Origin of the sequence: Arenibaculum pallidiluteum, assembly GCF_017355985.1 — a bacterium.
GTDB lineage: Bacteria > Pseudomonadota > Alphaproteobacteria > Azospirillales > Azospirillaceae > Arenibaculum > Arenibaculum pallidiluteum.
In genome coordinates this window covers 1-54,478 of the sequence record NZ_JAFIQU010000024.1, presented here as the reverse complement: position 1 = coordinate 54,478, position 54,478 = coordinate 1, and the positions used below count along the sequence as shown (strand labels likewise).

The following is a 54,478-nucleotide window of genomic DNA, read 5'->3' as shown; positions in this document are numbered from 1 at the left end:
GAACTCGCCGACCCGGATTTCTGCCTCACCGCCGCCGGGGTTATTGGCTGCGTCACCGCAGGCTTCCACGGGGCGCTCGTGCAGCGCTACTTCGTTCGCCCTGCACGCGAGCGTGCCCAGGGCCAACCGGCTTCCATCCGCAGGCTGATCGCGCCGCTGCTTCAGTTCAGCACCCTGGAATGGTTCGGGGGCGGCATCGCCTTGATCCTGGCCGCGGGTGTTCTCGACGATGGGGCTCGGAGCGCCGTAGCGGTCCTGGTGGCCGCATCGTACACCGCTGGTGGTGTCATCAACTTATGGGCGACACGTGGCCGCTCGCCGGGATGGCTGATGATGGCAGCTGCGCTGGCATTGATTGCCGCAGGATTGCGGCCGGCCGCCTCCTGAACGGAGGTCGCATGATCGCGGCGACGCACCCCCTGCCCGGCGAAACCACAGTTGCGATCATCGGCTCCGGCCCGACGGGCCTTGCGGTGGCCATCGGCCTCGCCCAACGCGGCATTGACTTTGTCATTCTCGATCGCCTGCACGTGCGAGAAACCACGTCACGCGCAGCCGTGATCCACGCCCGTACCCTAGAGGAACTGGAACACCTCGGCGTGCGGGAGTCCCTGATAGGCCGGGGACTGAAGGCGCACCGGTTCCGCGTGCGCGAGCGCGACCGGGTGCTCATGCACGCGGATTTCTCGTGCTTGCCCAGCCCGAACCCATACGCCCTGATGATCCCCCAGGACGAGACGGAGGCAATCCTTATCGAACGGCTGGAGGCCCTCGGCGGCGCGGTCACGCGCCCAGCGGAGGTCGTCGCCATTGTACCGCATCCCAACGAGACGGCAGTCCGCTACGTGGCGATGGGGCGTTCCGGATCCCTCCGAGCCCGCTACGTGGTGGGGGCAGATGGCCAGAACAGCCTTACCCGTCAAGCCGCAGGTATTGGCTTCCCAGGCCAGACCTACGGCTCGTTCCTGCTTGCTGACGTCCGAATGACGTGGCCGATCACTACCGACGAAGTCAGCCTGTTCTTCTCCCGCGAGGGCACCCTTGTCGTCGCCCCGATGACCGACCGCCGGTTCAGGATTGTCGCCCAGCTCGCCGACGCGCCCTCTGCTCCCACCATCAAGGACGTGCAGAGCCTGATCGATAGGCGCGGTCCGTGGACCGGCGTGCAGGTGCGGGAGCTGATTTGGGGCTCCCGATTCCAGGTCCATCACAAGCTGGCGGAGACTTTCCGGGCAGGACCGCTGCTGCTGGCCGGCGACGCCGCCCACGTGCACAGTCCGGCGGGAGGCCAAGGGATGAATCTCGGGCTCCGTGACGCCATCGCTCTCTCGGCGGCGCTCGCATTTAGCCTGCAAGACAGCGGGGCCGATAAGCCGCTGGATGCCTATGCGCTCGAGCAGCGGACCGAAGCGCGGCGCGTCCTGGATCTAACCCATCGCCTGACCACCGTGGCCACCCTCCGTAGCCCGGCGCTGCGGGTTGCACGCAACGCGCTCATCAGCACGGCAGCGCGGTTCCCACCGGTTCGGGACCGGGTGGCGCGTTTGCTCGCCGGGTACAGCTGAAGCAGGCATTCGCCATGGCATCCCCAAGATCGCGTGGCTGCCGATGGTCCAGCGTCAGTTCAATCAGGTCGGCGTAGACACCTTTGCCGAGACGGACCTCACAGCCGCGGCAATGCCCAGCGGGACGGACCCATGACACAGAGATCGTTGCTGCCACGCCGGTCGCAGATGACGCTTTCCGGCTGGCTCATGATGATTGTCCTCTCGGTCCTCTGGGGTGGCTCATACGTCTTCACGGCAATTACGATCGTCGCCCTGCCGCCACTGACCATCGCCCTGATACGGCTCGGTTTTGCCGCGCTCCTGCTCCACGGAGTGCTCTGGGCGCGTGGCGAACTCCTCCCTGCCCGGCAGCGGGTCTGGGGCGCCTTGCTCTTCATGGGCATCTTCAACAGCGCAATGCCGATCAGTTTGATCGCCTGGGGACAAACCCACGTCACCGCCGGGCTAGCCTCGATTCTCTCTGCCACAGCACCGCTCTTCGGTGTCCTGATCGCGCATTTCACGACCCCGGACGACAAGATCACGCTCCGCCGCCTCCTTGGTATCGCGTGCGGGTTTCTTGGGGTGGTTGTCTTGACCGGCCCGCAGGTGGTCGGCGGAATCGGCGACGATCTCATCGGGCAGTTCGCGGTCCTCGGAGCGGCCCTGTCCGCAGCGTCGGCCAGCGTCTTCGGTCGGTTCTTCCTCCGGTTCGGTCTAACGCCGCTGGCCACCGCGGCCGGGCAGGTAACGACCGCGGCCCTGGTCCTGGTGCCGCCCGTGCTTTGGTTCGACCGACCATGGCTGCTTACCGTTCCCAGTCTCGACGTGGTCGCGGCCTTACTTGGCCTGACACTGCTGTCGACGGCTCTGGCCTACTTCCTCTACTTCCGTGTGCTCGCCGCAGCCGGGGCAACCAACACTCTCCTCGTTGGCTTTCTTGTACCAGTCAGCGCAACCATCCTGAGCCATTTGCTACTGGACGAGCACTTTGCGCCTCGTCAGCTTGCTGGAATGGCGCTGATTGGCGTTGGGCTGGGGATCACCGACGGCGTACTGGTGACCCTCGCGCTACTCAGCTTCAGATCTGCTAGGTCAGGGCAACATTCAGTGCGAGAACGGTCCTAACGGCCTTTGATCTTGCATGAGGATATGACTGTTGCCCCGGCGGGGTCACCATGGCGAGGACCTCGCAATACGAGAAATTGACTGATTGGATCAAGTGGCCATCAAGCATCCCATCGCCTCAATCATATCTCTGTGTTGTCGTGGGCTGCTGTACAGCGACGAGATCCTGTCCGATCACGTCGCGCAGCCGATCAAACCCAAGGCCGGTGCCACTTTCACGAATGTCGCCGTGTCTTTCGTCGAGAAACACCGCCTGCTCCGTAAAGGTCATGGTTGTCCTGCCAGAGATTCCTTCGAATTCAACGGTCACGAGTGATGAAGAGATAATCTCATCTTTAGTTCGCATGGTGTAAGCGTAGACGATGCGCTGCCGAGGAGCGATTTCGAGGAGGTGAGCGAGCATCGTCTGTTCGGTTCCATCTGGCATGCGCCAGATCATGCGTTCACCGCCATCTACGCGGAAATCGAATCGGTCCTCAATCACTTCCCAACTGGGATGGCAAGCATTCCAGCGCCGCTTCAATTCATGGTCGGACCAGAAACGGAAGGCGTGGGCAGGGCTGCCGGGCAGTTCCCGCACGATGACGAAAGTGCGGTGCTTCACATTCACACCCATTAGTGGTCCTTCGACTCCGGGGTCTCTGCCATAAGCATCGCCAATCTGTCGAACGCGGCATTCATTTCGAGTTGACGCTGTTCGATCCAGCTTGTCATGGCTCCGAAAGCATCCGGACGCATGCGGTAGGTACGCACCCGGCCGACCTTCTCGGAGCTGACTATGCCGCCCTCTTCTAACACACGCAGGTGCTTGACGACCGCCGGCAGTTGAACATCGGCCGGTTCGGCGAGTTCCTTTACTGACGCCGGCCCCTTGGCGAGTTGCTCGATGAAGCTACGCCGGTAGGGGTCCGCCAAAGCGTGAAACATCCGATCGAAATGTGCTGAAGACATGTCCTTCACTCGGCCGCCTCCAGGAAGCGTTTAGGCAGAGCCTCCTTGTATGGGAAGAACTTGAAATAGGGCTGCGCCTCCGCGATCACATGCTCGACAGATGGACGCCGTAGAAGTCGGTCCAGATAGCCTGCCAGCAGAGGCTGATCTTCCCGGAATGGATGGACCATGGAAGCAAAGAATAGGGCTGGGAAGGCGGCGCAGTCTGCCATGGTGAAATTCTCGCCGGTCGTCCAAGTTTTGCCGTATAGCTGCACCTCGATCATCGCGTAAGCGGTTTCGAGAGTAGCGTGCGCCTCACCGACACCATGCGGATCGTTAGCATCAGCTGGTCGAATGCGGTCAGTGACGATCTTCTGCATGGGTGCGCTGACGTAGAGATCGTAGAACCGGTCCCAAAGGCGCACTTCCAGAAGCTGCTCAGGATCACTTGGCAACAGCGAGAATTTTTCAGGATAGTGCTGCTGAAGGTACTCGATGATAATGCTGGTTTCGGGCACAACCCGACCTGTCGCATGATCGTGGAGCACTGGGATCTTTCCTACCGGCCAGCGCTCGAAGTGTGCGCCAGCTGATGCCGGCTCGGCAAAATTGACGATCTTCGCCTCGAAGGACACGCCGCTCTCGTAAAGGCTTATGAGAACCTTGTGGCAGAATGAGGCGAGCGGATGAAGATATAGCGTCAATGACATGGCAGCTCCGAAGTTTCCAAGTCAGGAAACTATTATCACGATCGGAAGTGTCATGCAACAACGGTTTCCGTTATGGGAAACCTTTTTTTCACACTTATGTATGGCTGTGCTTCACCGATCGTTTGCTGGATGCACTGCCCCCGAAGCCCCTGCTTAAGAGATGAGGACGAATTTTGAGAAGCCACGCTCATGCGTCCGGGAAGGCGTTGATCGTCGTGAGATCAGCCGAAAGCCTCCAAAGCCGTTCCGCCTCATCAGGATCGGTAGCGTAGGCCGTAACGCCTACGAACGGTTCATGAGTCGTCTCAGCGCGCACAGCGATGTCGCAGTCCTCGCAATAGAGACCTCCGAGGCCGTCAAGTTGCGGCGATGTGGCTGCCCAGACCTGAGTGGCAGCGCCTTGTTCAGGAGTCTTGAATGTCGGGTCGGCCGGAGTACCGTTACTGTTGAGCCAGCCTTCCGCGACCATTTCGCTCTGCGTCAGGTGACGCTGGAGAGGCGTGAAAATTTTGCCTGGATGAACGGCGAACGCGCGGACGCCCTTACCGCGCCCGAGGCGGTCGAGGTGGGCGGCGAACAACGCGTTTGCGGTTTTCGACTGTCCATAGGCGCGCCACTTATCGTAGCCATGCATGAACTGCACATCGCTCCAGCAGATCGGAGAATTGTGGTGTCCCGCCGACGATACCGAAACGATGCGCGCGTCGCCTTCAAGCAGAGGCCAGAGCAGATTAGTCAGCGCGAAGTGGCCGAGATGGTTCGTTGCGAACTGCGCTTCCCATCCGGGTCCGAGCCGCGTTTCCGGACACGCCATAATCCCCGCGTTATTGATGAGCATGTCAATGTGCCGGCCGGCGTCCAAAACATGCTTGGCGAACCGATGCACGCTGGCCAGATCCGACAGATCGAGCGTATCGACAGTGACATTGGAGATATTGTGCGTGGCGGTCGTCGCCACATCGCGGTTGCGCGCGGCGACGAGCACATCGACACCGGCGGCCGTCAGCGCCTTTGTGGTCTCAAGTCCGAGTCCGGAATGGCCGCCGGTGACAATGGCGTATTTGCCCTTTAGGTCGAGGCCATTCAAGACTTCTGACGCGGTGCTCCGTTGCCCGAAACCGGAACCAAAAGGTTTTTGGTAGTCTACCATTCCCGTTCTCCAGAACTGACAGCGCCCAACCCTCACGGCTGGTGACGTTGACATACGCAAGAGAATGGAGGACGGCGTCAGACCTAGCCATACTGCAGAGTACGATTATCTTTCGCGAACGTTCGGATATGGCGCTATGGATCCTCTTTCCGATGTTCTTTCCTTGCTGAGACCAAGAAGCGCGATCAGCGCGGGCCTCGATGCTGGCGGAGACTGGGCAATCCAGTTTCCCTCTCATGAGGGTGTCAAATTCAATGCAGTCCTCAAGGGAGCGTGCTGGGTCAGTGTGGAGGGGGAAGACGATCCGGTTCGGATCGAGGCAGGTGACTGCTTCCTGCTGACACGTGGCAGACCATTTCTCCTCACGACCGACCGGAATGTCACGCCGATCCAATCAGAACTGATTTATGATCACGCCGTTGACGGCATTGCAACTTGCCATGGAGGCGGCGAATTCTTCCTCATTGGAGGGCGGTTCTTCTTTGAGGGGGACCATGCCGGTCTTCTGTTCGACGCGCTTCCAGCTATCGTTCACATCCGCGATGCTTCGAACCAGGCTGCTGTCCTGCGATGGTCGCTGGAGCAATTGGCGACAGAGCTGAAGCGGGGCTCGCCCGGCAGCGCACTGATGGCCGATCATCTGGCACAAATCATGCTGCTCCAGGTGCTTAGGCTGTGGCTCGCTTCGGATGATGCGCGGCACGCCGGCTGGCTCAGCGCACTTGCCGATCCACGCCTTGCCCGAGCCATCGGCGCGATGCATACTGATCCAGCGCGCCGCTGGACGGTTGCCGATCTTGCAGCACTTACCGGTATGTCGCGCACTGTCTTTGCGGTGCGGTTCCGTGAGATCGTCGGACAGACGCCGCTCGACTATCTCACGGGATGGCGGATGCGGATCGCCGCTGATCGTCTACAACGCACGAGCGAGAGTGTCGCCACTATCGGCTTTGCAGTAGGCTACGAGTCCGAAGCCGCTTTCAGCAACGCCTTTCGCCGCCTGACTGGACACAGGCCGATGCAATATCGCCGTGGAAGCCATGCCCTTTAGGTGTCACAATTCGGAGGTTACCGACTGAGATTTAGCATTAGGAGAGTCTCCTACGCAAACGAGACGCTGATAGTGTGGCAAAAAACCTGTGGTTGGCCGGCTGGCGGCACAATGCGGTTTTACTGATCAACGTCTGAATAATACTATTGAGAAATATGGTGGTATAATGGAACTGTCAGGATTCATTGCATATTCAGGTGCTCTGGCAATTGCTGCTATCACACCCGGCCCTCAGATTGTTGCGATTGTCGCCCAGGCAATAAGGAGCGGGTACCGGCAAGCAGGCTGGATGACGGCCGGCATGGTTTTTGGTGACGTACTTTATCTTGCTATTGTTCTTGCGGGCCTTGCATTTATCGCGGAAACCTTCAGCTACATATTGATTTTCATAAAGTGGGCGGGTGTGGCCTATCTTTGCTGGCTGGCTATGCAGTTCTGGAAGTCCAGCGAAACCATCAACGCCGCTGACGTAGCATCGCCTGTAAGCGGGAAGAATGCCTTGATTTCCGGTGTTCTCGTGACGCTCGGGAACCCAAAGTCTATCTTGTTCTATATCTCCATCCTGCCAACCGTCATCGACATCAATACACTTGCTCAGTCGGATACGTTTATTCTCTTGGCAATCACCGCCATAATCTTAACCGGCGTCCAGTTCCCGTTTACCATTGCCGGAGCCAAAACCCGCCGGGCGTTACAGTCACCAAGAGCAATGCGCATTCTAAACCGAGGAGCTGCTGCCTTCATGGGTGGTGCAGCTGCAACGATTGCCGTGAGGAACTAATCACGTCGCCGGCAAAGCACGTTCCATGCGGCGCCTTCTCCTAAAACCCGCCGTTTGGAACCGTCACGTGCTGGAGCGTCTCTACAGGTCCGGTGACCCAGCAAATCCGAGCAGCGCTCCACCGCAGGCTCGATCTCGCCAGAGCGGCCTGTCCCTTCAGCAGACGCATGGGGCCCAAAAACGTGGTCGACTCGGGCGCTCAAGCGCTGGCGTTCCTTGAGCTGCCGAGGTGTGAGAGCTCAACCCCTTGGCTGTTATGCGCCTAATCTGAGAAGAAACCTTCCTACAGCGATTGAACGTGACGTGGAATCTGGACTTTATCGTCAGTCATGGCGTTAAAAAAGCATGCAACTCCGCCATCTCAAGACCTTTATGGCCGTGGCCTCGACCCTCAACGTCACCCGAGCGGCCGAACAGGTTCATCTCGCTCAATCGAGCGTGACCGATCAGATCCAGGCGCTGGAAGCTGATCTCGGAACAGCTCTGTTTGACCGCTCTCGACGCAGACTGCAACTAACGGAACCCGGGCAGAGGCTGCTCGAATATGCCGGCGATCTGTTGGCCCGCGCCGAAGAGGCGCGGGCTGCCGTCGCGGATGCCGCCCGTCTCAGCACGGGTAGGCTCACCATCGGTGCACTGGAGACGCTGTGCGCCAATTGGCTGCCGCCGGTCCTGGCCACATACCAAGCGGAGCACTCGGCTGTCCGCCTCCAGTTGAAGGTTGCGGGCAGTGGCGAGTTGCGCAGTGCTGTGAGAAGCGGCGTCATCGACGTGTGCTTCACCTTCGGCGCCGGCCCCTTCGAAGAGGAACTCCAACACGAGCTCGTCGCCGAGGAAGGCCTCGTCATCATTGCACCGCCAAGGCATAGGCTGGCCGGACGGGAGATGATCCAGGCTGAGGATCTTGCCGGCGAGCCTTTTCTGGTCACGGAGATGGGCTGCGTCTACCGGCAGATATTCGAAAGCGCGTTCCCCGCAGGGCAACCCGGCCGCCCGCGCCTCGCTGGGGAATTCAGCAGCATTGCGGCCATCCGGCGGCTAGTGGAGTCCGGTGTCGGTTACGCGCTCGTTCCCCGTATCGTCGCCGCCGAGACCGGCGGAAGCCTTGCGGTATCACCATGGGGCGGCGATGTCAGGTCCGTTCCGGTTTCCATGATCTGGCGCCGGCAGCGGGTCCAGCCGCTGGCCTTGCGTCACCTCCTCGAGGCCGCACGCCAAAGCATCGCGACGATCAGGCCAGACGATGCCCACCCTCGACATGCAACACGGTCCCTGTGACGAAACCGTTGCGCATGAGGAACCGGATTGCGTCGGCGATATCATCCGGTTGACCGACCCGACCGACCGGCAAGCGCCTGGCCATTGCGTCCAGGGTTGATGCCTTGGCATCCCCTGCAACGTGCGTCCAGATCGGTGTGTCGACCCAGCCGGGCGAGACCACGTTGACCCGGATCGGACCGAGCTCGACTGCAAGTGCAGCAGCGAGCGAAGCTAGTGCGCCATTGATCGCGGCAACGACGGAGCCGCGCGGCGCCGGGCGGTAAGCTGCGATGCCGGAGGTGAAGGTGATCGACCCAGTCGGCGAGAGCACCGGCGCGCCGTACTTGGCCAGCAATAATGGGCCGAGGAATTTTGAATCGACGACACGTCGTGCTGCTGCGATCTCGAGGGACGGGAGAAGCTGGTACGCCCCTTCGATGTCGGCGGCGGTCGTGACGATATGGTCGAGTGGGCCAGTCCTCTGAAAAAGGCGCGCGACTTGATCTTCCTGCGTCACGTCCGCGGCTATGGTCCGCAAGCGTGCGGACTCCGGCAGGCGTTTCTGAGCCTCTGCCAATCGAGCTTCGGAGCGGCCGACGATCGTTACCTCCGCCCCATCCACCAGTAGGCTCCGGGCAAGAGCAAGTCCCATGCCAGAGCTGCCGCCGACGACGAGGGCGCGTTCAGTTTTCCCTTCCGGATTCGAAGAAATCATAGAGCCTCCTCTGAGGGCCACCTAGATGAAGGATGCGTGTGGCCGCCCTTGAGGCTTTCTCCTGCAAGACGGTGTGGATTGGAAACGGGAATATCCGAATGTTCTCATCGGAGGCTCCGATTAGACAAAGACCGAGATGGGCGCAGTACGCGTTCGCGAGGGGCACATGGGTGAGCCCTGCTCGCCGATGCAGCTCGGTCGGAGAGTTGTTCGGGGGAGAGCGACACTCGTCTTCGCAGCATCACTGTCGGGCATCTCATGCATCGCGAATGCCATATGGCTGCTGCGGGCTCCCTTCGCCCCGGCTTGAGCACCGGCGAGGTCGTGGCCAGCGCCCGGCGCGGCCATCGGCCCCGCAAGCTCTCGCCGGCCCAGGAGGCGGCGCTCGTGGCCTACATCGCGACCCATCCCGACATCACCTTGGCCAGGCTCCAGACCCGGCTCGCGGCCGAGCACGGCGTGCGCCTGAGCAACGGCACGATGTGGGACGCCGTGGACCGGCTCGGCCTGTCCTTCAAAAAAACCCTGCGCGCCGCCGAGCAGCGGCGCCCGGACGTGGCACTCCGGCGCCGGATCTGGCAGGCGGCGCAGCCCTTCCTCGATCCCGAGTGCCTGGTCTTCCTCGACGCTACCGGCCTGAGCACCAAGATGATCCGGCTCTACGGGCGGCGCCGCGCGGCCAGTGCCTGAACGCGGCCGCTCCCTTTGGCCATTGTAAGACCACGACGTTCGTGGCCGGGTTGTGGCCTTCGGGCCTGTGCGCGCCCCTGGTGCTCGACGGCCCGATGAACGCCCGGGCCTTCCTCGCCTATGTCCGCCAGGTGCTCACCCCCGAGCTCACGCCCGAGGACATCGTCGTGATGGACAACCTACCGGCCCACAAGGTCCAGGACGTCCGCGCCGCCATCAAGGCAACTGGCGCGCAGCTTTTCTTCCTGCCGCCCTACAGCCCGGACCTCAACCCGATCGAGATGTCCTCGCCAAGCTCAAGGCGCTTCTCCGGCATCAGCCCGAGCGATCCCGAAACGGCCTCTGGCGCCGTGTCGGATCCCATCTCGACCAGTTCCAGCCAACCGAATGCCGCAACTATTTCGCAGCCGCCGGCTATGTACACCCAATCTGAGATTGCTCTAGCTCCGCGCTCATCATTTCTCAGGTTTGGAGGCCGGCTTCTCTCCGTGCGCGAAGCCGTCGTTGAACGGAAGCCGCAGCCGCTTGGCGATTTGCCGCAGGGACTTCGCCGTCTTGCCGCGCTTGATCTGGCGGCCGTCTCTGTTGTGGTGTCGCCGTTCCCTCATGGGCCCTACCCCTCCCTTTCGACATGATCCTACCATGAATGCGCCATGCGGCACGCTGGTCGAGAGTCGGCGAGGTGCCTGGAAGATGCAGAGGTGCGCGAGGTGGTCGGCACCCCGCGATCGGTTCCAGACGCATATGGCTTGATCGAAGGGATCCGACCGGATGCTCTGCTCGTGGACGTGGAGCTTGAGGATCTCGGAAGCGGCGTCGACGTCGCGACCTATGCCTATGTCCGCTGGAATCTGCGCTCGATCTTCGTCAGTGGGCGCATCGATGGTTGGCTCACGAAGACCATGCAGGCGATCCGGCCTTACGGCTTCATAGCGAAGCCTTTCATGCCCGAGAAGCTGGCCGAAACGGTCGAGCGGATCGCCTGAGCCGCGTCGGCGCCCGCATCGTTCCTTGCGTGGGCCTGCATTCCGGAACCGAGGAAATCCTGCCAGGCGTTCCTAGGGCGACGGTCGGCAAGACATTGGCAGGCATGGAAAGAAGCAAAGACGACCGGATCCGCGAGCTCACCTGAGCCCTGCGGAGCTACAGCAGAGACCTGAACATGTTCGTCACGTCCACCATACCCGGGAGGAGGAACACACGGGGCGACCGGAACTCCCGGGCGTCCGTTTCATTTCGAACAGTGTGGATCGCCTCCAGGACCTCATCAACACGAAGACCACCGAGGGCGAAGCTGTGTCCGCCTTCGGAAGCGAAGACCACCGCATAGAGTGGCCCCGCGCGCCGCGGCGGCAGTTCTCGATTCAGTGGCGCTTGTTCCGCGCCCGAGATACCTCTGCCTGTGGATCGTGCGAGCGCGTCTCTTACGACGTTGACCAGAGGGTCGGCCCCGATCGGCTTGTGCACGACGACGGCTCCGGCGGCCGAGAGGCGCGCGAGCGAGTCCTTGTCGCTGCTGAAAGTATAGCCGGTCATCACGACGACCGGCAGATCCGGTTTTCTGGCCCGGACCTCATCGAAGAGCGTGAAGCCGTCCATCTCCGGCATCACGATATCGGTCAGCAGGAGATCAAAGGGCTCACGCTCGAAAGCCGAGAGCGCCTCAACGCCGTGGCTGGCGGCAACGACCGTGAAACCAGCCTCCGCCAGGATTGCCTGGAGCGCCGCGGCGACCAGCAGATCGTCCTCTGCCATAAGGATCCGGCGAACTCCGGCACCTGGCATGGACGTCACCACCACGCTACCGATCCGGACGTGGAAAGTGCTGGCTGCCCAACGGGCGGTCGCGGCCGGTGGCTGGTAGGGCCGATTCCCGAGGCGTGGTTCCGCAAGGGGCCCGCCTGCACGCCATTCTCGTCCCGCAGATCGACGTAGTGCTTCTCATGGGCGTTTGCGGCCGCTCCGTCTGTCCACAAAACGTATGTTGTACTTACTGTTCCGTCAAGTTACAAAGGCCTAGCCGCTTTCACGGGCGATGCACGGACCAGCGCTTAACCGCTTATTCACTGGCATCACGCCACGGTTCGCCGCTTCCCAGACCCGAGGCATGCGGAAGATGTCCCGGGTTAACAGAGAGCGGAGATGCAGATGCGGATATTGGTACTGGATGATGACCCGCTGATCTGCTGCACGATTGCGGGATATCTCGAAGACGTCGTGGAAGTCGATGTCGCATCCAGCACTGATCAAGCTCTGGCCCTCGACCCCTCATCCTACTCCGCGCTTCTGGTTGACATCATCCTACCAGGCGAGAACGGAGCGCAATTCATTCAGCGTCTCCGTCAGGATGGCTGCTCCGCCCGCATCATCGCAATGTCGGGAGGAAGCCGGGAAATATCAGGATTGCAGGCCCTTTCGGTGGCCAAGGTACGCGGCGCGGAGGCCGTGCTGTTCAAGCCATTCGGGCGCGAGCGGCTGCTGAGGAGCCTCTTCGGCAACAACGGACAGGCTTGACCGCGGCGCGCTTAGATAGGCAGGCAAAATACGGGACGCGGCGAGCGTGGCGTATTGCACTGTCGTGTCTTGCAAGATCAGGTTTGCCACGTGTTCTATACAGTCCTTCCGGATCGATAAGCGCAAAGGCGCCGTGCCCGCCGGGCAGGACGAATGCCGCACGTTGCGCTCCACCTAGTCGATGGGCCGCGCCACAATCTCCAGGACGTGATTTCCGTCGCTCCTTCCGAGCAGTCCTCTACTCGGAGGGACTGGAGCGAGGTCGCACGGTTAGAGCCTCAATCGGGACCGCGTTTCCCCACACCAGATTTTCACCGCCTGAACTAAGCGTTGTCGGCCAGTGGAAGGTGCCTAAGGACATCGAGAATGATCTCAGCGAACACAAGCCGCTTCGCCTCGCTTAGATCCTCGATCGCCTGCACGAGCAGGAGAATCGGATCCTCGTCGAGCATAGTGCGTCCCGCTTCGGTCAAGGACACGTCCAGACGGCGTGCATCAAGTTCTGACGGCTCGCGGTTCAGCAGGCCGCGTTCCACGAGCACCCTGACGGTGGTGTTCGCGCTGGGCCGACTGATGCCCTGGTAACGCGCCAAGGCATTCGCTGTCTTTGCGTCGGTGATATCCCGGGCGAAGAAGCGCAGCGCCGCCCATTGTGCCGAATTCAGGCCACTGCGGTAGCCGCGTAGGTGATAACGGCGACACAGATCGTCGAGCAACTCGGCAGCGGCCTTGGTCGTCGTCATGGCAGATCCGTCCGCCACCGCCCGTTTGGCAGACTCCTCCGACGAACTGTGCGGAATCTTACGCAGGATGCCGATCCCAGGATGTTCGTGGCGCACTGGCGACATGGTCGACAAGCTCAGGATGATAGTCACGCAAAAGTATAAAAATCAAGACATTGTCCCGGCACCCCTATCGGCGCCGAACCACACGGTCGCGATCGCGAAGACTTTCAAAACTATCGCATAGACACTCCAAGTGGCACTCGCGATTTCGGATTGATCGTTCCTCGCTAAGGTTCCCGATTAAATGCTTAGCAAAATGGCTTTACAATCCAAACTGAACGTCACTAAGCGGATAGCGGCATCAACTATATCCGGGCCGAATAAGAGGCAGAGCATGTTTTATTCATCTCCACGCCGATGCTCTATGACGTCTACAGACGCTTCTAAATATGTACCAACCATAGAGTGCAAACAATTACATCTGGCCTGACATTTTCAGCGTCAACATGTCTCTCGGAGCGGTGATAGTCGGGTCGCTTACCTCGGCTGGTCTGTGCGTCTCATTCGCTTCGATCCAGTCCATTGTATCGGTCCGGCTCTCGAGCGGCCCGCGCCGCATGGCCGCCCGCATGTCGGGTCAGCAGGCGCCAGTCAGTCAGCGTGCCACGCGCGGGCTTGTCGGACGAATGAATCTCCTGGCGCAATGGCCCGATGTCCTCCTCCGTGGCCGGGCCGATGTTGAGCGCGCTCCGGGCTCGAACGTAACGAACCACGGTAGCGGACTGATCGGCACCGCCGTCCCCGTCGCGTGGTGGACATGGCTGGCGAAGGTGCTTCCGGACGACGCCGAGGCCGGCGGGGGGCTGGTCGCCGTCGTCTAACTGGCGATCACGTCCGGCGCATCCGAGGGCATCGCGTTGGTCGTTCCGCAAACAACGGGAACTGAGACCAAACCGAAACCACGCACAAGCAGGGGCGCGACAGGATCACCGACGGCCATGGCGTGGGGCTTCGGGGCCGGGATCCCGTCGCGGCACAAAAGGTCCCCTCGGCCGTAATGCGCCTGGTCGAGGGCACGCGCATCGGCCGCGCCCATCCCTACGGTCCCTGGGCCGACGCCGTGGCGGCGCCGGAGCGGATCGCGGAGGGGTGTGAACGCCCGTCCGCGTGATTTCGCCCTACTTGGACTGGACAGTGCCCTAGGGCCCGACTGTGGAGGCGTCGAACGGGCTCTTCATGCTGCTGTCCTGCATGGGGGGCGCGTAGGCGACCGGTCCGGCCGACGGCTGGGGCAGGTTGGCCAGACTCTGGCTCTGGGACGCCGTTGCGGGCGCCGCCAGAGCTACGCTCGCCTGCGCGTTGAACAAGCGCTGCGGCGCGGACCCGTGGAACATGTTGCTCCCGAGATTCCGTCGCCAGCCATGGCGGGAACGGCGGCGACCAGGAACCCCGCTGCGAGGACATGCGGAAAGACCTTCATGGTGAACTCCACTTCTGCTGCTCCTGCTGCGTGCTCGTCCCGATCGGTGCTGAACCCGGCTGGGCGATGGTGGGATCAAGTCTACCTGGACCGATCGTCGAGCGGCCCGGAGCATGCCGGAATCCGCCTTCGCCGATGTCACGTCGAATCCTCTACCTTTACTTGTCATTCCCTGTGCCGATGACGCCTTTATTTCGCAGCTGGCGTCGCCCTCCCCCTTCGGAGCCGGTCGGAAGCACCGGAGCCGGACGTGATTCCGGGACGCCGGACGAGCACGGGCGCGCAGGCGTTCTCCGCGATGCACCGACAGTCTTCGCAGCGCGTCACAAGGTCTTGGCAGCGCGTCACAAGATGTTAGGCTGCTACCGCCGGTTCAGCACCCCTCCGCATGGGAGCGGCGCCGGGCCGTCCAGAATGAGGATGCATGCAGGTCGCAACCAGCCGCGCGCCTGACGCGGTCTCATCGACGGGGAGCGCACGCCAGCACCGGGACCGTCCCGAGGGCGAGATCCTGGTCCGCTTTTCCGGCGTGCAGAAGACTTATGACGGCGACCACCTAGCGGTGCGCGGTCTCGACCTGGAGATCCGCAAGGGCGAATTTCTGACGCTTCTGGGCCCGTCGGGCTCGGGCAAGACGACCACGCTGATGATGCTGGCCGGCTTCGAGGTCCCAACCCATGGCGAGATCCTGCTGGATGGCCGCCCCATCACCGACGTGCCGCCGCACCGGCGCGACATCGGCATGGTGTTCCAGAACTATGCCCTGTTCCCGCACATGACGGTCGCCGAGAACGTTGCCTTCCCTCTGTCCGTGCGCGGCCTGGGCAAGGCCGAGATTCGCGAAAGGGTCGAGCGGGCTCTCGGCATGGTCCAGCTCGACGGCTTCGGGCGCCGGCGCCCTGCGCAGCTCTCGGGCGGACAGCAGCAGCGCGTGGCGCTCGCCCGCGCGCTCGTCTTCGATCCCCGCCTGGTGCTGATGGACGAGCCGCTGGGCGCGCTGGACAAGCGCCTGCGCGAGCACATGCAGATCGAGATCAAGCACATCCACGCGACCACGGGGATCACGGTCGTCTACGTCACGCACGACCAGGGCGAGGCCCTGACCATGTCGGACCGCATCGCCGTCTTCAACGACGGGGCGATCCAGCAGATCGACCGCCCGGAAGCGCTGTACGAGCGGCCTGCAACCAGCTTCGTCGCCAACTTCCTCGGCGAGAACAACATGCTGCACGGTATGGTCGAGGCGGTGGAGGGCCGCTTCTGCACGGTCCGGCTCGACGGCGGGCAGCGGGTCCGGGCGCTTGCCGTCCGGGCCGAGACGTGCGCACGCACCAGCCTCTCGCTACGGCCGGAGCGGGCGCTGCTCGGCGACGGCATGCAGACCGGGACCAACGGCCTGATGGGGACGGTGAGCGAGGTGATCTATCTCGGCGACCACAGCCGCATTCTCGTGTCCATCCCGGGCAATCCCGACTTCATGGTCAAGCTGCCGGCTTCGGCGGGGATGCCGCCGCCGGCTGCGGGTGAGCCGGCGATGGTCGCCTTCGCGCCGGAGGACTGCCGGGCCCTCGACCCCGCATAGCACGAGATCGCTTCAAGAATGGCGCCCTGGCGCCGCGAACAAGGGAGGTGACAATGAAGCTGAGGAACCTGTCGATCGGCGTGGCGGCGACTCTCGTGCTGGGCGTTGCGGCAAATGCGTCGGCCCGGGACCTGACCGTGGTCTCCTGGGGCGGCGCTTACCAGGAGGCGCAGAAGAAGGTCTATTTCGAGCCCTTCAAGCAGGCGTCCGGCCTTCCCATGAACGACGAGTCCTGGGACGGCGGCATCGGCGTGCTTCGTGCCAAGGTCGAGGGCGGCGCCTCCACCTGGGACGTGGTCCAGGTCGAGAGCGAGGAGCTGGCGCTCGGCTGCGAGGAGGGCCTGTACGAGAAGCTTGACTTCGCGCGGATCGGCGGCCGCGACGCGTACCTGGAAGAGGCCGTGGACGACTGCGGCGTCGGCGCCATCATTTACGACTTCGTGCTCGGCTACGACAAGGACAGGCTGAAGGAAGCGCCCAAGGGCTGGGCCGACTTCTTCGACACCGCCAAGTATCCCGGCAAGCGCGGCCTTCGTCAGGGGCCCAAGACGACGCTCGAGATCGCGCTGATGGGCGATGGGGTCGCGCCCAAGGACGTCTACAAGGTGCTGGCGACCGAAGCGGGTGTCGAACGCGCCTTCAAGAAGCTCGAAAGCATCAAGAACGACCTGGTGTGGTGGAAGGCCGGCGCCCAGCCGCCCCAGCTCCTGGCATCCGGCGAGGTCGTCATGACCTCGGTCTACAACGGCCGCATCGACGCCGCGAACAAGGCCGAGAAGAAGAACTTCGGCATCGCCTGGAACGGCGCGCTGTTCACCGTCGACAGCTGGGTGATCCTGAAGGGCAGCCCGAACAAGGAAGCGGCCTACAAGTTCCTGGACTTCGTGGGCAAGGCCGAGAACCAGAAGAACCTGCCGACGCACATCGCCTATGGCGTGACCAACAAGCAGGCGACGGCCCTGATCGACAAGGCGGTTCTGGCGAACCTGCCGACCGCGCCCGAGAACATGGAGAACGCGATCGAGATCAGCGATGCGTTCTGGCTGGAGAATCTGGACCGGCTGAACGAGCGCTTCAACAAGTGGGTCGCGCGCTAAATCAGGCTGAAGGCCTCCCTCCCCTGCCGGGAGGGGGGGCCGCCGACCAACCCGATCCGGACATGACGAGCAGCGCCCTCCGCATTGGCGAGCCTTCGCTCAGGCTTCGGCTGCGCCGCGCCGAACGTGGTCAGCGACTGAAGGCCTTCGCCCTCGTCCTGCCGCTATTGGCCTTTCTCGCCCTTACCTTTCTCGTGCCGATCGCCGGCATGCTGTGGCGCTCGGTCGAGGATGGCGAGGTGGCCACGGTCCTGCCACGCACGGTCGAGGCGCTCGCCGGCTGGGACGGACGGGACCTGCCAGGCGAGCCCGCCTTCGCGGCGCTCGCCGCAGACCTGCGGGAGGCCCGTGAGGCCGGCGCCCTGCCGGCCGCGGCGCGGCGCCTGAACTACGACGTCAACGGCTATCGCACCCTGTTGACCACCACGGCAAGGCGCCTGCCCTCGCCACCGGAGCCCGGCAGGGCTGCCGAAACCCTGCTGGACATCAGCCCACGCTGGGGCGAGGTCGAGACCTGGGGCGCCATCGCGCGGGCACGCGGGCCGCTGACCGATTTCTATCTCCTGGCAGCCCTCGACCTGAAGCGCACCGCCGACGGCACCATCGTGCGCGCGCCCGAGGACACGGCGATCTATCTCGACGTGTTCGGCCGCACGCTCGGCATCGGGGCTAGTGTCACGCTGCTGTGTCTGCTGCTGGGTTTCCCAATCGCTTATCTCCTGGCCGCCCTGCCGCCGCGCCGCTCGAACCTGCTGATGGTCCTGGTGCTGCTGCCCTTCTGGACCTCACTGCTGGTGCGCACCACCGCCTGGGTCGTGCTGCTCCAGAGCGAGGGGTTGGTCAACGGGCTGCTCGTCTGGACGGGGCTGGTCGACGAGCCGCTGCGGCTGATCTACAACCGGTTCGGGGTCTACGTCGCCATGACCCACGTGCTGCTGCCCTACATGATCCTGCCGCTCTACAGCGTCATGAAGGGCATCCCGCCCTCCTACATGCGCGCGGCATCGTCCCTGGGGGCATCCCCCCTGACGGCGTTCAGGCGTGTCTACCTGCCGCTGGCGCTGCCAGGGGTCGGAGCCGGCTGCCTGCTCGTCTTCATCCTGGCCATCGGCTACTACATCACGCCGGCGCTGGTCGGTGGCGGCGGCGACCAGATGATCAGCTACTTCATCGCCTTCTACACGACCGAGACGGTGAACTGGGGCCTCGCCTCGGCGCTGGGCGCCGTGATGCTGCTGGCAACGCTGCTGCTGGCCGGCGTCTATGGCCGCCTGGTCCAGGGCCGGTCCGGAACCGGGGACCGCGGACTATGAACGGCGGCGCCCCCCGGACCTGGCAGCAGCGCATCGCCTGGAGGCTGACGGTCATCCTGTCCGCCCTGGTCCTCTTCTTCCTGATGGCCCCGATCCTTGCCATCCTGCCTCTCTCCTTCAGCAGCGGCAGCTATCTCACATATCCACTGCCGGGGCTTTCACTGCGCTGGTACGAGGAGTTCTTCACGGCGCCGCGCTGGACCTCGGCGCTCCGGAACAGCGTGATCATCGGCATCGCCTCGACCGTGCTGGCGACGGTTCTGGGTTCGCTTGCGGCCTTCGGCCTCGCACGCTGGCGCAGCCGGCTGAAGCCCATTGTCCTTGCCGTCGTCCTGTCGCCCATGATCGTGCCCGTGGTGATCACCGCGGTCGGTCTCTACTTCTTCTTCGCGCCGCTGGGCCTGACCGCCAGCCACGCCGGCCTGATCCTTGCCCATACGGCGCTGGCCGCGCCATTCGTCGTGATCACGGTCAGCGCCACGCTGCAGGGCTTCGACATGAACCTGCTGAGGGCGGCCTCATCCCTGGGCGCATCGCCCCTCACCGCGTTCCGCCGGGTGGTCCTGCCGCTGATCCTGCCGGGAGTCGCCTCGGGCGCGCTTTTCGCCTTCGCCACCAGCTTCGACGAGGTGGTGACCGTCCTCCTGCTGGCCGGCCCCGAGCAGCGCACCCTGCCGCGCGAGATGTTCAGCGGCATCCGCGAGAACATCAGCCCGACCATCACCGCCGCCGCCGTGATCCTGACGCTCCTGTCGGTCGGGCTGCTGGTCGCCATGGAGGGGCTGCGCCGCCGCTCAGAACGCCTGCGCGGCCTGGTTCCGCGCTGAGCCCCGACCACCGGGGATCAGGTGGACGCGCGGTAGGAGGACAAGACGATCAACAGGTTCAATGCCGCGTGGCTACCGGCTGTGCCGCCTGCTGCATTCGCGTTCTGACGGCACGCATGTCGCGGGCCGGAGGCCGCCCGAACATGCGGCCATACTACCGCGTGAACTGGGAGATGCTTTCGTATCCCACTTCATAGGTGGCGTTGCTGACCATCGCGCCGTCCGTGAGCATCATCCGGCGCGCCTCGAACAGCCTGAGCTGCTTCTGGAACTGAAGCGGCGTCAGGGACGTGATGGCCCTGAAGTGTTCATGAAACGACGACACGCTCATGGCCGCGGCCTCGGCCAGTTGCTCCACCCTGAGCGCGGGCGACCTGACCTCCGCGAGGTCTTTCTGGACGGCACCAGCGTGCGCGCCCAACACAAGGCGGCGGGCGCCAAAGGGGGGATGCCGGCACGCCCTTGGCCGCTCGCGCGGCGGCTGGGGCTCCAAGGCGTGCACGGCGTGCGACCGCTTCGGCCGGCGCGCGCCTTCACCGTGATCCCCGGCAAGGCCTCTGAATTCAGAACAGCGCCGGACCTGGTCGCGAAGGTCACGGCGGTTGGCCGGCCTGGGCGCGTGGTGTGCAACCGCGGCTACTCTGCGGAGCGTTGGCGAGCGTCCATCCGGGCAGCCGGCGCCGAGCCGGTGGTGCCAGCCCAACCAACCCACCGCAACGCGCCCCGACACGACCCCGAGCCCTACCGGCGCCGCCACCGCGTCGAGAACCTCTCGGCCCGGCTCACGGGATGGCGCGCCCTCGCCACCCGATACGACAAGACCGCCGAGAGTTTCCTCGGCGGCCTCTATCTCGCAGCTGCTCTCGACTGGTTGTCTAACGGGCCCAAGGGGCCGCCGATGCGTGAACGGGCCGACGGCCGCCGGATGGGCCGGTCCTTCAGACGAACATGTCCAGCAGTCCGCCGATCGTCGTCGTGGCGACCACCGTGTCGGGGATGCCGTCGCCATCGGTGTCCTGCGAGAGCTGGACGCCTGCAGGCGTGAGCTCGGCCGACCCGGCGAACAGCACCTGATCGCCCGTGCCGTCGTCGTCGGGATCGCTGAACAATCGGAGCGCCTGGCCGTCCAGCGTGGTGACATAGTCGGCGTCCCCCACCTGGACATCAAGCGTCGAGGTGCCGGGAACCGACTGGATCGAAACCGGGTTCGCCGCCAGCAGGTCCGAAGCGAACGCCATCAGCCCGCCCGCGGGAACTTCCGGAGCCGGCGTCAGCAGCCCGCCGAGCGTCGTCGTGGCGACTACCGTGTCGGGATTGCCGTCGCCATCGGTGTCCCGGGAGAGCTCGGCACCCGCGGGTGTGAGCACGGCCGAGCCGGCGAAAAGCAGCTGATCGCCGGTGCCGTCATTGTCGGGATCGCTGAAGAACCGGAGCGCTTGGTCGTCGAACGTGGCGACGTAGTCGGCGTCCCCCACCTCGACGTCGAGCGTCCCGGTGCCCGGGACAGACTGGATCGAGACCGAGTTTGACGCCAGCCAGTCGGACGCGACCTGCATCAATCCGTCTCTTTGGAGATCCGCTGCGACCGCTGCCGTTCGGGCAAGGTCCGCTGCGATGTCGGCGGCCTCGTCGATACGGTCGTCCACCCACGCGATGCCGTCGTCGATGAAACCAGGCATTGTTTCCTCCCATCGGATGCCGGTGTGTCTTGATCGGGGCGCTATCATCAAGCGCGCTCGCCTCCGCGTGAGGCAAATCCGAATGCGGATCTGGAGTTACCGCATTCGTCGAGGACTTAGTTCCTCGGAAACGCAAAGCCGAAAACGTAGTCTTGATGATACCAAGGTACCATGGTAGTAAGGGCCATGGCTTTCGAACGTATTCAGACAGGGGTGCGCCTCGAAAAGAGGCTGGTGAAGGTGCTCAAGGCGCTGGCCGAGCATCGCGACATGAGCTTGGGAGATCTTATCGAAGGAATCGTGCTTCATGCGTTTGAGGGCCGGACACCCTTCTCCGAAGAGACGTTGGAGACGATCGCGCAGCTGAAGCAAGTCTACGGTCTGGAATTGACGGCCGCAGATAGCCACCGCTTGAAGGAGGACGGGGGAAATGCCGACCATGACCCATCTTGAACGTGAGCACCGCATCTTGATCGAGGGGGCCATTGACCGTGTCTTTCCGCTGTTCACGCCGATCGGCGAAATGCTGTGGGTAGACGGCTGGGAACCAGATTTTATCTTTCCCGAGAGCGGCGAAGCGCGCGACGGCATGATTTTCCGGACGACCCATGGCAATGAGGAGACGCTGTGGTCCTGCATTGCTTGGGATCCGGACGCTCATCGCGTTCGTTATGCCCGTGTTACGCCCGGTTCGCGCTTCGGCTTCGTCGAGGTTCTCTGTCGTGAGACTTCGCCGCAACAGACGGAAGCTTCCATCCGCTACATCTTGACCGCTCTGAGCCAGGCGGGGGCATCCTATTTGGCTGACCTGACACCGAACGCCTATAAGCAGATGATCGATGGATGGCGTCCGCGCATCGAGAGCTGCCTCAAGGCCAGCACGTGAGCCGAGAATCTCTGACTGTGCGTACGGCATGAACAATCACAGCGTCTGTGAAAACGCGCACCAGGTCGAACAGCAATAGCTCGCGGATCTGGCCAGAGTTTGAATGCGTGACGATGGGCTCGATCACTCCGCCTGGTGGAAAAGCGGCTCGCATTCAGCGGTTCAAAAACGCCTCAGCAATCGTCTCGCCCTCGCGTCGGGTATCGCCGGCAGCGACAGGCCGGCCGGCGCGGCGATACCAGTAGCCCGCGTTGGCGGCGTCTCCCTCGATGCGGTGCAGCCAGGCATGGACCCATGCGCCATCGGCTGTCTCGTCCTCCTGAGCGATCTCGTGCGCCTGGTCCCATTCTCCGTGCAGTCCATGCCAGACTGCGCGAAGCAATGCCGGAGCGCTTGAAGGAGGCTGACCTGCCACCAGACTACCGAGGAAGACTTTCAGGGGGTCGCTCATGACACTCTCCTCATGCAACGGTCGTGTAATGCTGGTATAGCGGCGATGTGCGGGTACGTGTCAGTCGGGACGACGGAGGCGCACGATCTCTTGTGGAGACGCGTCCCCATCTGGCTCCAGATGAGGTGCTCTTCCTTCGCCACCCAGACGCATCCAAGCCGCTATCCCCGCGGGCAGGAGCGGTGGCATAGCGCCGCGCCTTCCCGCGCGCCTCCCATCCGTCTAGACTGATGGGCCGGCGCTGCAACGCCACCGGTGGGACCGAGCGCGATGCAGAGCTTCCTAGCCTTTCTGGGTGTTTCCCTGGTCGTCATCATGACGCCCGGGCCCGATACGGCGGTGACGATCCGCAACACGCTGCTTGGTGGCCGCCCTGCTGGCATCTTCACGGCCCTGGGTATCGCCTGCGGCCAGACCGTCTGGGCCTTCGCCACCAGCCTCGGCATCGTGGCGCTGCTGATCGCGTCCGAGCCGCTGTTCCTCACCATGAAATATGCGGGCGCTGCCTATCTCGTGTATCTCGGAATCCACGCTCTTCGTGCCGCACTATGGCCCGATGGCGCGCAGGCCGAGACCGCTGTCCCGTCCCGAGGACCCGGGAGGCGCCTTTCGGCGACCTCGGCCTTCCGCCAGGGTCTTGTCAGCGATCTCGGCAATCCGAAGATGGCGATCTTCTTTGCAAGCCTGCTGCGCCAGTTCGTGTAGGCCGTGTACGCCTACCCCGAGGTCATGAACTCGGGCGGGGCGTGCCGTCAGGTCGACACCTTCGATCCTTCAACAAGACACCTACTTGCGGACAATCCTGCTCGCCAGCTAGCCATGGCATGGATTGATCGGAGCAGAATGGCTGGGAGCACCGCCACTCTATGACTACGCAGGAATTTGTGCGCGGCGCCTGGCTCGTCATAGCGAGCGTGGGCGTAACATTTATTGCATGGGCGATCGTTTCGGGATGGCGCGACAGCAGAAATGACAGTTTCGTTGTCAAATGGCGTTTCATCAAAGTTGTTTCAGTTTTCATAGGTGGGATTGGCTTACTGGCAGCGCTAGTCTCTTTAGAACAGACGGCCAGGACATTGAACGACAACAGCGCCAAGTTCCTTGAGCAAGAGTTCTATCGTCTTAAATTTCAAACAAGTTATCATCGTGCCATAGCGTGTTCTAGGAACATGGCCGATCTGCAATTGAAGAACTCTTGCCACGACTTCACCATAATCGACAATTCGCTCGGGCCATGGATAATGCGCAACAGAGAGACTCCATCGGATTTTGTAAACTGGCGGAACAATGATGAATTGGACTCGTTCCTTCCTGCAGTTAACAGAGGCCTTGGTACGATCCGGGAAGCCAAACGTCTGGCACAGGAACCCGCGTTTCTAGACGGCGAGGCGCGACTAAGATTGTCCGTCTTCTCCGCATTTGCTGTGTTCGTTGCTTTCGCCGGGAGCGCAGGTGAAGCCATCTTCCAATTCTGCCAGGAACGCAGAAAGAGAAGGGCGGCTTCATAATACGTAAGTCTGTCTACGCTCTGATCGTTCCATCCGGCCGCATCTGCATGTCCGCCGCAGCGCGCAGAGCGTCGAACTCCAACCGGCGTGGCCGTGATTTACGCGACGCGAGCCTTCTTGCGCCATCAAGCCGCAGACAACGGCCCGCTCGCCGGCGTCACGGTGCTGCTTCTGGAAGACGACATGTTCCAGCGTGCGACACTGTCCAGTAGCCTTCGCGGCGCGGCAGCCACCGTGCTCGAGGCAACAAGCGGCGAGGAGGCGATCCGCCTCATGGAAGCGAGTGCCGTCCAGGTCCTGGTCACCGACCTCCGGATGGCGGGCGTCAATGGGCTCGACGTGCTCGCCCATCTGCTGTCCGGACGGAGCGGAGCCCCCGTCAGGGTCGTGGTCGTCACCGCCCATGAAGGGGCGAGACCACGATGCTCAAGGTGGCGCGCGCCGGCGTGCATGCGATCCTGGGCAAGATCCCTCGCGCGAACCCTGCGCCGGATGTCGCAGGCCGGACGGCCCTGGAGGGGATGCGATTGACGGCGCACCGGCACCCGCCGCGGTGCGTCATCGCGCGCATCCTCGTGGCCCTGCGGCTCTCGCTAGGCTTGTCCCAGATGCCCGAGCAGGCCCAGAGAGCGAAGGGGAGGCGGAATGATGTCGGGTGACACGAGCAGAAGCGGCCGAGCCCTTCGCGTGAGCACCGACAGCGCATGCAGCGGGAGGCGCGGCAGAGAATGCTGGACCGACCCTTGACCGATCTGCAGCAGGCCGTGCGCGACGTCGTCTTCCGCACGCCGGGCTGCAGCTATGCGGACATCACGGCGGATCCCCGGGTCCGCGAGCTGCGGCCGAACAGTGCCCCGACGGCCTGCGTGATGACGCTCGTGCAGCGGCGCCTGATCGTGAAGCGGAAGGGATCCTACAGCGAGCCGAATGTCGTGCGACTCTATCCGCCGGATCACAATGGGCAGGGCGCGGACGAAGGTTGACCCGGCGGCGGATTGTCCGGTGACAGCCCCGTCCGCGCTCGGGTCGGTACATTAAACGGGCACCGATTCACGGTAGCGCAAAGTGGACCGTGTTGAGCCGGCGCCGCTCCCTTCCGCCGCGCACGCGAGATCGCGCCGGAGTGCTTCGAGTTCGTCCGCTGCACATCCGAACGGCGCAGCCGCATCGATGCGCTCGCCGATGGATGTCGCCCGCCGTTCCGCGGCCCACCCTGGACCTAGCTCGATGCCCGTGCGAATGCGCCACGCCCCTAGCCCGCGGATCTTGCGGCAAAATTGACGTGAAATCGACTAACCTGGCCACTTGGCGGCACGGTCGCTTGTCCATGACCGAGCAGCCGAGAGGCTGCTGAATGAAGGACGTCCATCCTTGTTGAAGACCGACGCCGGCAGGCAGCGTCCGATCCGCAGGTTCCCGGCGGAGGGCTCAGGCTTGCGGTTCGTCGGCCTGGCGATCCTGGCAACCCTGCTGCTTCTCACGGGATGTGCCGCCGAGGCGGTACGCGGAGGCGCGGTCGAAACCTGGTTTTAGCCTTTGTGGCCGCCAAGCAGATGTCGGACCACCAGTCCGGACAGAGTGTGTCGCGTCGAGACGATCCTGACAGAGCGCGCCCTCGTTCACTCACGCAGCAGATCGTGGATCGCCTCAGCCAGCCGGTGCACCGGCCCTGACGCCTGACCGGTCGTGCGGTGCAGGGCGATGTCCACCGGCCCCAATGTGGGCAAGCCATCCTTCAGGAACCGCAGGGCCGGCGGAACGGTGCAAGCTTCCATGGCGCTGATGGCGACGCCGCCCAGCACCGCGCCGTGCACCGCCACTATGCTCTCGGACGTGAAGGCGACGCGCCAGGATCGGGCAGACTCGTCGAGCGCCGCCATCACCAGGTCGCGGATCAGGCAGCCCTTGGGGAACAGCGCCAGCGGCAGCGGGTCCTTGCACTCGAGAGCCCCTTGCGGCGGGGCGACCCAGCACACCGGCTCGCGCCGGACGCGTTCACCTATCCCAGTCCCAGGACGTTGGGTGACAAGCGCCAGATCGCAGCGCCCCTTCGCGACCTCCGACACCAGATCGGGGCTGTTGTCGCAGACCACCTCGACTGCGATCTCGGGATAGGCTTCGGCGAACCGCGCCAACACGGGCGGTAACAGCATGACCGCATAGTCGTCGGGCGTACCGATCCGCACGGAGGCTGCCCGGGTGCCTCGGAGCATCACGGCCATGGCCTCGTCGTTCAGCGTCAGCATGCGTCGCGCGTAGGCGAGCAACACCTCGCCATCCGGCGTCAGGCGCACGCCTTTGGCGTCGCGCTCGAACACCCGCTGGCCGATGACCTCCTCCAGCCGCCTGATCTGCTGGCTGACCGCCGCCTGCGTGCGCAGGAGCGCCGACGCGGCCCGGGTGAAGCTGCAGCTCTCGGCGACGGCGACAAACGCGCGCAGCAGATCGGTGTCGAGATTGGCAGCCATGGCGGCATTCAACCAGGGAGCGCTTGCGGCGGCAATCTCATCACGATCCGTGATGGCGCCATAAGGGTTATTCGTTTCAAGCGCCTCGTCATTCCGTCCAGCCTGTCTCGGATCGGGTCAGCACATGGTGGCGGACATGACGATATTCGGCGCGATGGAGGCGGTGGTGCGCCAGGCGGCCCGGTTGGAGGCGTTTCCGGCAAGTGCTGCGACGACGCCTCGCGGCAAAGCCGGCTCTGAGAGACGTTTCCTCGCCCGAATCTACAGCGCATGCCGTTGCTGGCTCATGATCGCATCCGCCACACGCATTCCGGAGACAAAGGCTCCTGGATTGGACGGCATGCAAGACGACGCGAGCACCGTCCACAGGAGGCTCACGGCGCGTCAGAAATAGATCTCATCACCTTTTTCCACCACACGACGTCTGGGCTTTCGGCCGCTTCGGATTCGACCTGCCGACCGAATTCACGCCCTTCTGCGGCTTGCCACGACGACGAGCCGATCGGTCCATGAGTCCCCACCCTCACCGTAGGACGCGGAAACCTTCACGTCCTGAAAGGCATCCGCCAGCCGCGCCTGAACTTCCTCACGAGACCAGCAGCGCATCGCGAACTCGTTCTCCACGACCACCTCCGTGTCGACCCGCTTCAGCACGAATCGCTCCGTGATGTTCAGCCTCTGGTCTCCATGGCTGGGACGGGTCGTGCTTTGGAACATCAGCGTGCCGCCTTCGACGGGGACGCATCGCTCATGGACCGGCGCGTCAACATAGCGCGCCACAGAGACTGCCCAGTCGCGGACGTCGAAGATCAAGGTGCCACCCGGGCGCAGCCAGCGGGCGAACTGCGCGAGGGCCGCGTGCCGGTCCGCCTCTTCGACGAAGTCGTTCAGCACGCCACGGCACAGAACGGCGTCACGCGTCTCCGGCAAGGCTAGCTTCGTTAGGTCGCCGACCAGGAAGCGGGAGGGATGTCCCTGGCTTGCCGCGCGGTTCCTGGCGATATCAACCAGTTCGGGAGACCGATCGAGCCCGCAGACGTGATAGCCGCGGGCCACCTGGGCTTGGCACGCCGACGAGACCTACCTCAAGGTCAACGGCCGGTGGTGCTACCTGTACCGGGCGATCGACCGCGACGGAAACCTGGTCGACGTCTACCTGAGCGAAACCCGCGACCTCGCCGCCGCCCAGGCGTTCTTCCGCTCCGCCAGGTCGGTTATCCAGGTCGAGCCGGACCGGGTGACGACCGACGGCCACGCCAGCTACCCGCATGCGATCGCCGCCGAACTCAGCGGGGCCGTCGAGCACCGGACCAGCCGCTACAGGAACAACCTCCGGGAGCAGGACCACCGCGGGATCAAGGGCCGCTGCTCCGGCGCGTCGCTGCGCTGCGCGACCTCGTCTCCGCCGCCTGACGCAGGCCTCGGTGACTGCTCTGCCCCGCATACGGATGGCCCCGAAACCTGACAGAACCGATCAGGTTTCGTTAGGCGCTCTAATTGCCGGCCGCTCGACATACCACAGGCGCACAGTAGCCGTTGCGCTTCTGCAGAACGCGGCGGAGGAACTCGGAAACGTAGTCGCAACGTCAGCAGGCCAGCTGGTGGGCGTTATTTTAGAACGTGCGGCGTACGAGAGCCGGCCTCAATACGTGCACGCCATTCACCCGGAGAGATGCCGGACCAGTCCTTGAATGCTCGATAGAAGGATGTGGTGTCCTGATAGCCGAGCAGGTAAGTCACCTCGTCGATCTGGATAGCTGGATCGGCGAGCAATTGCTGACTGAGTTCGCGTCGTGCATCCGCCAGCAGAGCCCGGAAGGTCGTGGCTTCGTTAGTGATACGCCTCTGCAGTGTACGCTCGCTCATCCCCAGATCGCGCGCGACGTGAGCGACCTCCGGGCGGCCGCTGGCGAGAGAGCGCTTGAGCACCGTCTTTACGCGATCGGCGATTTCGTGGCTTTCTTGGATCTCCGCGAAAGCCGCGGCCAGGCTGGGCGTGACGAGATCGAGAAACTCGGGGCTGTGGCCTGGGAAGGGAGCCGCGAGATCGTCGAGATGGAAGGTCATGGCGTTGCGTGACGATCCATATTGGATCGACGCACCGAAGTATTGTTCGATCACCGGGCTCCGAGGAGCTAATCGGCAGTATTCAATTCGTGCGGGAGTGATGTGCCTGCCGGTCCCGCGACGTCCGAGCTCCAGTAGAAACACAAAGCTGAGATCAACCGAAACCGCGGGCTCGGCCTCCGTCGCGAATGGCCATTCCTTGATGATGGACCAAAGTCCCGCCGTTTCCTCAGTCCTGAAGACTTCGCAGGCGCCCATTCGTTTGTAGCGCTCGATCCGCCGTACGGCGTCCCGAAAGTCGGATGCATAGAGCGCCGCAATGAATGCGGGCTGATGGCCAGAGCGATTGGCCCCCTGAAGTAACCGCAGCGCCAGCCCTTCATCGCCCGCCATCGTCTCGGCGGCCTTCCATATCGCGAACAGCTGCGCGGTGGACAGCATCGCCGCCGTGTCGAGATGCAAGCTCGACGGCAGGCCAGCCATCCGCAGCACCTTGGACGGCTCCAGGCTGGCGCTTCGCATGGCGCGCCAAAGCGTCGCCGGAAACCGCCCTCTGTCGATCACTGGCGACGTCATGTGCGGTCCTCCCTCTTCTTGGGCCCCTGATCCATTCGTTTGGAATGGCCAGGGCTCTGGGTTCGCTAGCGCAGGTCCACGCGCGCCTGGGCCGCAGCGTGAGTCTGCAGGGCCTCGCGGGCGGCCGTCCAGGCACGGCTGTCTCCATCCAACGCGGAGCGAAGATAGGCCCACGTCATGCGCAGCACGATCTCCAGGCGGTCGGGGTCCTCGTCGTCGGTCTCCTTGGCGTCGTAGCCGGAAACGCCGCCGAGACCATGCTTGGCGCCCAGGACCGTCATCAGCGCGTCGGCCCCGGGGCTGTCGTGGAAGGCGTCGGCGTGCCATGCCGGACCTCGCACAGTCAGGTGGGGCGAGGCGTCCTCGCTGCCGACGACCACCAAATTCTTCGTCGTCATGTGGGAAAAGTCGGGATTGAAGAAGCTGTAGTTCCGGGCGGCCATCTCACTCAGACTGTCACCCCCGTTGCCGGGTGCGGCGAGAAGCACGCCGGCCTTGATGCGGCGTTCGAGCAGGTCGACGTTCTTCGCCGCTTCGTCCTTGGGATCGGTGAGCCGCGCTCCCAGCAGCATGCCGGCTGTGTGCCCGCCCATCGAGTGGCCCACAACCGCAACCTTGCCGTGGTCAAGGCGACCCTTGAAGGCGGGCGCCGCAGCCTCGATCTCGTCGAGGCGATCCAGGATCAGGCTCATGTCCCTCACGCGAGAGCGCCAGAATAGGGGCCCCCCCTCGGCGTCAGCCGGGAGCCCCGCGACCTTGGAATTCAGATGGGTGGGCTGGATCACGACGAAGCCGTGCTCAGCGTAGAAGTTGACCAGCGGCCCGTAGCCGTCCTTGGAAGGTATATACAGCGAGGGCCCATGACCGTGCGACAGCAGCACAATCGGGAGCCCCGCGCCCGAGATCGGCCCAGTAACGCGCAGCTCGAGCGGCAGCGCCCGTTCGGGCGCGGCCAGTGTGATCGGACTGATCGAAATCGTCGTGCGCGCCTCGTCGACCGGGATATGACGAGCATCTTTGATGAGGTTGTTCACAGCCGCCTTCTTTCTCATGGGCGCCACCGGACGCCGGCTTCGATGGTCCTAAAGGTAGCTTGGCGGCGAACTTTTACAGTGACAGAGCGCGCCATTTGATTGGCAGATGGCGCCAAACCGGGTCTACCTCCTCCGCGACCCTCATCGGGTCGGTACCTTAAAGGGGCGCCGATTCACGGTAGCGCAAAGCGGGCCGCTTGGCTGCAGGCCGCAGGGTTAAGCAGGGGCGCGACCATGGGCCAGGCGGGATGGGGCATACGCCGCTTCGAGAGATAGCTAGATGTAGCGCCCCGAGATCATCTGGCACCCGACCAGATCTCATCGCGATTTCCAACCCGACTGCATGATCCCTGGAATAGGGGCCGGCATTTTCTCCTCTAGAGGACGCATCAAAATGGACGCGTCGGCAGATTAGGCCGATACTGGCCGGTGCACAGCACCCGTGTTATTGGCGGATCTCGCGATCCCGTGGACAGAATGACGATTGACGAAACACTGGCCCTGCGGGCCACGCGGACCGCTGCGCGGGTGAGCAGTGTGCGGCGGGACATCCCGGACATCATGGTGCGTCTCGCTCGAGATGAAACGGAGATACCCGCGATCACACCCCGCGGCGTTCGGCCGTGGGCGTGCCGACCTGCACCTCGGCCCAGTGCAGGCCCTGGTCGGCGATCTCCTCCCAGCCAGGGGTGGCGATGAGGAAATGGCTGCGCCTGGGAAAGCTCTTGAGCGCGGTCACGACCGTCGACTTGGCGTACTCCCCTATGTTCAGCCGCATCATTCCAGGCGTTGGATAGGTGCTAATCCTAGCAGTGCCCCCTGCTTGACTGTCGCGGCCGGTGCGTTTGTCGGCTCCTAATGCCGCAACCGGAGCAGGGCAGGGACGCACATGCTGGGCGACCGCGATATCTATCTCCGCCGAGCTCGTAATGCGGCTGTACGGGACGCGGCGGAGCGGCGTGCCGAGGAACGGGTCGACGCACTCGGTCAGCACGGCGACCGCGGCGGCTACGATGTCTGGCGCCGCATCCGGGCGGCGATCGGGGAACTCCGGTCGGTGCAGCCAGGGGCCGGAACGACGCTGCACTAGGCCCTGTTAGCGCTTGCCGTCCTCCCAGCCTTCAACATGGCGCATTTCACCCCAAGTGCGGTGAACGAATGGCGAGACAGTTGCCTCCACTGGGCCCATTTCGTTGTTTGTCGTGATAGAATGGCGTCGTGTAACGCGGCCGAAACCATTCACGGCTCTGCTTCGTACCCTTACGCTTGAAGTGTCGAGGGACATGGGCCGGCCGAGGTGCAGTGGCCGGTGGCAGGTCAGCATCGGGAAAGAAGCTGCCTACAATCCAGCACGTCGTGGTCCGTAGGGCAGTGGGATGCTCAAGGGAGGAGACGATGGCTGCAAGCAGTCGCAATCAATCAAAGAGCGGGATGCTTGTCTTCGATGAAGAGGCCGGTCGCAAGCTGGAGGCCCTCTATTTGACCGACGAAGCCGTCGCGCGGCGTCAGGCGCTGCGGCAGGGTTTGCAACTCAGTCCCGGGGAGTGCGGGCTGTACATCGGCTCCGGGCCTGGTTTGGCGCCCTGCGATATCGCCCGGGAACTCGGGCCGACCGGACGCTTGGCCGTCGTCGAAAAGAACGCGACCATGCTTACCTTGACCGAGCGGCGCGCCGCACGCGACGGCCTGCTCGACCGGCTTGATCTACGGGAGGGCGATGCGGAGGCGCTCCCGTTTCCGGACGGCGTATTCGATTTCGTCGGTTCTGCGCAGGTCTTCGAGTACGTGCCAGACGTGGCGCGGGCCGTGGCGGAGGCCTTTCGCGTGCTGCGGCCCGGCGCCCGAGCTGCGCTCCTCGACACGGATTGGCAGACGCTGATCTGGCACGCCGAGGATGCGGACCTCGGCGCGCGCGTGGCGGCGGCCTGGGACGGCCATCTCGCCCACAACCACCTGCCACGGCACCTGAAGCTACTGCTCAGCCGGACAGGATTCCGGGTCGAGCGGGTCGAGCCATTCGTCATCTTGAACACCGATGAGGGCCCGAACGCCTTCAGCACCATGCTGCTGCACATCGTGGCCGACTACGTCCGCGGCACGGGCCAGCTCTCGCCGGTCGAGGTGGACACCTGGGTGGCCGATATCCGGCATCAGATCGGCCGGGGCAGCTACTTCTTCAGCCTGAACTATTACCTGTTCGTGGCTCACAAGCCGGACTGAGGTCGTCGGCCGGACCAACGCCGCACCAAGCCTTGAACCAGTCGAGAGCGGCCCATTCGCGACGACCAATGTGAAGCCATCGGCTTCACCTCCGTTCCACCGCATCGTCGACCACAGCGATGGCCTCGATCTCGATCAGGGCGTCCTTCGAGTAGAGCGAACGCACCTCGACGATCGTGTCCGCCGGATAAGGCGGGGAGAAGTATCTGCCGCGCAGCTCGACGATCCTGTCGAAGTTGGACATGTCAGTCAGGAAGATCGTGACCTTCACGACGTTGCGCAGGCTCGATCCGCCCCCATTGAGGGCGCGTTCGAGATTGGCGAAGGCCCGCTTCGCCTGCGCGTCGAAGTCGCCCAGCGCGACGATCCGGCCTTCATCGTCGATGGCGGCCTGGCCGGATATGAACAGGAGATCGCCGACCCGGTAGCCCTGTGACAGGCGGAAGGGCTTGTACGGATCCGGCTCGGTGGTGACATGCTGAACAAGCATGCTGAGTTCTCCTCATCTGTTGGTCAGCGCGCTACCGGCCACGCCGATGCGCTCACCCGCGCATTAGATTGCAGGCAGCCATCGACGACAAAAGCAATGTTCTCATGCTATAGATGAGTCATGCTCAGCCATAATGCACGTCGCAAGCTGCCGCCACTTCATGCCTTGAGGGCCTTCGAAGCGGCCGCCCGTCGCCTCAGCTTCAAAGAGGCTGCGGCGGAGCTGGCGGTGACGCCGACCGCGATCAGCCACCATGTGAGGCTGCTGGAGGAGATGCTCGGCGTGGCCCTTTTCGACAGGCGCACGCGAGCGGTTTCCCTCACGTCGGCGGGCCATGACCTCTACCCGGTGCTGCGGGAGAGCTTCGACGCGATCGCCGATGCGGTCACTCGCCTGCACGCGTCGCGGGTGCGCGCAGTCGTTACGCTGTCCGCCACGGTCGCCTTCACCGCGCGCTGGCTCGTACCGCGGGTTTCAGCGTTCCACCGTGCCAACCCAGACATGGATCTGCGGCTGCATGCCTCCGACGAGCCCGCGGACCTCCACGCGGGCATGGCCGATGCCGCCATTCGCTACGGCGACGGCGGCTATCCGGGGCTGGAGGCGGAGCCTCTCCTGCAGGACGTCTTTGCACCCATCTGCAGCCCGGCGCTCGCGCTCGCCCAGCCGGAGGAATTGACGGCGCAGACCTTGATCCATTTCGAATGGCACCAGGCGCGGCGCAGCAACCCGACGTGGCCGAGATGGCTGGAGGTGGCAGGCCTGGGCACCATTCGCCCGAAGGCGAACCTTGTCTTCACGGACGAGAGCCACGCCATTCAGGCGGCGGTCGCGGGAAAGGGGGTGGCGCTTGCTAGCCTGCTGCTGGTTTCCGACGAAATCGAGCGCGGAACCCTCGTGAAGCCTTTCCAGCTGACCATGGACGGCCATCAGCACTGGCTGGTCTATCGCGCCGAAGCCCATGACACGGGACCGATCCGCGCGCTTCGTCATTGGATACGAACCGAACTACGATTAGACGGCTGAACGCGGAACGGATTTCGCTCCACCGGCATGCCGACGGCCATGCTCCGGCCATTCAATCCAAGGGTGTGTGGTCGCAGCGGCCGTCACGGCGCGGCGAATGGTTCGGCCTGGTAGGCCCGGTGAAGCAATTGCAAGAAGGACGGCGCTTCCGGCAAGGCGACAGACCCGATCCGCTGTACCGCGACGCCCGGGGTCCATGAGTTCATGACGGCAGCCCCGGCCAACGTCGGTAGCTCCGAAAACGTAATCGCTTGGACGCGCTGGGGAACACCGAGGAGATCCAGCTGCCGCCTGACAATGCCCATCGTAACTCCTCTGAGCATCTCGGCAGCTCCCTGGAGCTGACGTTCGATATCACGGACCAGATACGGGATTTTGTTGCCGATGACGTCGATGTCGCGATCCGGTTTGGTACAGGGAGGTATGAGCGCGCGCGGTCGGACCGGCTGTTCGACACGGTAGTCGTCCTGATCTGCAGCCCGAGACTGCTCAAGTCCGGTGCCCGGCTGGAGAAGCCTGGGGATCTTCTCCAGCACACGCTCTGCTACATGGCTTGGAAGACCGCTAGCATAGTTTGGCCAGACTGGCGCACGCCCCCTGTCACGATACGAGCGCGAGCTTCTTTACTTCGGCCGGTTGGCCAGGCTTGGTCAGCGTGCACCCCGATACGCCGCTGAACCGCTTGCTGTCCCTGGCGTGCGCGGCCTTGACGACCTCTCTCAGGCCGTCCTCCGTCCGACATGCCATCATGCCGTCGGTCACATAGACGGCAGCCTCGCGGGAAGGATCCGAGTTCCCGGCATCCCCCAGGCCAGCGCGTTCTCCGCGGTGAGGCCGTATACGCCGGCCGCTGCGCCAGCCAGGCCGCCGCCCAGCCAATGAAGCCATCTCAGCTGCGGGATCGCGAGGCGGTCGAGCCCGCCGACGATGTTGGTCGGGGTCGGCGCCTCCGCGTAGTCGCGCAGCCAGGCGAGGCGTGACCTCCAGCCGATCGCGCCCAACGAGAGCGAGCGCAACGACCAGGGAGTCCCGAAAAGTGGCGGCCCAGATTGGATTGGGCGGACCGGTCCGCAGGCTCGCCAGCGCGCCAGCTCAGGCGTAAGGTGCCGGGGACGACCAGTGGAGGGCGCGATATGGCCAAAGGATCCGAACTGCTCGTCGCGGCCCTCGAGAATGAAGGGGTCGAGCGGATCTTCGGCATTCCCGGCGAGGAGAACCTCGACGTGGTCGAGGCGCTTCGATCGTCGCGCATCGAGCTGGTGCTGACCCGACACGAGCAGGCCGCGGCGTTCATGGCGGCGACCTATGGACGGCTCACCGGCCGGCCGGGCGTCTGCATCTCGACACTCGGCCCCGGCGCGCTGAACCTTGCCACCGGTGCCGCCTACGCGCATCTCGGCGCCATGCCCATGGTCATGATCACCGGGCAGAAGCCAATCAGGACTGCGCGCCAAGCCCGGTTCCAGATCGTCGACGTGGTCGCTTCGATGCGGCCCCTGACCAAGGCGTCGCGCCAGATCGTCAGCGCCGCCTCCGTCCCGGCGATCGTGCGCGACGCCTTCAGGGTTGCCGTAGAGGAGCGGCCCGGACCGGTCCACCTGGAGTTGCCGGAAGATGTGGCCGCCGAGGAGGCCGAGGGCGCTCCGGTGCCGGTGCACCCGATCGAGCGGCCGGTCGCGCACCCAGCCGCCCTCGACCGCGCGGCCGCACTGATCCTCGCCGCCAAGCGTCCGCTCGTGATGATCGGCGCCGCCGGGAACCGCCCGCGCCTGGTCGAGCCCCTGTCGGACTTCGTGCGCCGGACTCAGCTGCCCTTCTTCAACACGCAGATGGGCAAGGGGGCGGTCACCGGCGGCTCGAACCTCTACATGGGAACGGCGGCGCTGTCTGAGCGCGACCACGTGCACCGGGCGATCGACCAAGCCGACCTGATCATTGCGATCGGCCACGACACAGTCGAGAAGCCGCCCTTCCTGATGGGCCAGGGCGGGCCGACCGTGATCCATGTCGGCTTCACCTCGGCGCATGTCGAGCAGGTATTCTTCCCCCACGCCGAGGTGATCGGCGATCTCGGCTGCACCCTGGCGCTGCTCGCCGACAGGCTTGAGGGACGGCCGGACGACGGCTCTCTGCTGGTCCTGAGACCGGGGATCCTGGCGCGCATCAACGAGCGCGCTGACGAGGATCGTTTCCCGATGACGCCCCAGCGTCTCGTCCATGACGTGCGTGCGGCGATGCCGGAGGATGGCGTCGTGTGCCTGGACAACGGCATGTACAAGATCTGGTTCGCCCGGAACTACCGGACGCATGTGGCCAACACGCTGCTCCTCGACAACGCGCTCGCCACCATGGGCGCGGGCTTGCCTTCGGCCATAACGGCGAAGCTGGTCCATCCTGGACGGCGCGTCCTGGCCGTATGTGGCGATGGCGGGTTCATGATGAACTCGCAGGAGCTCGAGACGGCGGTCCGGCTTGGCCTCGATCTCGTGGTCCTGGTGCTCGACGACGGCGCCTACGGGATGATCCGCTGGAAGCAGGCGGTCGACGGCTTTGTAGATTTCGGCATGACGTTCGGCAATCCCGACTTCGCGTCCTATGCCCGGGCCTACGGGGCCCATGGCCATCGGGTCGGGCGGGCTGTGGACTTCCTCCCGACATTGGAGGCTGCGTTCCGGGCCGGCGGCGTCCATGTCGTGGCCGTGCCGGTCGACTACTCCGAGAACACCCGCGTCCTCGTCGAGGAACTGCGCGGCCGAGTCTCCGATCCGCCGCCGTGACGCGGCGGCCGTTTCAGCGTCCGACGCTGGTCGTCTCTAGGGGAGCTTAGCGTACGCCCGCGAACAAATCGCAATGCGAACCCTATGACACGCTCGACCGCCGTTCGGACCACGCCCAGGCCAGATCCAAACCCACTGCCGCCCTTTGGAATCCTACGACGGATGCCCTCGCGCAGGCAGCGCCAACTATTGTCGCGGCGCCTGGAGAGCCCGAGTTCACAGCCCCGGTTCGCGTCACCCCGACGCGCACGTGGCCGAAATGCGTGCTTCCGCCTTCATTGCAGGTCGCGCGTTCGCCGCCGCAGTCGGCCGCCGCGTCAGCTCCAGTCGCCGGACACGTCCTGGTCGAAGTCATTGCGCCTCGGCCGCCGACCGCGCTCTGTGCGCGCCTGCAGCGCGCCCTGTGGATGGGCAGCCACGGCAGCCCAGTGATCGCGGGCTACCACGTAGGCGGGGCTGGCAGTGGCGGGGGCCGCCTCGAGCGCTCCGTAGCGCCAGAGACGTTGGTCGGGGAGGTGGACCAGGAGCGGGTTCGGCGCGACGTGGCCCTCGATGTCGCGGCCGAGCAGCTCGGCAACGGCTTCGCTCTCGCGCTCGGGCCCGAGCTCGTCGGCGATGATGCCCAGGGCGATGGCCGCGGACCGGCTGCGGCCCATCTCGCAGTGGATCGCGATCCGTGCGTCGGGCAGGCGCGTCCCGAGGCTCCGCGCGAAGTCCAGAACGGCCAGGGCGTGCTCGTCCGCGGGACCTGTCTGCCGGCCGAAGGCGGGCAACCCGATGTCGCCGAAGCGCAGCACCAGCATGGCGTCGACCTCGCCGAGCACGGCCTCGGCGATCGCGGCGTCGAGTTCCCGGGTGGGAGACCTGCTCGACGTGCCGCGGACCGAGATCACGGCATCGAAGCCCGCCGCGGTGCCGGCCACGATCTCCTCGCGCGCGAAGATCCTGACATGCAGTGCCATTCTGTGGTGGTGTGTCCGGCAGCGGGATCAGTGAATTGGAGCATGCCGGTGCTGCCGGTGCCAGCCCCGGGCGCCATGGCCGCTGGATGCGACGGCTCCAGGCCTGTGCGGGTGCCGGAGCAGGATAGGGGATGGCTGCGGTGAGCGGGGATTTCTAGGCGGCCGCGGCGCTGCTGGCCGCCAGCGGCCGCTACGTCGTCCTGCGCCGGTTCGAGCCGCAGCGGCGCTATCACGAGCACGATGGCTGCACGACCCGCACCGGGCTGATCATCGACACCGAGACGACCGGGCTGGAGGCGGAGGATCCCATCATCCAGCTCGCGCTCATGGAGTTCCGCTACGGCGTCGAGTGCGGCCGCATCTTCGAGGTGCTCGGAAGCTGGTCCTGGTACGAGGATCCCGGCCGGCCGATTCCGCCCGAGGTGACGAAGCTGACGGGGATCACGGATGAGATGGTCCGCGGCCAGCGCATCGACGACGCGGCGGCCGAGGCGATCCTGGCGCGGGCTTCTCTGGTGGTCGCTCACAATACCGGCTTCGACCGGCCTCGGTTGGAGGAGCGGCTCCCGGCCTTCGAAGGCAAGCCCTGGGCCTGCTCGCATGCGGAGATCGCCTGGTCCGAGGAGGGGGTGGGCTCGACCAAGCTGGACTACCTGGCTTACCGGCTCGGCTTCTTCTATGCCGCGCACCGGGCGGAGGACGACTGCCATGCGCTGCTGCATGTGCTGGCGCAGCCGCTGCCGGCGAGCGGGCGCCTAGCGCTCACGGCGCTGCTGGACCAGGCGCGGCGGCGGACGGTGCGGGTCTGGGCTTTGGGCAGCGCCTACGAGCACCGGACGATGCTGAAGGCCCGGGGCTATCGCTGGTGCGACGGCCAGCGAGGCCGTGTGAAGAGCTGGTACCGGGACGTTTCGGAGGAGGAGGCCGAGGCGGAGCTGGACTGGCCGGCCACCGAGGCGCATTGCGACACCGCGCGCACTGTCAGCATGTCGGCGCTGACGCGGCACAGCGAGCGGGCGTTCCTGCTGTAGGACAGGGCGTCGGAAGGCGTTGCCGTGGCGTGCTGGTAGATGGGGAAAATGGGGCAGGGGCCCGGGACTGCGTGTCCCCGCTGAGAGGTTCCTGCAGTTCTACAACCCGGACCTCAACCGGATCGAGATGGTCTTTGCTAAGCTCAAGGCCTTGCTCCGGCACGAGCCCGAGCGAACACGTGAAGGCCTCTGGCGCCGGGTCGCCCATGTCAACCAGTTTCAGCCAGCCAAATGCAGCAACTGGTTCGCAGCCGCAGGCTATGCACACTCAATCTGAAGGTGCTCTAGAAATTGGCGTCTAACCCGGAAGGTCGGGGTGGTGACGTCCCCAGCGGCCCGGCTCAAACGTAAAGGAGAACTCCGCGCCGGAAGGGAGGTTCCGGGCTTCGAGCCGGCCCTGCAGCTGCTGGGTGAGCCGCGTGACGATGAGCATGCCGAGACCGTGGCCGCCGCTGGGATCGAAGCCTTCGGGAAGGCCGACGCCGTTGTCGCGGATGTTCAGCTTCAGCGCGCCGGCATCCAGGCGGCACACGACGTCGACCCGTCCGGGGAGGCCGTGCGGCTGGGCATGCTTGAAGGCGTTACCCACGAGTTCGGATACGATCATGGCGATGGGCAGAGCCTGATCGATCGACAGTTCCAGGTCGACATCGATCTGGCTGACGACCTGCTGGCCTCCCTCGACCGCCATCACCATGCCTTCCAGATCGACGCAGAGATCGGTGATGAACGGGCCCAGGGCGACACGGTTCATCTGGCTGCCACGATGCAGGCGGTCGTGGACCTGGGCGATGGCGGCCACACGCCGGTGGGCGGCCGCGATGTGGGCCCGCGCCCGCGGGTCCTCGATCTGGCGGTTCTGCATCGAGAGGAGGCTCGCCACCAGCGCAAGGCTGTTTTTGACGCGGTGATGCACCTCGCGCACCAGCAGGTCCTTCTGCTCGAGGAGCAGCTGGCGCTCCGCCTCCAGCGCCTTGCGTTCGGAGATGTCCTCGATGACGGCGACCGCGGTCTCCGTGCCGGGCATGGCGGCCTTGGTCTTCGAGCCGGTCACGCAGGCCCAAATCACGCTGCCGTCCTTCCGGACGTAGCGCTTCTCGACCCTGAAGTTTGGGGTCTCGTTGGAAAACAGGCCGCGAACCAGTTCCAGGCTGACCTTTACATCGTCGGGATGGGTAAATTCCTGGAACCTTCGGCCGAGAAGCTCGGTCGCGTTATAGCCCAGCATTGCGCAGAAATGCTCGTTCGCTCGGATGTACTCCCCGTCACGCGTCAACTCGCAGATGCCGACGGCGGCTCCCTCGAACACGGAGCGGTACTGCAAGCGGCTGTGGTCTAGCGCCATCTGCAGGTGACGCCGCTCGGTCGCGTCCTTGATCTGCACGAAGCACAGAGGCTCCGGATGGCCATGGAAGCGGCGCGTGATGACGTCGTGGAGCAGCGGCCTGCCATCCCGGTGGCGCAGCGGGAACAGCGCGGGGTGCAGGGCGTGGGACAGGAGGCTTGGCACGCCCGAGGAAAGCGCCTCGTCGACCGCGCGCCGAAATTGGGAGCCGGCCATTTCGGGGAACAGGTCCCACAGGCGCACGCCCACGACTTCCCGCGACGAAATGCCGGAAAGGCGCTCTAGGCACGAATTCCAGTGAACGACCTCGTATGCGGTGTCGAGGACCAGGATGCCGGCTTCGACCTCGTCCAGCCCGGCGAGGCTCAGTTGGAGGTCTTCAAGGCTGGTCATGGGGATAGCCGTCCGGGGATTCCGATGTTCGCGATGAACGCCTGGATCAGTGCTTTTAGGCCCTCGAGCGAAGGAAGGTCCATGAGAAGGGCAATGTAGCCGTGGAGGTTGCGCGACCTTACGACGAAATCGATGTATAGAAACAGCACGAGCTCGTCGGGTTTCGGCTCCCGCTCGGACAGCAGGATGGCCCGGCCGTCCCCCCGCAGCAGCGTGGGCAGCGAGATGCGTAGGCCACCCCCGAGCGTGTTGGCGATGATCGCAAGGCACCCGTTCAGGATGACGTTGCCGATCTCGGTCAGCGCCTCCTGCTCGAGGTCGCCGATCTCGTCCACCGGCGGCGCCGGGCCGATGATGGCGCGGACGAGCTCCAGGCTCTTGCGCTCGGGGAAGATCAGCAGCGCACTGCCCGAGAAGGCTCCGGAAAACACCTGCTCGACCGCGACGAGCCCCTTCTGCTCGCGCGCCCACAGGGCGTCCGCGGCCGCGGTCAGCGGCTGGATCTCGGCCTTGGGCACCGAGAGGACGACATGCTCGTCGAGCATGCGGCTCAAATTCGTCGCGGCCCTGCCAACCCCGAGGTTGATCAGCTCCAGCAACGCATCCTGCTCGAGCCCCGAGAGTCCCAGCAGGGAGAATGAGCTGCTTGGAAATGCGGTCATTCGGCAAACCGGAGAGGGAGGGCCGCACCCGCCAGGAAGGCGGAGAGCGCCTGCTCCTTGACGGGCTTCTCCAGAAAGGCCGCGTCCAGGGCTCGTGTGCGCTGGATGATCTCGTCCTGGGCATTGGCAGACAGGATCGCCAGGGGGATGTCCCGGCGGTGCGAGCGGATGCTGGCCGCCAGATCGAGGCCGTTCATGCCCGGCATGTTGAAGTCGATCAATGCGATCTGGATGCTATGCTCGTCCATGGCGTCGAGAGCCTGCTCAGCATTTACGGCCTCGACCATCCGCCAGCCGGGGCGTACCCGGGACAGTATGCCATGCACCAGCATCCGGGCGAGCTTGCTGTCGTCGACGACCAGAAGGGTGGGTTCGCTCACATCATGTCTCTCGCCACGGGGGCCCAGGCTGACATCCGCCCATTAAGACGGAGTTAACATTTGTTAAAATTCTGACGCGCTGCCAAAGTCCACTGGTCGGCGAGCCTTCAGGCCTATCGATCGGCGGCGGGAGGCGGGCGGCAGCTCCCCGGGCGGGATCGCGGGCCGTCCGTCCGGGTCGCCGGGCATCTCAGCCCTGCGCGGCATCACGGGGAGGCGACATAGAACGGGCAGAACACGCTGAGCGGGCCTTGTAGGCTGCCTGCGGCACGCTGAGCCCCAGACCAGCCTGTTCGGCGACGGCGACATCGCGCGCGGTCAGCATGTCGGCGCTGATGCGGCACAGCGAGCGAATGTTGCTGCTGTACACAGGCACGCGGTCGGAAAGCGTCGCCCTAGTGTGCTGGTGAATGATAGAAAAGGGCAGGGGGGCGAGGATGGAATGTCCCCGGAAGTGAGGATCATCGAGGACATTCTGCTTCGCTTTGCCTACACAGACCCTCCGCCGTGCGGCTCCGCCAACTCTACGTTTCGTCGTGGCTGCGCGGTGAACTAAAGATCATGGCAGCTCGAGCACGCAAGTGTGCACCCAGCCGCTAGAGCAACTTTAGATTGAGTGTGCATAGCCTGCCGCTGCGAAGTAGTCGCTGCATTCGGCTGGCTGGAACTTGTTGAGATCGATCCCGACAAAAGGCAGACCTCGACAACTGCGGCTCGCGTCCCACATCGCTCAGAACCGGATCCGCATGCCAGCTGCAATGGAGTGCCCGATGTCGCGCTGGCGGAGCTCGCCCGTATAGGACGCCTGGACCGAAATGGTGTCGTCGAGCGCAGCAGCAATCCCCGCACCCAGTATCAGAGCATCACGTCCCGGCTTGGCCGAGTCGATCGTGAAGGCGCTGCCCGCGAGCGAATTCCGGCTGGAAGCGCCGCTGTCGAGGAGATCATGCTCCCAGGCGATCAGCGCCGTCGGCTCCGCGATTGTATCGCCCAGCCGGACCGTCGTTCCTAGCCGGATCCCTGCCGAGCTGCGCAGCCCCGTCAGGGAAGCGTCTTCGACGTCCAGGCTCAGGGCTCCCGCGCCAGTCTCCGCGAAACCCATGCGATACAGGCGGTCCCAGCGCAGGCCGGAGCGCGGTTCGATCCAGGCACCAGGATTGCCGAAGCGGTATCCCGCCGCGATCTCTGCCGAGAAGCCGTGTCCGTCTGCCTCGCTCGAGGCCCGCTGCGAGAATCCGCCGAACGCGACCTCGCGCCGTGTCTCGGTTTGGGTGAAGCCGTAGCTCACGGCCCCTTCCACGAAGGCTCTGCCGGAACTCCAGCCCGCGTAGGCCGTGGTCTGGTACGTGTCGAGATCACCCTTTCCGACACCACCTTCGGTCCGGGTCGTGCCGCGGACATAGCCGGCGGCCACACCCGCCGTCAGCCCCTCGTCGGTGCTCACGTCAGCGCCTGCGACGAAGCCGCCGGCATGCCGCGTCGCCTCGCCGGTGCCTTCACCCTGGGTCGTGCCACGGGAAAGCAACGGCCGCACCCAGGCGGTGATACCCGGCCGCGCGGGCGCTTCCCCGCCAGGGGACGCGGCCACTCTGGTCTCGGCTCCGGTCTCGCTTGAGAATGCCGCGGTACCGTTCTGCGCGAGGCCGCCCGCTCCGCGCGTGAATGCCTGGCGCTCCTCAATGGCGCGCCCGAACAGGCGTCGGGCCGAAAGATCGGCTGCCAGCGTGTCGGCATGGACCTGGCCTGAGAGCTGGTCGAGAGCACTGGCAATACCATTGGCCGAGAGGCGATAGAGCCCGTCGAAGAGCGGCTTGACCTCATCCTGCGGGCGGCCGCCAGGGGCCGGGCGGATCGTCTCGAGACCGGTACCGACGGCCCTACGGTTGGCGGTCTCCGCAACACCGGCGCCCGCGAGGTTAGCATAGCTGACGGGTGTGACCGCCAGGTCCACCGTGGTGACACTGTAGATCGCGTCAAGACGGGCACCGGGGGGAAGCCCTGCGGCCGGCTGGTCCAGTCCGTCGAACTGGCCGGCGATACCGCCGCTAGCCGAGACGATCGTGAAAGTCTCGCCGAGCGACGGCATATACGTGTTGGTAGCGCTGCCACTCAGGCCACGTAGCAGCGGCCGCAGCGTACCAGCTGCCGTGATGCCGCCGCCATTCACAACCACTTGGTCGTAATGGCCGGCGCCATTGCCGGCCGAGGGCCCGTCGATCTCGGCGAGCAGGAGATTGCTTCCGGTCAGGGTGACGGCCGAACGGAAGGTCAGGACGCCCGGCGAGTTGCCAGGAGACAGCACGCCCGACAGAGTGGCCGGTCCAATAATCGTGCCATTGCCGCCCAGGATTGCGCCGGACCCGATTTCGACGCTGCTGAGCGCCGTGCCGTTGATGGTCGCGGTTCCGCCCGCATCCACGGTAACTGCGCCAGCGCTACCGGATCCGTCCACCTGCAGTGTTCCGTCCCGCACCGCGACCGGAGCCATCACGGCCCCCTGAACGGTCGCACTGCCGCCGGACTGGATGGTAACCGCACCGTTGACGATGCCGTCCCCGAGAACGGTGACTTTTCCACCCTGGACGCTTACGGTTCCGCCGATTCCACCGCCGGCAGCCACTGTCAGTGCGCCGCCTTCGGCCACGGTGACCGGTGCACCGACGATGCCGCCGACAGTAGCTGACCCGCCATCCGACAGGGTCAGCGGAGCAGTGGCCTGCCCGCCGCTGGTCACGGTTAGCGTGCTTCCGTCCCGCACGCTAACACCACCGCCGTTGGCGAGGCTGCCGCTCACCACTAGATTTCCGACTCCCGCCACGGTCAGCGCGCCGCTGCCACTGACGGCACCCGACAGGGTCACGGTGGTGCCGTTAGGCGTGATGGTGCCATTAGCGTCCGTGACGACAACAGATTGCGGCAGCGTCAGCAATGTCGTCGGGCGCAGTGTGCCGCCGTCAAAAGTGACGGTATTGGCCTGAACCGCACCGTCGGCATTGGAGAAGTTCGGCTGGCTGGTGTCGATGACGCCCGCGGTCGCCGGAGGAGTGGGTGAGACAGGGGACGAAGGTGGGGTTATCGGCGGCGAAACCGGTGGCAAGACAGGTTGCGAGGGGGAGGAAGGTGCCGCGGTCAGCGTCAGCACCACCTGCTTGTTGGCAATATCAATGTTAGCAGTGGGCGTTAGGGTGCCGTCGGTGCTGATGATGGAGCTGAAGCCGCCGCCGAGCGTGCCAGTGGCGGTCAGGATCGTGTAGCTGGAGGTGGCGCCGTACCCGGTACCGGTCGCCACGACCGACAGATCTCCCGCCAGGCTGGCGTTGCCGGCGACCTTCAGCTTGCTCGCGGTCGTGGGGGTCGTAAGGATCAGCAGGCTGCTGCCGCCGTCTTGCGTAAAGTCGCCTGTCACAGTCAACTCGCCTGGTGTGTTTGCGCCACCTGGCCGCACCTTGCTACCGCTCTGCGCGCTGACATTGCCGGTAATTGCGCCGCTGCCGGCAAGGGTTCCCCCGCTGCCGATTCCGACGGTGCTGGTTAGACTGCCGTCAATGCGGAGGATTCCGCTCTGGATGGTCGTGCTGGTGATCGTCGATTCGGTGCCGCCCAGCGTCCAGTCTGTCCCATCGAGAGTAAGGGTCGAGAAATCCGTGATCGCATCAGAAAGCACGCCGCCGCCTTCCAGGCGCAACGACGAATTCAGCGGTATGAAAGACGACATCCTGCCGATCAGCAGACTTCCGTCCTTCAGCGTCACCGAACTGTTCATGCCGCTCGTTAGTTTGATAGCGTCGTAGTTAGAGCCGGCAGCAATCTTGCCATAATTGGTGATGTTCACAGTTCCTGTTGAACTGATCGCATCTCTGGGCCCCTCGATCGTTCCGTAGTTGGTGATCGTACTGAGATGAAAGGGAACGTCGAGGCGAACTGCAGCGAGGCTCTGGGGATAACTCTGGCCTACAGTGTTTTTGATCAACGCATTCGAGTCAGCAGCCGAGCCGTTAACGATATCAATCGGAGCCCTGGAGCGTATTGCGTTGAGATTGCCAATAATGGTTCCACTATTTGCAATTGTGGATTTGTTGGAGCCGCCGTTCGTAAAATAAACGCCGACATAAGCATTTGGGGCGCTGATAAGCCCATTGTTCGTGATGGTGCCACTGCTCGATGCATAGACGGCATCGGCTTGGGTGAACTGACCCTTCCCCGTAATGTAGATCGTACCGTCGTTTGTGAACGTCCAGCCAGGACTGGATTGAATCCCAAGACCGGTCAGCAAGTCCTCGACGTCGGTGCCAGTTCCACTGTCAGTAATGCTGCCGGTGTTGGTGATGCGAATATTGCTCTGACCGGTGTACAGGCTGGTGTTTCGATTGGTCGATAGCACCTCATCCGCCTGTGTCGCGGTACCGGCCAGGGAGACGCCAAGCGCAAGCGGCGCCGCGGCCGCAACCGGGAGGCGAGCTGTTGATAGAAATCGGCTGCGGATACGGTCGTTTGTGAGCGCGCGCGTTGCCATTCGAGAACCACCCAAAGAAAAATGTGTCTTGCTAGCTCGAACCTATGAATGGCATGGAGAAGATAAATCCAGCCGGTTCTCGCGTTAGATTTTTTTATGAGCTACCGCAGAGATCCTTAGCATAATGTTAATACGCGAGGCTCTTCTGGCGCCAATGCCAAAAGTTAATATTTTGTTTCCAGTCGATTGTTATCGTAGCTATTCAGAGATGCGCAGACACGACGAAATACCACATAGTTTGATATTCACATATATTATTGAGACGTTGGTCAGATTGATGGTGCTGGGCTGCCGCCGGGCACCCTCGCGGGTTATTGCGACCCAGCTGCCTCCGCCAGCCACGCGGCTGGCCTTCTCGTATCAGGATAGGCCGCCGTGGCGTGATGGCACCTTGGGTCAGGACGTGCAGGTCAGTAGCGCGATCGAGACATCCCAGTTGAATGTTCAGCGCCCTCTGGCAGCATTGCCCGGTCGGCGGGTTCGAGTCGGGAATTGGCGGTGCGCGCGCCCCCGCCTCATCGTGCCTAGATGGCGGTCAGCGAGGGCCGCCAGCCGTAGTATGTCGGGAGCCCCTGCCCGCACCGTTTCAGATCGAGTAACCCAGGCTATGCATGGCCGGCTCGAGAATCGGGATGACGGGTTCCAAATGGCGCAGGTAACGGCGGTAGCGATAGACCGACCGGCTGTAGAGCTTTTCCGTGACCTGGGCGTAACTGGCTGTGCGGGCGTAGCGGCGGTTCTCGTCAAAGCGCAGACAACGCCGATCGAACCCCAGTCCAACGAAGCCTAGCAAGCGCCGGACATTCGGCTCCAAATCCCCCACCAAATCCTCGTAACGTATTGGCAGATAGCGCAGCGGCATCTCACGCCGGTAATGCGACACCAGGTCCAGCACGCGGGCGCAGTGGAGCGCCGCCGTCTCAAGCTCACTGGCACAATTGAAGCCGTGGGTCATGTTGTGGGACAGCATGGAAATGACAATATCCAGAGGATGGCGCAGCACATGCACAACCGAAGCGCTGGGAAATAGCAGCGCAATCAAGCCCAGATGCATTTCATTGAATGGCATCTTGTCGGTGAAAAGCCTGCTTCCAGGAGCCAGAGGAACCAACTTGAGGGCGCGGCGTAGATACTCGTCGCGCATTCTCTCCAGCCCATCGCGCTGGTCGCCCATCCACAGCTCGGACAGCGCCTCGGGGTACGCCAGCGGACTGCCCAGCATCCGGGTCACTCCGGCCGCAACGGCGGCGAGAGCGGGCAACTCGTCGCCGGCTGCCACGGCCGGATGGGCCGACAGGACCTGTTCCACAAGCGTGGTGCCCGAACGAGGGGCACCAGTGATGAAGACCGGCTGAGGCCCCTCCGCCATCACCGGCGGCGTTGGAAACAGTTTCAGGCGCTCGGCAATGAAGAAGCCGGTGAGGCGTGCGAACAGCTCTGCCACTTCTTCGTCGGCGTAGCGCTGGCCGGCCTGCCGCAGCATCGTCTTGCCGGTGGTGAAGGCAGCGAACGCGTCGTCGAAGCGACCCACACGGTCGAGGATGCGGCCCCGCTCCAGCCAGTCATTGCCGGTGGCATCGGGGCGGCCGGTAACCTCATTCATCACCGTGAGCGCCGCGTGCAGCTCTCCCTGGCGCGCCAGCAGAGTTGCCTGGAATGTGTATGTGTCTCGCCCGGGGTCGAGGCGCCTCGCCCGGTCCAGAAAGTGCGCGGCGCGGACTAGATTCCCCCCGGCCTCCTCTGTCTGCGCCCAGCCCAGCCAAGTCAGCGGGATCGCCGGATCGAGCGCCGTTGCGTGTTCGTACAGTTGCCGTGCTTCTGCCAGCCGGCCCTGAAGCTTAAGGTTCCAGGCGAGATTTGCGACGGTGATCGCGTCGGGCGGCGCCAGTTCCAGTACCCGCCGGTAATGGAACTCGCCGGCCTGGGGCTGATGGTTATCGGTCAGCGCCATTGCCAGCAGCGTATGCGGCATTGGGCTGTTGGGCGACAAGCGGACGGCATTGCGGGCCTGGATCTCCGCCTCCCTCAGCCGCCCCTCACGCAGAAGCAGACCAGCCAGCTCCTGCGTCACAGCGAGATCGTTAGGCATCAGCCTCTGAATCCGTTGCAACAGCGCGATTACCGCTGTTACCGGGCCGGTGGTTTGCAGCACGCTTGCCAGCAAGCTCAGCGCGTCGACGTGATTTGGGACATTGTCGAGAACATCCAGGCACAAGCGCCTTGCGCTATCGTCGTCTCCCCGGTCGAAGGCGTCCATCGCCTGTTCGATCAAGGCTGCAAGCTCCGCCGGCTCTGCCGACGCGTGTGGTAGCACTGGCCGGCAGCAGCGCGCCGCACGCAGTCCGCTGCCACATTCACAGGCGTCATCGGGATGGGGGGGCATGATAGAGGACTCCGGCGCTACGACGGCGGAACCGCCTAAACCTTCAATTCTCAAATCGACGGCGTCGTCACCGGCGCATGCCGTGTGGCCAGCGCCGCCAATGCGGCCATCCTTATCAGGCAGCTTCTGCCGACCTTAACAGGGGCGGCTTCTATCTGATAAAGCCGACGGAGCTTGTGCGCGGTTTCGCCGAGACGTTTCAGGAGTTGCCGTGAACAGCGCGTGACACTTTGATGGGGCTGTTCGGCACGCCCATGATCGAAGGATCGACGACATCCAGAATCTCTCACAGCGGGCCATTCTCGGCGAGCAGGTGAACGGCCTCGTCTTTAAGATGGTCATAGATTCCCGTGGCATTTACGCAGCAGATGACGTCTAGAGCGCGGCCACGTTCGTCAAGGCTCTCCAGGCTACGGTTAAGCTTTTCGAGCAGCGCCTGAACGAGCGGGACATGCTCCTCCCGTCCGATCCCTCCAGGAACTCCGTGCAAGCGCGAAACCCTTCATCGACAGCCGTACAGAAATTGCGCGGCTCGCTACCGAAGGCAATCTCACGCAGGCGACCGAACTCGGAAACAACGAGGCGATCCGCCGGGCACATCCTGGTCGAAGTTATTGCGCTTCGGCCGCCGGCGGCGTTCGGTGCGGGCCTTCATGACACCCTGGGGATCGGTAGCTACGGCAGCCCAGTGATCGCTGGCTGCCAGGTAGGCGGGGCTGGCTGCGGCGAGGGCTGCCTCAAGCGCGCCGTAGCGCCAGAGGCGTTGGTCGAGGAGGTGGAGCAGGAGCGGGATTGGCGCGGCGCGGCCCTCGATGTCGCGGCCGAGCAGCTCGGCGACGACTTCGCTCTCGCGCGCATGGTGCCAGCGGCCTTCAAGTGTTCGCTCGGGCTGGTGCCGAAGCAAGGCCTTGAGCTTGGCGAAAACCATCTCGATCGGGTTGAGGTCGGGGCTGTAGGGCAGCAGGAAGAAGAGCTGGGCGCCGGTCGCCTTGATGGCGGCTCGGGTCTCCTGGACCTTTGTGGGCCGGCAGGTTGTCCATGACAAGAAGGTCGCCGGGCGCGAGCTCGGAGGCGAGCACCTGGCGGACATAGGCCAGGAAGGCGCAGGCGTTCATAGGGCCGTCCAACACCATGGGCGCACACAGACCCGACTGGCGCAGCCCGGCCACGAAGGTTGCGGTCTTCCAATGGCCGAACGGCGCCGTGGCATTCAGCCGTTGGCCGCGCGGGGTCCGGCCGTCGACCCGGACCATCTTGGTGCTCAGCCCGGTCTCGTCGAGAAGGACCAGGCGCTCAGGATCGATGAAAGGCTGGGCTGCCTGCCAGATCCGGCGCCGGGCGCGACCCCGGGGCGCTGCTGCTCGGCAGCGCGCAGGGTTTTTTTATGACAGGCCGAGCCGGTTCACGGCGTCCCTAATCGCCCCGTTGCTCCGGCGCACCCCATGCTCGGCGGCTAGCCAGGTCTGCAGCTGGGCCAGAGTGATTTCCGAACAGGCCCAAGGGGCACGGCTTCGCGCCCACGCGGGTCACGACCGACAGGCTGCCGTCCTACGGGGCGGCGTTCGCGGAGATCGGGCTGAGGGCCGACCCCGAGCGGGGTTGGCGCAAGAACAACCGGGCCGAGGTCTCGCACCAGCCGGTGCGAAGACGGGAGCGCAAGATGCAGCGGTTCAAGTCGGCGGGATCGGCCCAGCGCTTCCTCGCGGTCCACGGAGCCGTCTACAACACGTTCAACCTGCAGAGTTACCTGGTCTCCCGCCGGACCCTCCGCACCTTCCGGGCCGAGGCCATGGCCCAGTGGCAGATGGCAACCTCGGCGGCATGAGGTTCGCCTGGGGTTCTGGGCATTATACGTGCTGGCCCGGTTCCCGTGACAATGCCGCCGAGCCTGGGCGACGAGGTCGCCGTCGCCTGGGACGGCGGCTCCGCCGCGGCACGCGCCGTTGCGGCGGCGCTGCCCTTCCTGCACCGTGCCGACCGGATCCGCGTCCTGGCCGCCGAGGTCCAGAACCCAAGCCGATCCGCCGATCCGCACCACCTGGCGGAGTATCTAGGTCTGCACGGCGTCGCCGCGTCGGTTCACCCGGTGGCCGCAGCCGACCGGGCCGTGAGCCGGGCGCTGGTCGAAACGGCGGCATCGCTCGGCTGCGACCTGCTGGTGATGGGCGCTTACGGCCACAGCCGGTTGCGCGAGATGATGCGGGGAGGCGTCACCCAGGACATCCTGCGTGCGCCCCAAGCGCTTCCGATTCTGATGGCCCACTGAATGCGAAGACCGGAGGCGGGGAAAGCGACGATCTGGAACGAGGCGGTCCGCGACGCAGCCAAGGCATGAGGGCAGCAGACCTTTTCGTCCGCTGCCTTTGACGACAAAGCCCAACTCACTTCCGTTGAGATCGTGGACACCGTTGGGCTCGCATTGAGTGAGACTGGGCTCTCGATCTTTGACACCAGCCTGCAATCATTGCCGAGGGCTCATAATCCGTGAGACGCCCAACACCGACGCTGAATGACGCTCGTCCGGTGTCAGAAAACTTGGCGGACACGGAAGAATCTCTGCGCGCGTAGCGCGGCTTGGGTCCGGTTCTTGGCGCCGAGCTTGCGGCAGATGCCGCGGATGTGGAGCTTGATCGTGACCTCCTGGAGGTCCAGCGCCCGGGCGATCTCCTTGTTGGACCAGCCCTTCTCGAGATAACCCAGCACCTCGCACTCGCGCTGGGTCAGAGGGGTCATGCCCTCGGGGCCGGGGCCGTCCGGCTCCTCGACCTGCGCCTCGAAGGCCTCGAAGGGGACGAAGCGCTCGCCGGCCAGGATCAGCTTGATGGCGGAGACCAGGGCCGGCCCCGTCAGCGTCTTCGGCAGAAAGCCCTTGGCCCCGATGTCGAGCGCCCCGCGGACCTCCTCCTGGGTGGCGCCGCCGGACATCAGGACGACCGGGACCTGCCCTACCTTCTCCCGCATGCGGGCGAGGCCCTGCAGCCCGTTCATGCCTGGCATCGTCAGGTCGAGGATAACGAGGTCGAGGGCCGTGCCTGTGTCGGCGATCTCCATCGCGGCGCCGAGGGAATCAGCGGTCAGCACCTCGGCGCTGGGCTCCAGGCGCTCGATGTAGCTCTTCAGCGCGTCACAGACCAGGTTGTGGTCGTCGGCAAGCAGCACGCGCATCGCACATCCGTGACGTCGTTTGGACCGGCAGCTTACTTCACCTATTATGGGGTCAATACATTAAAGGGGCACCAATTCACGGCGGCGCAAAGCGGGCCGCGTTGATCCGGCACCGTTCCGCTCTGCGTCCCCCCTCGATCAAATGCTGCCGGAAGAACGCGAGAAGATACTTATGGTGTTCGTTGTCGGTGTCGCTGCCTGGGAGATGATGCTACCCTTCATAGAAATGCAACTCAAGCACGCGGCCGCTCGCCCGCAGGCGGGCTGCCAGCCGCTGGGTCATGTCAGCAGGTCCGGTCCGCCGTGCCGTGGCCAAGGAAGAGCTTTGCTGCATAGCAGTAGCGGCTCGTACTCCTCGACGGCCCGGCTCGACTTGATCGCCGATTTTCGGCTCAAGATCGTTGAGATTGAACCACCATATGGGCTCATATTATGTGCCCCCAGGCTCACAATGGATGAGACAGGCTCGCAAACATCGTTGCTGGCTCACATTGCCTGCGACGACTGGAAGGCATTCCCAGAGCTGCGGCGAACCGACGAGCGCGACCGCGCTTCCATGTCGGCTTCACTCGTCTCCGATCAAGGGCGTCGCGCCGGGATTGGCGATGGCTGTGACCTGTCGCCGGCAGTATCTTGAAGAGCATTCAGATGATTCTCGACGGCCGTAGTTTGCGGAGGTGCTGACGCAGACAACCCTGGCTTCCTTATACCGTACCTTGGTCGCCGTCGTCGGAGAGGGTCGAGGCTGCACCTTTCTGCCCGCCTGAAGCTGTCCAAAGCCCTTCCCAGCCAGAGACGGCATCATTGACAGGACCAAACATTTCATCGGCCCAAATGGTTGGCGCAAGGTAAACGTCCGTGTTTCTTGCGGTCGGAACAGCCCGTCCGAGAGGATCCAAAATCCCGTTGCGGAAATTATCGTCCGGCTTCACCCTGGCTGCTGAGTTTCATTCGTTTGCGGGAAGGCCGTGAGGCAGGTTATGATGCCGTCATCTAAATATCTGCCACTCGCCTCGCCATTCATAGAGCGCCGCCGTTTTGGCATACTCACGGAGATACGAGAGGCTGCCGTCGCATTATCCTGCCAATACGTAATGAGGGCCGTGGCGCCTTCGAAAGCCGCGGGCGTAAGCAGCTGCGGGTGCGGCGCGGCTCAACCCAGAAAAAGCCAGGTGGCCAGTGCCAGGACCATGCCGCCGATAATCTGAAGGAGCCCGCCGGCCATGTACAATCCGGCGATTTGAGAGGGTTTCGTCCGATCCCATGCCCTGAACCAGGTCACGTATCCGTATCCGAAGACGGCCGCAGACAAAATGCTCAGCATGATCGGCAGCAGGATCTCTGCTTTGCAGCTCGGCGTCATGCACAGGTTCTCGACCGCAAGGGGGAAGCCTCTGCTGGTCAGGTCGTAGAGCAAGAATGGCTTCCTCCTGGAGCGCCGGGATGGGCGGCGCACGCGCTCCGTCACACATCCCGATCGAAAGTCGCGGGCGCGAGCTTCATGTTGGAGGAAGTGGACAAAATAATGGTTAGTGAGCGGCCCATTGCGGCTCGGCGGAGGAACTGCCCTCGTTCACCACGTCCGGCTTTTCGCGACGCCCCGGCCTTGGTGGGGTCGCCACACGATTTGTTCGCAGCCGTGAACTAACGCCGTCTGGCTTGGAACGGACAGGAATGGTCTAGCGGCGCCAGAAACGTCGTCGGGAGGGTCATCGAGAAGTTGCTCCGTTGTAGGCGCCTCAATCGGCAATAGGACCGCTCGTTGCCCATCATCCGCTCGCTCTTGGTGGCGGCTTGCATCTTCATCCTCACCGAAGAGATCAGCGATTTCTGACCGTTCGACCCTAGGCACCTGGGGCTCGAACGGGACCTTGCCCACCTCCTCGGCCTGGGTTACCTCCGCCTCGATGCTCTCCCTACGCTCTTGAGCCTCAGGATCAGGCCATTGACCTGAAGCTGGCTGCTGCTGACCAGAATCGGTTGGAGGTCCTCATCCACAGCGGCAACTCGCCGCAGAAGCTGGTGCCGCGCGCCCGGATCGCTCTGCTGAGCGACGGCACGCGTCTGAACGGCGAGATTGTCCAAGAGGTCGGCGTCGCCCTGCCGACCGTGCACCGCTGGCAGCGCCGGGTCCAGGAGCAGGGCGTGGAAGGGCTGCTGAGCGACAAGACGCGCTCGTCGCGCATCCCAGCCTTGGTGCCGGAGGTGGTCGAGCGCGTGGTGGAGATGACGCTCCAGGAGCCGCCCGGCGAAGCCACGTACTGGAGCAGCCGCACGATGGCGGTAGCAATTGGGGTGGGCACCACCAGCGTATGCCGGATCTGGCGCGCACACGGCCTCAAGCCACATCGGGTGCGTGCTTTCAGGCTCCCCCGCGATCCACGATTCACTGAACGGGTCCAGGACGTGGCCGGGCTGTAACCAGCATCAACAAGGTTAAACGAGCGTCACGCGCGGGCCATTAGCCGCGTCAGCAGTCCGCTTTCCTCTGGCTGGCTGCCAATGTATGGGCGACCAAAGCGTTAGCGTGACCATGGCCCATTCCATGATCTTCCTTCAGCATGGCAACCAATTCCATATGCTTTGCCGGTAGATGGCGGCGAATCATTTCTTGCCACTCACTTATTGGGCGGCCATATTTCTTTTCAATCGATGGAAAATAAGAAGCGGGACCCTTGATTATATTGTCAGCCATTCTTGGAATGCCCCCTCGATGTCTTCGTTATAGTCATTGTCGCTTCAGCTATAGGAGTTTGCAAGCCCCTGGAGGAATGGGTCAGACAAATCGTTTCGTTTGTAGCTTGGCAATTTGGCCGTTTGCAGCTGCCGTCGCTGAGGAACAAACCTAACGATCCTTCCGGCGCACTCCACTAGCTCTACTTTGGCAGTTCTACTCGCACCTGTGCTGGACAAGCCAGCACCGACAGTGCGGGCATCGGATGGGCGCCGTCTCGAGGAT

Annotated in this window: 55 protein-coding genes and 4 pseudogenes (1 of these 59 cut by a window edge); 31 read left to right on the top strand and 28 right to left on the bottom strand. The window is 64.1% G+C overall.

Annotated elements, in window-relative coordinates:
- From JUB13_RS28795 to JUB13_RS28785, 3 genes are all read left to right on the top strand, one after another.
- Positions 1-387 carry the 3' portion of a hypothetical protein gene (locus JUB13_RS28795; protein WP_207485549.1) on the top strand. The gene continues 3 nt to the left of window position 1, outside the view, so the window shows 387 of its 390 coding nt (coding positions 4-390); its start codon lies off the left edge, out of view; the stop codon is at positions 385-387.
- 11 nt (positions 388-398) lie between these two features.
- Positions 399-1,565: an FAD-dependent oxidoreductase gene (locus JUB13_RS28790; RefSeq protein WP_207485547.1), complete on the top strand. Its 1,167-nt coding sequence runs from the start codon at positions 399-401 to the stop codon at positions 1,563-1,565.
- A gap of 132 nt (positions 1,566-1,697) precedes the next feature.
- Positions 1,698-2,675, top strand: a complete 978-nt coding sequence (locus tag JUB13_RS28785) for a DMT family transporter (protein ID WP_236025297.1) — start codon at positions 1,698-1,700, stop codon at positions 2,673-2,675.
- Between the two features lie 118 nt (positions 2,676-2,793).
- On the opposite strand, the gene JUB13_RS28780 is transcribed toward JUB13_RS28785, so the two are convergent.
- The 4 genes from JUB13_RS28780 to JUB13_RS28765 all read right to left on the bottom strand — a co-directional run bounded on the left by JUB13_RS28780 (position 2,794) and on the right by JUB13_RS28765 (position 5,468).
- Positions 2,794-3,291: an SRPBCC domain-containing protein gene (locus JUB13_RS28780; RefSeq protein WP_207485545.1), complete on the bottom strand. Its 498-nt coding sequence runs from the start codon at positions 3,289-3,291 to the stop codon at positions 2,794-2,796.
- Positions 3,291-3,626, bottom strand: a complete 336-nt coding sequence (locus JUB13_RS28775) for an ArsR/SmtB family transcription factor (RefSeq protein WP_236025305.1) — start codon at positions 3,624-3,626, stop codon at positions 3,291-3,293. The genes JUB13_RS28780 and JUB13_RS28775 overlap by 1 nt, the downstream gene beginning before the upstream one ends.
- 5 nt (positions 3,627-3,631) lie before the next feature.
- Positions 3,632-4,318, bottom strand: a complete 687-nt coding sequence (locus JUB13_RS28770; protein WP_207485541.1) for a glutathione S-transferase family protein — start codon at positions 4,316-4,318, stop codon at positions 3,632-3,634.
- A gap of 187 nt (positions 4,319-4,505) precedes the next feature.
- Positions 4,506-5,468, bottom strand: coding sequence for an SDR family NAD(P)-dependent oxidoreductase (locus JUB13_RS28765; protein ID WP_207485539.1), 963 nt, complete (start codon positions 5,466-5,468; stop codon positions 4,506-4,508).
- Between the two features lie 136 nt (positions 5,469-5,604).
- Here JUB13_RS28765 and JUB13_RS28760 point away from each other — a divergent pair, with 136 nt between their 5' ends.
- The 3 genes from JUB13_RS28760 to JUB13_RS28750 all read left to right on the top strand — a co-directional run bounded on the left by JUB13_RS28760 (position 5,605) and on the right by JUB13_RS28750 (position 8,578).
- A complete protein-coding gene (locus tag JUB13_RS28760; RefSeq protein ID WP_207485537.1) occupies positions 5,605-6,519 on the top strand; it encodes an AraC family transcriptional regulator in 915 nt (304 codons plus the stop codon).
- 88 nt (positions 6,520-6,607) lie between these two features.
- Positions 6,608-7,300 carry a LysE family translocator gene (locus JUB13_RS28755; RefSeq protein ID WP_207485535.1) on the top strand — a complete coding sequence of 231 codons (693 nt, stop codon included), beginning with the start codon at positions 6,608-6,610 and terminating at the stop codon, positions 7,298-7,300.
- 345 nt (positions 7,301-7,645) lie between these two features.
- The gene (locus JUB13_RS28750) at positions 7,646-8,578 is read left to right on the top strand and encodes a LysR family transcriptional regulator (RefSeq protein WP_207485533.1); all 933 of its coding nucleotides are present in this window, start codon (positions 7,646-7,648) and stop codon (positions 8,576-8,578) included.
- Here JUB13_RS28750 and JUB13_RS28745 read toward each other — a convergent pair.
- Entirely contained in the window at positions 8,532-9,275 is a 744-nt protein-coding gene (locus tag JUB13_RS28745; protein ID WP_207485531.1) for an SDR family oxidoreductase, read from the bottom strand. The two genes, JUB13_RS28750 and JUB13_RS28745, sit on opposite strands and share 47 nt — an antisense overlap.
- Before the next feature lie 177 nt (positions 9,276-9,452).
- Between JUB13_RS28745 and JUB13_RS32325 the strand changes: the two are divergent.
- Positions 9,453-10,398, top strand: a pseudogene (locus tag JUB13_RS32325) (IS630 family transposase).
- 22 nt (positions 10,399-10,420) lie between these two features.
- Here JUB13_RS32325 and JUB13_RS32320 read toward each other — a convergent pair.
- The gene (locus tag JUB13_RS32320) at positions 10,421-10,573 is read right to left on the bottom strand and encodes a hypothetical protein (RefSeq protein ID WP_407928189.1); all 153 of its coding nucleotides are present in this window, start codon (positions 10,571-10,573) and stop codon (positions 10,421-10,423) included.
- Between the two features lie 93 nt (positions 10,574-10,666).
- Here JUB13_RS32320 and JUB13_RS28730 point away from each other — a divergent pair, with 93 nt between their 5' ends.
- The gene (locus tag JUB13_RS28730; RefSeq protein ID WP_207485525.1) at positions 10,667-10,951 is read left to right on the top strand and encodes a response regulator; all 285 of its coding nucleotides are present in this window, start codon (positions 10,667-10,669) and stop codon (positions 10,949-10,951) included.
- A 157-nt stretch (positions 10,952-11,108) separates the two neighbouring features.
- Here the strand turns inward: JUB13_RS28730 and JUB13_RS28725 are convergent, their stop codons facing one another.
- A complete protein-coding gene (locus JUB13_RS28725; protein ID WP_207485523.1) occupies positions 11,109-11,765 on the bottom strand; it encodes a response regulator in 657 nt (218 codons plus the stop codon).
- 342 nt (positions 11,766-12,107) lie between these two features.
- On the opposite strand from JUB13_RS28725, the gene JUB13_RS28720 reads away from it, so the two are divergent.
- Positions 12,108-12,479, top strand: coding sequence for a response regulator (locus JUB13_RS28720; protein ID WP_207485521.1), 372 nt, complete (start codon positions 12,108-12,110; stop codon positions 12,477-12,479).
- Positions 12,480-12,802: 323 nt separating this feature from the next.
- Here the strand turns inward: JUB13_RS28720 and JUB13_RS28715 are convergent, their stop codons facing one another.
- Complete coding sequence (locus tag JUB13_RS28715; protein ID WP_207485519.1) at positions 12,803-13,222, bottom strand: MarR family winged helix-turn-helix transcriptional regulator; 420 nt, start codon at positions 13,220-13,222, stop codon at positions 12,803-12,805.
- A 668-nt stretch (positions 13,223-13,890) separates the two neighbouring features.
- Between JUB13_RS28715 and JUB13_RS28710 the strand changes: the two genes are divergently transcribed.
- From JUB13_RS28710 to JUB13_RS28690, 5 genes are all read left to right on the top strand, one after another.
- Entirely contained in the window at positions 13,891-14,085 is a 195-nt protein-coding gene (locus JUB13_RS28710; protein WP_207485644.1) for a hypothetical protein, read from the top strand.
- A 1,023-nt stretch (positions 14,086-15,108) separates the two neighbouring features.
- Positions 15,109-16,266 (top strand): ABC transporter ATP-binding protein, encoded by a 1,158-nt coding sequence (locus JUB13_RS28705; protein ID WP_207485517.1) that lies wholly within the window; start codon positions 15,109-15,111, stop codon positions 16,264-16,266.
- 53 nt (positions 16,267-16,319) lie between these two features.
- A complete protein-coding gene (locus tag JUB13_RS28700) occupies positions 16,320-17,363 on the top strand; it encodes an ABC transporter substrate-binding protein (RefSeq protein ID WP_207485515.1) in 1,044 nt (347 codons plus the stop codon).
- Positions 17,364-17,425: 62 nt separating this feature from the next.
- Positions 17,426-18,676: an ABC transporter permease gene (locus JUB13_RS28695; RefSeq protein WP_207485513.1), complete on the top strand. Its 1,251-nt coding sequence runs from the start codon at positions 17,426-17,428 to the stop codon at positions 18,674-18,676.
- Positions 18,673-19,503 carry an ABC transporter permease gene (locus JUB13_RS28690; RefSeq protein WP_207485511.1) on the top strand — a complete coding sequence of 277 codons (831 nt, stop codon included), beginning with the start codon at positions 18,673-18,675 and terminating at the stop codon, positions 19,501-19,503. The genes JUB13_RS28695 and JUB13_RS28690 overlap by 4 nt, the downstream gene beginning before the upstream one ends.
- Before the next feature lie 154 nt (positions 19,504-19,657).
- On the opposite strand, the gene JUB13_RS32315 is transcribed toward JUB13_RS28690, so the two are convergent.
- Positions 19,658-19,861, bottom strand: coding sequence for a helix-turn-helix domain-containing protein (locus JUB13_RS32315; RefSeq protein ID WP_407928188.1), 204 nt, complete (start codon positions 19,859-19,861; stop codon positions 19,658-19,660).
- On the opposite strand from JUB13_RS32315, the gene JUB13_RS32310 reads away from it, so the two are divergent.
- Positions 19,814-20,548, top strand: a complete 735-nt coding sequence (locus JUB13_RS32310) for a transposase (RefSeq protein WP_207485507.1) — start codon at positions 19,814-19,816, stop codon at positions 20,546-20,548. The two genes, JUB13_RS32315 and JUB13_RS32310, sit on opposite strands and share 48 nt — an antisense overlap.
- On the opposite strand, the gene JUB13_RS28675 is transcribed toward JUB13_RS32310, so the two are convergent.
- The gene (locus JUB13_RS28675) at positions 20,442-21,182 is read right to left on the bottom strand and encodes a hypothetical protein (RefSeq protein WP_207485505.1); all 741 of its coding nucleotides are present in this window, start codon (positions 21,180-21,182) and stop codon (positions 20,442-20,444) included. The two genes, JUB13_RS32310 and JUB13_RS28675, sit on opposite strands and share 107 nt — an antisense overlap.
- A gap of 186 nt (positions 21,183-21,368) precedes the next feature.
- On the opposite strand from JUB13_RS28675, the gene JUB13_RS28670 reads away from it, so the two are divergent.
- Both JUB13_RS28670 and JUB13_RS28665 read left to right on the top strand, forming a co-directional pair.
- Entirely contained in the window at positions 21,369-21,635 is a 267-nt protein-coding gene (locus JUB13_RS28670) for a hypothetical protein (RefSeq protein WP_207485503.1), read from the top strand.
- On the top strand, positions 21,613-22,068 hold the full coding sequence (locus JUB13_RS28665; RefSeq protein ID WP_207485501.1) for a hypothetical protein: 456 nt from the start codon (positions 21,613-21,615) through the stop codon (positions 22,066-22,068). Before JUB13_RS28670 ends, JUB13_RS28665 begins: the two co-directional genes overlap by 23 nt.
- Positions 22,069-22,222: 154 nt before the next feature.
- Here the strand turns inward: JUB13_RS28665 and JUB13_RS28660 are convergent, their stop codons facing one another.
- The gene (locus JUB13_RS28660) at positions 22,223-22,519 is read right to left on the bottom strand and encodes a hypothetical protein (protein WP_236025296.1); all 297 of its coding nucleotides are present in this window, start codon (positions 22,517-22,519) and stop codon (positions 22,223-22,225) included.
- A gap of 270 nt (positions 22,520-22,789) precedes the next feature.
- Between JUB13_RS28660 and JUB13_RS28655 the strand changes: the two genes are divergently transcribed.
- The 4 genes from JUB13_RS28655 to JUB13_RS28640 all read left to right on the top strand — a co-directional run bounded on the left by JUB13_RS28655 (position 22,790) and on the right by JUB13_RS28640 (position 25,010).
- On the top strand, positions 22,790-23,224 hold the full coding sequence (locus tag JUB13_RS28655; RefSeq protein ID WP_207485499.1) for a LysE family translocator: 435 nt from the start codon (positions 22,790-22,792) through the stop codon (positions 23,222-23,224).
- A gap of 161 nt (positions 23,225-23,385) precedes the next feature.
- The gene (locus JUB13_RS28650) at positions 23,386-24,027 is read left to right on the top strand and encodes a hypothetical protein (protein WP_207485497.1); all 642 of its coding nucleotides are present in this window, start codon (positions 23,386-23,388) and stop codon (positions 24,025-24,027) included.
- Positions 24,028-24,144: 117 nt separating this feature from the next.
- Positions 24,145-24,558 carry a response regulator gene (locus JUB13_RS28645; protein WP_207485495.1) on the top strand — a complete coding sequence of 138 codons (414 nt, stop codon included), beginning with the start codon at positions 24,145-24,147 and terminating at the stop codon, positions 24,556-24,558.
- 197 nt (positions 24,559-24,755) lie between these two features.
- Positions 24,756-25,010 carry a hypothetical protein gene (locus tag JUB13_RS28640; RefSeq protein WP_207485493.1) on the top strand — a complete coding sequence of 85 codons (255 nt, stop codon included), beginning with the start codon at positions 24,756-24,758 and terminating at the stop codon, positions 25,008-25,010.
- A gap of 636 nt (positions 25,011-25,646) precedes the next feature.
- Here the strand turns inward: JUB13_RS28640 and JUB13_RS28635 are convergent.
- Positions 25,647-26,495 (bottom strand): LysR substrate-binding domain-containing protein, encoded by an 849-nt coding sequence (locus JUB13_RS28635; RefSeq protein ID WP_207485492.1) that lies wholly within the window; start codon positions 26,493-26,495, stop codon positions 25,647-25,649.
- A 465-nt stretch (positions 26,496-26,960) separates the two neighbouring features.
- A complete protein-coding gene (locus tag JUB13_RS28630; RefSeq protein WP_207485490.1) occupies positions 26,961-27,551 on the bottom strand; it encodes a class I SAM-dependent methyltransferase in 591 nt (196 codons plus the stop codon).
- A gap of 13 nt (positions 27,552-27,564) precedes the next feature.
- Between JUB13_RS28630 and JUB13_RS28625 the strand changes: the two are divergent.
- A pseudogene (locus JUB13_RS28625) lies at positions 27,565-27,960 on the top strand (IS6 family transposase); the annotation flags it as partial.
- A gap of 143 nt (positions 27,961-28,103) precedes the next feature.
- Here the strand turns inward: JUB13_RS28625 and JUB13_RS28620 are convergent.
- From JUB13_RS28620 to JUB13_RS28610, 3 genes are all read right to left on the bottom strand, one after another.
- Positions 28,104-29,138 (bottom strand): AraC family transcriptional regulator, encoded by a 1,035-nt coding sequence (locus JUB13_RS28620; RefSeq protein ID WP_207485488.1) that lies wholly within the window; start codon positions 29,136-29,138, stop codon positions 28,104-28,106.
- Positions 29,139-29,203: 65 nt separating this feature from the next.
- Positions 29,204-30,172 (bottom strand): alpha/beta hydrolase family protein, encoded by a 969-nt coding sequence (locus JUB13_RS28615; protein ID WP_207485486.1) that lies wholly within the window; start codon positions 30,170-30,172, stop codon positions 29,204-29,206.
- Between the two features lie 601 nt (positions 30,173-30,773).
- Positions 30,774-30,953 (bottom strand): hypothetical protein, encoded by a 180-nt coding sequence (locus JUB13_RS28610; RefSeq protein ID WP_207485484.1) that lies wholly within the window; start codon positions 30,951-30,953, stop codon positions 30,774-30,776.
- 108 nt (positions 30,954-31,061) lie between these two features.
- Here JUB13_RS28610 and JUB13_RS28605 point away from each other — a divergent pair, with 108 nt between their 5' ends.
- Together JUB13_RS28605 and JUB13_RS28600 are read left to right on the top strand one after the other, a co-directional pair.
- Complete coding sequence (locus JUB13_RS28605) at positions 31,062-31,262, top strand: hypothetical protein (RefSeq protein WP_207485482.1); 201 nt, start codon at positions 31,062-31,064, stop codon at positions 31,260-31,262.
- Positions 31,263-31,567: 305 nt separating this feature from the next.
- Complete coding sequence (locus JUB13_RS28600; RefSeq protein WP_207485480.1) at positions 31,568-32,392, top strand: methyltransferase domain-containing protein; 825 nt, start codon at positions 31,568-31,570, stop codon at positions 32,390-32,392.
- An 85-nt stretch (positions 32,393-32,477) separates the two neighbouring features.
- Here JUB13_RS28600 and JUB13_RS28595 read toward each other — a convergent pair whose 3' ends face one another.
- On the bottom strand, positions 32,478-32,882 hold the full coding sequence (locus JUB13_RS28595) for a RidA family protein (RefSeq protein WP_207485478.1): 405 nt from the start codon (positions 32,880-32,882) through the stop codon (positions 32,478-32,480).
- Between the two features lie 120 nt (positions 32,883-33,002).
- Between JUB13_RS28595 and gcvA the strand changes: the two genes are divergently transcribed.
- Positions 33,003-33,908, top strand: coding sequence for a transcriptional regulator GcvA (gene gcvA, locus JUB13_RS28590; RefSeq protein WP_207485476.1), 906 nt, complete (start codon positions 33,003-33,005; stop codon positions 33,906-33,908).
- 251 nt (positions 33,909-34,159) lie between these two features.
- On the top strand, positions 34,160-34,585 hold the full coding sequence (locus tag JUB13_RS32305; RefSeq protein WP_207485474.1) for a LysR substrate-binding domain-containing protein: 426 nt from the start codon (positions 34,160-34,162) through the stop codon (positions 34,583-34,585).
- A gap of 81 nt (positions 34,586-34,666) precedes the next feature.
- Here the strand turns inward: JUB13_RS32305 and JUB13_RS28580 are convergent, their stop codons facing one another.
- The gene (locus tag JUB13_RS28580) at positions 34,667-34,924 is read right to left on the bottom strand and encodes a hypothetical protein (RefSeq protein WP_207485472.1); all 258 of its coding nucleotides are present in this window, start codon (positions 34,922-34,924) and stop codon (positions 34,667-34,669) included.
- A gap of 117 nt (positions 34,925-35,041) precedes the next feature.
- Here JUB13_RS28580 and JUB13_RS28575 point away from each other — a divergent pair, with 117 nt between their 5' ends.
- Positions 35,042-36,685: an acetolactate synthase large subunit gene (locus tag JUB13_RS28575; protein ID WP_207485470.1), complete on the top strand. Its 1,644-nt coding sequence runs from the start codon at positions 35,042-35,044 to the stop codon at positions 36,683-36,685.
- 317 nt (positions 36,686-37,002) lie between these two features.
- On the opposite strand, the gene JUB13_RS28570 is transcribed toward JUB13_RS28575, so the two are convergent.
- Positions 37,003-37,647 (bottom strand): hypothetical protein, encoded by a 645-nt coding sequence (locus JUB13_RS28570; protein WP_207485468.1) that lies wholly within the window; start codon positions 37,645-37,647, stop codon positions 37,003-37,005.
- Between the two features lie 170 nt (positions 37,648-37,817).
- Between JUB13_RS28570 and JUB13_RS28565 the strand changes: the two genes are divergently transcribed.
- Entirely contained in the window at positions 37,818-38,678 is an 861-nt protein-coding gene (locus JUB13_RS28565; protein WP_207485629.1) for a 3'-5' exonuclease, read from the top strand.
- Between the two features lie 298 nt (positions 38,679-38,976).
- Here JUB13_RS28565 and JUB13_RS28560 read toward each other — a convergent pair whose 3' ends face one another.
- From JUB13_RS28560 to JUB13_RS32300, 6 genes and pseudogenes are all read right to left on the bottom strand, one after another.
- On the bottom strand, positions 38,977-40,416 hold the full coding sequence (locus JUB13_RS28560; RefSeq protein ID WP_207485466.1) for a sensor histidine kinase: 1,440 nt from the start codon (positions 40,414-40,416) through the stop codon (positions 38,977-38,979).
- A complete protein-coding gene (locus JUB13_RS28555; protein WP_236025294.1) occupies positions 40,413-41,078 on the bottom strand; it encodes a chemotaxis protein CheX in 666 nt (221 codons plus the stop codon). Before JUB13_RS28555 ends, JUB13_RS28560 begins: the two co-directional genes overlap by 4 nt.
- Positions 41,075-41,458, bottom strand: coding sequence for a response regulator (locus tag JUB13_RS28550; RefSeq protein ID WP_328703043.1), 384 nt, complete (start codon positions 41,456-41,458; stop codon positions 41,075-41,077). The genes JUB13_RS28555 and JUB13_RS28550 overlap by 4 nt, the downstream gene beginning before the upstream one ends.
- 730 nt (positions 41,459-42,188) lie before the next feature.
- Positions 42,189-45,971: an autotransporter outer membrane beta-barrel domain-containing protein gene (locus JUB13_RS28545; protein WP_207485465.1), complete on the bottom strand. Its 3,783-nt coding sequence runs from the start codon at positions 45,969-45,971 to the stop codon at positions 42,189-42,191.
- Positions 45,972-46,557: 586 nt separating this feature from the next.
- A complete protein-coding gene (locus JUB13_RS28540; protein WP_207485463.1) occupies positions 46,558-48,243 on the bottom strand; it encodes a tetratricopeptide repeat-containing sulfotransferase family protein in 1,686 nt (561 codons plus the stop codon).
- Positions 48,244-49,216: 973 nt separating this feature from the next.
- Positions 49,217-49,738 (bottom strand): annotated as a pseudogene (locus tag JUB13_RS32300) (IS630 family transposase); the annotation flags it as partial.
- Between the two features lie 123 nt (positions 49,739-49,861).
- Between JUB13_RS32300 and JUB13_RS28530 the strand changes: the two are divergent.
- Positions 49,862-50,179: pseudogene (locus JUB13_RS28530) on the top strand (DDE-type integrase/transposase/recombinase); the annotation flags it as partial.
- A 51-nt stretch (positions 50,180-50,230) separates the two neighbouring features.
- Positions 50,231-50,620 (top strand): universal stress protein, encoded by a 390-nt coding sequence (locus JUB13_RS28525; protein WP_207485459.1) that lies wholly within the window; start codon positions 50,231-50,233, stop codon positions 50,618-50,620.
- A gap of 260 nt (positions 50,621-50,880) precedes the next feature.
- On the opposite strand, the gene JUB13_RS28520 is transcribed toward JUB13_RS28525, so the two are convergent.
- A complete protein-coding gene (locus JUB13_RS28520) occupies positions 50,881-51,519 on the bottom strand; it encodes a response regulator (RefSeq protein ID WP_207485457.1) in 639 nt (212 codons plus the stop codon).
- A gap of 1,153 nt (positions 51,520-52,672) precedes the next feature.
- Entirely contained in the window at positions 52,673-52,936 is a 264-nt protein-coding gene (locus JUB13_RS28515) for a hypothetical protein (protein ID WP_207485455.1), read from the bottom strand.
- Positions 52,937-53,499: 563 nt separating this feature from the next.
- On the opposite strand from JUB13_RS28515, the gene JUB13_RS28510 reads away from it, so the two are divergent.
- Positions 53,500-53,940 (top strand): helix-turn-helix domain-containing protein, encoded by a 441-nt coding sequence (locus JUB13_RS28510; protein ID WP_207485453.1) that lies wholly within the window; start codon positions 53,500-53,502, stop codon positions 53,938-53,940.
- Between the two features lie 49 nt (positions 53,941-53,989).
- Here JUB13_RS28510 and JUB13_RS28505 read toward each other — a convergent pair whose 3' ends face one another.
- Positions 53,990-54,214, bottom strand: a complete 225-nt coding sequence (locus tag JUB13_RS28505; RefSeq protein WP_207485452.1) for a DUF4287 domain-containing protein — start codon at positions 54,212-54,214, stop codon at positions 53,990-53,992.
- Positions 54,215-54,478: the final 264 nt, after the last annotated feature.

Bases quoted from the DNA above. Each gene is read 5' to 3' on its own strand.
- JUB13_RS28790 (WP_207485547.1), top strand. From the start codon at position 399: ATGATCGCGGCGACGCACCCCCTGCCCGGCGAAACCACAGTTGCGATC.
- JUB13_RS28785 (WP_236025297.1), top strand. From the start codon at position 1,698: ATGACACAGAGATCGTTGCTGCCACGCCGGTCGCAGATGACGCTTTCC.
- JUB13_RS28780 (WP_207485545.1), bottom strand. From the start codon at position 3,291: ATGGGTGTGAATGTGAAGCACCGCACTTTCGTCATCGTGCGGGAACTG.
- JUB13_RS28775 (WP_236025305.1), bottom strand. From the start codon at position 3,626: ATGTCTTCAGCACATTTCGATCGGATGTTTCACGCTTTGGCGGACCCC.
- JUB13_RS28770 (WP_207485541.1), bottom strand. From the start codon at position 4,318: ATGTCATTGACGCTATATCTTCATCCGCTCGCCTCATTCTGCCACAAG.
- JUB13_RS28765 (WP_207485539.1), bottom strand. From the start codon at position 5,468: ATGGTAGACTACCAAAAACCTTTTGGTTCCGGTTTCGGGCAACGGAGC.
- JUB13_RS28760 (WP_207485537.1), top strand. From the start codon at position 5,605: ATGGATCCTCTTTCCGATGTTCTTTCCTTGCTGAGACCAAGAAGCGCG.
- JUB13_RS28750 (WP_207485533.1), top strand. From the start codon at position 7,646: ATGCAACTCCGCCATCTCAAGACCTTTATGGCCGTGGCCTCGACCCTC.
- JUB13_RS28745 (WP_207485531.1), bottom strand. From the start codon at position 9,275: ATGATTTCTTCGAATCCGGAAGGGAAAACTGAACGCGCCCTCGTCGTC.
- JUB13_RS32320 (WP_407928189.1), bottom strand. From the start codon at position 10,573: ATGAGGGAACGGCGACACCACAACAGAGACGGCCGCCAGATCAAGCGC.
- JUB13_RS28720 (WP_207485521.1), top strand. From the start codon at position 12,108: ATGCAGATGCGGATATTGGTACTGGATGATGACCCGCTGATCTGCTGC.
- JUB13_RS28715 (WP_207485519.1), bottom strand. From the start codon at position 13,222: ATGACGACGACCAAGGCCGCTGCCGAGTTGCTCGACGATCTGTGTCGC.
- JUB13_RS28710 (WP_207485644.1), top strand. From the start codon at position 13,891: ATGAATCTCCTGGCGCAATGGCCCGATGTCCTCCTCCGTGGCCGGGCC.
- JUB13_RS28705 (WP_207485517.1), top strand. From the start codon at position 15,109: ATGCAGGTCGCAACCAGCCGCGCGCCTGACGCGGTCTCATCGACGGGG.
- JUB13_RS28700 (WP_207485515.1), top strand. From the start codon at position 16,320: ATGAAGCTGAGGAACCTGTCGATCGGCGTGGCGGCGACTCTCGTGCTG.
- JUB13_RS28695 (WP_207485513.1), top strand. From the start codon at position 17,426: ATGACGAGCAGCGCCCTCCGCATTGGCGAGCCTTCGCTCAGGCTTCGG.
- JUB13_RS28690 (WP_207485511.1), top strand. From the start codon at position 18,673: ATGAACGGCGGCGCCCCCCGGACCTGGCAGCAGCGCATCGCCTGGAGG.
- JUB13_RS32310 (WP_207485507.1), top strand. From the start codon at position 19,814: ATGAAACGACGACACGCTCATGGCCGCGGCCTCGGCCAGTTGCTCCAC.
- JUB13_RS28675 (WP_207485505.1), bottom strand. From the start codon at position 21,182: ATGCCTGGTTTCATCGACGACGGCATCGCGTGGGTGGACGACCGTATC.
- JUB13_RS28670 (WP_207485503.1), top strand. From the start codon at position 21,369: ATGGCTTTCGAACGTATTCAGACAGGGGTGCGCCTCGAAAAGAGGCTG.
- JUB13_RS28665 (WP_207485501.1), top strand. From the start codon at position 21,613: ATGCCGACCATGACCCATCTTGAACGTGAGCACCGCATCTTGATCGAG.
- JUB13_RS28660 (WP_236025296.1), bottom strand. From the start codon at position 22,519: ATGAGCGACCCCCTGAAAGTCTTCCTCGGTAGTCTGGTGGCAGGTCAG.
- JUB13_RS28655 (WP_207485499.1), top strand. From the start codon at position 22,790: ATGCAGAGCTTCCTAGCCTTTCTGGGTGTTTCCCTGGTCGTCATCATG.
- JUB13_RS28650 (WP_207485497.1), top strand. From the start codon at position 23,386: ATGACTACGCAGGAATTTGTGCGCGGCGCCTGGCTCGTCATAGCGAGC.
- JUB13_RS28640 (WP_207485493.1), top strand. From the start codon at position 24,756: ATGCTGGACCGACCCTTGACCGATCTGCAGCAGGCCGTGCGCGACGTC.
- JUB13_RS28635 (WP_207485492.1), bottom strand. From the start codon at position 26,495: ATGGCTGCCAATCTCGACACCGATCTGCTGCGCGCGTTTGTCGCCGTC.
- JUB13_RS28620 (WP_207485488.1), bottom strand. From the start codon at position 29,138: ATGACGTCGCCAGTGATCGACAGAGGGCGGTTTCCGGCGACGCTTTGG.
- JUB13_RS28610 (WP_207485484.1), bottom strand. From the start codon at position 30,953: ATGATGCGGCTGAACATAGGGGAGTACGCCAAGTCGACGGTCGTGACC.
- JUB13_RS28605 (WP_207485482.1), top strand. From the start codon at position 31,062: ATGCTGGGCGACCGCGATATCTATCTCCGCCGAGCTCGTAATGCGGCT.
- JUB13_RS28600 (WP_207485480.1), top strand. From the start codon at position 31,568: ATGGCTGCAAGCAGTCGCAATCAATCAAAGAGCGGGATGCTTGTCTTC.
- JUB13_RS28595 (WP_207485478.1), bottom strand. From the start codon at position 32,882: ATGCTTGTTCAGCATGTCACCACCGAGCCGGATCCGTACAAGCCCTTC.
- gcvA (WP_207485476.1), top strand. From the start codon at position 33,003: ATGCTCAGCCATAATGCACGTCGCAAGCTGCCGCCACTTCATGCCTTG.
- JUB13_RS28575 (WP_207485470.1), top strand. From the start codon at position 35,042: ATGGCCAAAGGATCCGAACTGCTCGTCGCGGCCCTCGAGAATGAAGGG.
- JUB13_RS28570 (WP_207485468.1), bottom strand. From the start codon at position 37,647: ATGGCACTGCATGTCAGGATCTTCGCGCGCGAGGAGATCGTGGCCGGC.
- JUB13_RS28560 (WP_207485466.1), bottom strand. From the start codon at position 40,416: ATGACCAGCCTTGAAGACCTCCAACTGAGCCTCGCCGGGCTGGACGAG.
- JUB13_RS28555 (WP_236025294.1), bottom strand. From the start codon at position 41,078: ATGACCGCATTTCCAAGCAGCTCATTCTCCCTGCTGGGACTCTCGGGG.
- JUB13_RS28545 (WP_207485465.1), bottom strand. From the start codon at position 45,971: ATGGCAACGCGCGCGCTCACAAACGACCGTATCCGCAGCCGATTTCTA.
- JUB13_RS28525 (WP_207485459.1), top strand. From the start codon at position 50,231: ATGCCGCCGAGCCTGGGCGACGAGGTCGCCGTCGCCTGGGACGGCGGC.
- JUB13_RS28520 (WP_207485457.1), bottom strand. From the start codon at position 51,519: ATGCGCGTGCTGCTTGCCGACGACCACAACCTGGTCTGTGACGCGCTG.
- JUB13_RS28505 (WP_207485452.1), bottom strand. From the start codon at position 54,214: ATGGCTGACAATATAATCAAGGGTCCCGCTTCTTATTTTCCATCGATT.